We start from the raw sequence: 55,308 nt of genomic DNA, 5'->3' as shown, positions 1-55,308 counted from the left end.
CAGATGGTGATCTGGTTGCCCAGGCCCGCCAGCCGGCCGAGAGCCGCCACCGCAAGCACCAGCAGCGGGATTGCGACCGCGCTGACCACCATGGCGCGCGCATGCAGTTTCAGGAGTTCGCGGTCGAAGTCGAGGCTGCCGGCCTGTTGCGAAAGGCGATCGCGCGTCTTGCGCACCGCGCGCGCCACATCGCTGTTGCGGTGCGGTTTACGCCGGTCCACAATGAATTTATCCGCTGTGTTCGAGCGTAGCAAAGGCATACGGACTTCAATTTCTGCGCGCAGCGATTTTCAGTTCGTTAAGCTACGTTCGAATGATTAAGAGACTGTTTGCCATATGAGCCGCTTCGGGCCGCGAGGACCGCGCCGGCGCTATGCGGCAAGCCCGCCGCGCAGCCTCTGGCGCAAGCTGCTGGACTATGGGCTGGCCTTCTTGTTGCTCGGGTTGCTGATCCTGGTGGCGGCGCGGCTCGATCGTTTCGAGACCCGCAGGGAGCAAGGCACGGCGATCGTCAATGACGGCGATTCGATCACGCTCGGGACCGAGCGCATCCGCATGCGCGGCATCGACGCTCCGGAATACCAGCAGACCTGCCAGAAGCCCGGCGCCGACTATCCTTGCGGCAAGCTGGCGCGGCAGTCGCTGGTGCGCCTCATCGCTGGCAGGCCTGTTTCCTGCAGCGGCTGGCAGCGCGACCGCTACGGCCGGCTGCTCGGCGATTGCAAGGCAGGCGACACCGACCTGAATCGGGCCCAGGTGCAGGCCGGATGGGCTGTTGCTTTCGGCGGCTTCGAGACCGAGGAAGCGGTGGCGAGAGCGGCCAAAGTCGGCATCTGGGCAGGCACCTTCGAGGCGCCACAGGATTGGCGCGACAGCCATCACAATGCGCCGGTCGAGCGAAAGCACGGCAAGCTGGCCTCGTTCGGCGACGCGTTGCGCGAGTTCTTTCGCTTCTGGTGATGGGCGTATCCGGGCCCTATGATCCGGTGGAGAAGCTGGAGGATGGAATGAAGCTGTTCGATGGCGGCCGCGCGCCCAATCCCCGGCGTGTGCGTGTCTTCCTTGCCGAGAAGGGGCTGACGGTGCCGCTTGTGCCCGTCGACATGGGCGCGCTGGAGCATCGCGGCGAAGAGGTGGCGCAGCGCAATCCGCTGCGGCGCCTGCCGGTGCTCGAGCTCGACGACGGCACCATCATCACCGAATCGATCGCCATCTGCCGCTATTTCGAGGAGTTGCACCCCGAGCCGGCGCTGTTCGGCAAGGGCGCGCTCGGCAAGGCAAAAGTCGAGATGTGGCAAAGGCGCCTGGAACTGAATCTCATGGTCAGCGTCGCCGCCGCGTTCCGGCACATCCATCCGGCGATGAAGGAGTGGGAAGTGCCGCAGATCCCGGAATGGGGCGAGGCCAACAAGCCGAAGGCGATCGAGTTCCTGCGCCTCTTCGACAAGGAACTGGCGGAGCGCGAATTCGCCGCTGGCGATGCCTATTCGGTTGCCGACATCACCGGCATGATCGCCATCGATTTCATGAAACCAGCCCGCATCAAGGTACCAGAGGAATGCACGAATGTGCTGCGCTGGTACGGGGCGCTGACGAGCCGGCCGAGCGCGAAGGCTTGAGCGACGAAAATTGGATAGTCCGCCCGATATGAGCGAAGCATTGGAGCGCCTCACCGCCAGGGTACGGGCCTGCCGCATCTGCGTCGACCAGCCGCTTGGCCGGCCCTTGCCGCATGAGCCCCGCCCGGTATTGCGACCGTCCTCGAGCGCGCGCATCCTGCTCGCCAGCCAGGCGCCCGGCACCAAGGTTCACCTCTCGGGCATGCCCTTCACAGACGCTTCCGGAGATCGTCTCAGAAGCTGGCTCGGCGTCAGCAGCGAAGAGTTCTACAACACCGAAAAATTCGCCATCGTGCCGATGGGCTTCTGCTTTCCCGGCCAGGACGCCAAGGGCGGCGACCTGCCGCCGCGCCGCGAGTGCGCGCCGGCCTGGCGCGCTCAGCTGATGGCGCTGATGCCCCAGATCGACCTGGTGCTGACCATCGGCGGTTATGCACAGGCCTGGCATATGGGCACGACCCGCGCGGCGTCCTTGACGGATACGGTGAGGAATTGGCGCGCCGTCTGGGATGCGCCGGCCGGTCCAAAAGTGTTGCCTCTACCGCATCCGTCGTGGCGAAATATCGGCTGGCTGAAGAAGAATCCCTGGTTTGAAATGGATTTGCTGCCCTTCCTCAGGTCGGAAATCCGCTATCGCATCAATTAGCGATCTCGCAAGATATCACTCGCTTTTGCCGCCTTCGGCAGAATTTCTTTCTTGTGAAAGGCTCCGATAAAAGGGATTATAGCCAAACTATTCCCCTGGAGCTTCCCATGGATCGCCTTGATAGAAAAATTCTCCGCCTCCTGCAGGAGGACGCCACGCTGGCGGTCGCTGACGTCGCCAAGAAAGTCGGCCTGTCGACCACGCCGTGCTGGCGACGTATCCAGAAGCTCGAGGAAGAGGGCGTCATCAAGCGGCGCGTCGCCATCCTCGACCATGAGAAGGTGAATGTGCGCGTCACCGTCTTCGTGTCGATCCGCACCAATTCGCACAGCCATGAGTGGCTGCGGCGCTTCTCCGAGGTCATCCAGGAATTCCCGGAGGTGGTCGAGTTCTACCGCATGAGCGGCGACGTCGATTACCTGCTGCGCGTGGTGGTTCCGGACATTGCGGCTTACGATGCCTTCTACAAGCGGCTGATCGCCAAGATCGAGATCCGCGACGTGTCCTCGTCCTTCGCCATGGAGCAGATCAAATACACGACCGAAATCCCGCTGGATTACATGGTGCTGGACAAGGAATCGGGCGCGAACGCGGCGTGAGCTTCATGCCAGATCCCGGGCGTTAGTTCTTCTTCTTGTTGAGGAAACTCCACGGCGAGTTGACCGGCAGGGCAACCGTGTCCGGCACGCTGTCGACGCTCGCTACTTCCGCCTTGCGTACCGTATAGCCCGACTGGACGATCGATACGCCGTCGAGAATGAAGAGCTGGCTCTTCTCCATGCCGGGCTTCAGTACACCGGTGACGGCGACCGGCTCATAGGCCTCTTTCATCGTGTAGGGATGTGCCGGCGTCACCAGCACGATCTGGTTCGGCGGCGGCGTCGGCATGTGGCTGCAGGCGCCGGTCCACGGCACCAGCAGGAACTGGTAGACGAGGTCGCCGTCGCGATCGACTGGTAATGCATAGCCGGCTAATTGTATCGTCTTGTCCTGGAGATTGAGCGACAGAGTCTCGCCGTGGTCGGGCAGTTTTGCCGCGATCATCGGCAGGTTCGCGTCCTCGGCGACCGCCTGCGCGGCGGGCCGCAGATCCTTCCAGAGGATATGCGCGACATCGGCCGCGGCATCGGCTCCAGTGGCCGCGAACACGAGCGCCGCCGCCAGCGCCGCCCATGATTTGAAACGCATGCTCATCATCGCTCCATCCTCCGCCAGCCGATTCGCGGAATCGAGTAAAAGCGTCGTGACCAGCCCCGCTCAGCGGTCCAGCCGCATGATATGCCGGCGCGTGCCGGCGGTACCGATTTCATGGAAGCCCCGCGCGACGAACATGTCGCGAAAGCCCATGAAGCGATAGCTGGGCGCGGCCTCGTCGACGGGATAGGCCTCGATGACGCGCGCGCCTTTGCTGAAGGCATGATCGATCGCGGCGTCGAGCAGGGCGGAGGCCAGCCCGCGGCCGCGCAAGACCCTCGGCACATAGAAGCAGACGATCGACCATATGCCGGTCTCGCTATCGTCCTGCTGCTTTGACAGCTTCCGGTAGGTCTCGCGCGGCGCGACCGAGCACCAGCCGACCGGCTTGCCGTCCAACTCGGCGACGACGCCCACGGGAGTGCCGGCACCGATGCGCGCCATCATCATGCGCTTCTTCTCGTCGTTCCCAATGTGCTCGCGGCTGGAATGGCGCCAGGTCATGCACCAGCAATATTTCGGCGCGCCGGGCTGCTCGAACAGGTCTTCGAAACGGTCCCGCGTTTCTTGCGTCACCTCGACAAAGCGGATGCTGGTCAGGTCAGGCTTTTGCGGCTGCGAGCCTCGCGAGCTGTTTGGCATCCGTCAGTTCCTTCACTGCATCCCTGCCGATCCAGCGCGCCGTCCTGTCGGACGATGCCGCCAGTTTTTCCGCCAGCGCAAGGGCAGGGGCGTGCAGGCTCACCGAGCGCTTGCCGATCTGCCGCAGCGCCCAATTGACCGCCTTGCGGACGAAATTACGCGGATCGCGGGCATGTTTCTCGATCAGCGGCAGATAGGCAAGGAAGGTCGCGTCCGGCTCTTTCTTCAGATGCACCGCGCTCCAGGCCAGCATGGCAAAGGCGGTGCGGCGGACGAATTCGCGTTCGTCTTCAGCGAATTCGTCGATCAGATCGCGCCAGAATGGCGTTTCGGCAAACAGGTCGGCAACAGTGTCGACGATCTCCCAGCTGTCGAAATCCGCGGCCCAGCGCCGGCATTGATCGATATCGACCTTCCTCGGCTCGCCGGTGAAGGCCGCCACCAGCCGCGCCTCCCGAATGCCGCTGTCCCACAGCAGAAGCGATCGCTCGTGGTTCTTCTTGAGCTTGCGCGCCAGCGGTCGCAAATCGGAATTGCCGATGCCAAGCGCGGTCGCCGTGTTGATGCCGAAGCGCGCCATGCCTGCCAAGTTCGCCTCAGTGCCGATCGCACGCAGGTGCGCGACGATGTCGTCGGCGCTCCAGCTTGGATCGGGGAGGGGCATTGCGACGCCTAGCGCTCCAGGCGGGCGAGAAGCGAGGACGTGTCCCAGCGCTTGCCGCCCATGTCCTGCACATCCTTGTAGAATTGGTCGATAAGCGCCGTCACCGGCAGCTTGGCGCCGTTGCGGTTGGCCTCCGCCAGGCAGATGCCGAGATCCTTGCGCATCCAGTCGACGGCGAAGCCGAAATCATATTTGCCGGCATTCATCGTCTTGTGGCGGTTTTCCATCTGCCAGGAGCCGGCTGCTCCCTTGGATATCACCTCGACAACCTTCTCGATGTCGAGGCCGGCCTTCTTGCCGAAATGGATGCCTTCGGCCAGCCCTTGGACGAGGCCGGCAATGCAGATCTGGTTGATCATTTTCGTCAGCTGGCCGGCGCCAGCCGGGCCCATCAACCCGACCATGCGAGCGTAGGCGTCGATTACCGGCCTCGCCTTGTCGAACGCGGCCTCATCGCCACCAACCATGACGGTCAGCATGCCGTTCTCGGCGCCGGCCTGGCCGCCGGACACTGGCGCGTCGAGGAAGGAAAAGCCCGCTTTGCGCGCGGCTTCGTCCAGCTCGCGCGCGACTTCGGCCGAGGCGGTGGTGTTGTCGATGAAGACGGAACCCTTCTTCATCGCGGCGAAGGCGCCGTTCGCGCCGGTGGTGACCGAGCGCAGATCGTCATCATTGCCGACGCAGGAGAAGACGAAGTCCTTGCCTTCTGCTGCCTCGGCTGGCGTCAGTGCCAGTTTGCCGCCATGCTGGGCCACCCACTGCTCGGCCTTGGCCTTGGTGCGGTTGTAGACGGTGACGTCATGGCCGCCCTTGTTCCTGAGGTGCCCGGCCATCGGATAGCCCATGACGCCAAGACCGAGAAATGCAACCGATGCCATGGACCTGCCTTCCAACAAAACAGAGATTTCAGTGTCGGAACGTCTAGGCCATGCAGCGAATTCGTCAAGGCGCGGCAAGCGGCATCGACTGGCACAGACCCGGAGGGTTTCGATCTATCGATGCAGGTGGACGGTGATCCGGCGCTCGATCCATTCGATGCCGTGGCGCAGGATTTCGACCATCACCAGGTAGACGATCGCGACCCAGATATAGGCCTGGATGTCGAAGGATTTGGCGTAAGCGAGCTTGGCGTTGCCCATCAGGTCGTAGACGGTGATGATGGCGACGATTGCCGAGGCTTTGATCATCAGGATGAGCTCGTTGCCGTAGGGCCTGAGCGCGACGATGATTGCCTGCGGCAGGATCACTTTGCGCAGTGTCTGCAATTTGTGCAGGCCGAGCGAGGCCGCACCCTCCCATTGTCCGCGCGGCACGCTTTCGATGGCGCCGCGCAGGATTTCGGCCTGGTAGGCGGCGGTGTTGAGCGAGAAGGCAAAGACACCGCAATAGAAGGCCTCGCGGAAGAACCACCACAATCCTACCGTTTCCAGCTCCGGCCGGAAGGAACCGACGCCGTAATAGACGAGATAGGTCTGCACGAGCAGCGGCGTGCCGCGGAAGAAATAGACGTAGCAATAGGCAAGCCCCGAAAGGAGCCAGTTCTTCGACATGCGGCCGTAGGCGACAGGCAGCGAGAAGATCGCTCCCAGTACCATCGAGATGGACACCAGCGCCAGGGTCGTTCCCAGGCCCTGCAGATAGGCCGGGGCGTATCTGGCGAAGAACTCAGGATTCCAGGCGTAGACGAGGTAAGCGACAATGCCGAGACCGAAGAGGATCCATACACCGACCAGTGCGTAGCCGACGATGCGGGCGCGCGGCCAGCCGCGGGCCAGAGGGGGCGGCTTGTCGACGACGATGGCCTGGCTGACGCTCATCGCACCGCCCTCCGCCCGAGATGACGCAGAATCTGGCCGGTGGCGATCGACGACAGGATGGCCAGCGCCAGGAAGATCAGCGCCGCCACGCTGTAGAACAGGAAGGCATGCTTGGTGACGCGCGCCGCCACGCCGGATTGGCGCAAGGTCTCAGCGAGATTGACAACCGAGACCAGCGAGGTGTCCTTGAGCAGGCTCAGCCAGCAATTCTCGAGGCCGGGAAAGGCAATGCGTATCAGCTGCGGCAGGATGATCAGCCGCATCGTCTGCCATTTCCCCAGGCCGATGGCGTAGCCGCCCTCATACTGGCCTTTCGGAATGGCGCGAAACGCGGAGAGGAAGACCTCGCTGGCGTAGGAGGAGAAGATCAGCGACAGCACGATCATGCCGGCGATGAAGCTGTTGACGTCGATCGTGGCATTCGGATTGAACAGCCGCACGATGTATTGCAGCAGAAGCGGCATGCCGAAGAAGAACAGGAAGAGCGTGACCAGCTCCGGCAAGCCGCGGAAAACCGTGGTGTAGATGTTGGCGGCGAGCCGCAGCGAGGGCTCTTCATGCTGCTTGGCGAAGGCGACGAAGAAGCCGATCGTCAGGCCGATCGGCAATGTGGCGAGCGCCAGCACGATGGTGACCAGGACGCCAGACGCAATGTCGTCACTCCAGCCATCCGGTCCCCAGCTGAGAAGTGTCCAAATGCTTTGGGCCGGCATTGACGGGTCGTGTCTCCGTGGCGATCCCGGGAGAAGAGAGGGGCGGCGAGGAGTGCCTCACCGCCCTTGGCGTAACGATCAGGATTCGGCGCCGTAGACGTCGAACTTGAAGTACTTGTCGTTGATTTCCTTGTACTTTCCGTTCTTGCGGATGGCGTCAATGGCGGCGTTCAGCTTGTTGACCAGATCGGTCTCGCCCTTGCGCACGGCAATGCCGGCGCCCGGTCCGAAGATTTCGACCGGCTGCGGCGATGGCTGGCCGAGGATCTTGCAGCAGGCGCCGTCCGGCGTATCCAGCCATTGCTGCAACACCACGATGTCGTCCTCGATCGCGTCGAGACGGCCATTGGCGAGGTCGGCCTGCTCCTCGGGGCTGCTCGGATAGCCCTTGATGGTGCTGTCGGTGTAGGTCTTGGAAGCGTAGTTGTAATGCGTGGTCGTGGTGGCGACGCCGATGCTCTTGCCGGCGAGGTCTTCCTTGGTCACGCCCTTGAGCGGCGAGTCCTTCGGCACGGCGATGGCCGACGGGGTGTTGTAGTATTTGTGGGTGAAGTCGACCTTTTCCTGGCGCTCTGGCGTGATCGACATCGAGGCCACGATGGCGTCGAACTTGCCGGCCTGGAGCGCCGGGATGATGCCGTCCCAATCCTGCGCGACGAAGGTGCACTTCACCTTCATCTCGTCGCAAAGCGCCTTGGCGATATCAATGTCGAAGCCGACCAGCTGGCCGTCCGAAGTCAGGTTGTTGAAGGGCGGGTACGCGCCTTCGGTGCCGATCCTCAGGGTCTTTTCCTGAGCCTGGGCGACGCCAAGTGTCAGCAGCGCGGCCGAAGCGGCAAGCGCGATACGCAGTGCAATACGCATGATAATCCTCTCATATTGTCATGGCCGCTGTCCCGTGCGGCTCTTGTGGGCGGAGCTTCTTGACCGCCCGCTGGGACGGATACTCCCACTCTTTGCAAGAAAAAAGCAACTGCAAATCAACGGCAAACGACAATCGCGATCTGCCGCTGCGTTACTTGGTTTGAGCGGCAAGACCCGTAATCTGCTCGACAAAGTCGGCTATCGATTTGGTGTCGTCGAGGTCGAAAACGGGGAGTTTTTCACCTTCGACCGTGAAGTCTGCAGCGACCGCGACAATGTTGGGATCGTTGGCCGAAAGCGGCGTCCGGTCCTTGGCATCGAGCCGCCTTGCCTCGATCTTTTTGTGCGCTTCGCGCTTGTAGCCTTCGACCAGCACGATATCCGAGGGCGCCAGGCGCGCCAGGATATCGTCGAGCGTCGGCTCGTCCTCGCCCCGCAATTCGTGCATCAGCGCCCAGCGCCGGCCGGAAACGATCGCGACCTCGGTGGCGCCCGCCTGCCGATGGCGAAAGGAGTCGGCGCCAGGCTTGTCGATATCGAAGTCATGGTGGGCATGCTTCACCGTCGAAACCCTCCAGCCGCGCGCCACCAGCTCGGCGACCAGCTTTTCCGTCAGGGTCGTCTTGCCGGAATTCTTCCAGCCGGTGATGCCGAATACGGGTCTCATGACCCGAGGCTTTGCAACAGACGCTCCGCCGACGCAAGATCGTCCGGCGTATTGACGTTGAAGAACGGATCGATCTTCTGGTTGCCTGCCTCGATCATCGGGAATTCGATCTCGACATGGCCCTGGCGCTGCATGAAGGCCGAAACCCGTCGGTTGTCCTCGTCGACCAGGAAATGACGCAGGGCGTCGCGCAGGCCGAGCGGCCAGAGCGCGAAGGTCGGATGCCACCTGCCACCCGAACTGGCGACGGCAATCGCGTCTGGCCGCTCGCGGGTTGCGGCTGCGAGGCGCTCGACGAGATCGGTGGGGAAGAATGGAGTATCGCCGGCGGCGCTCATCAGCCACCGGCAGCTTGTTTGCCTGGCCGCCCACTCGAGACCGGCGAGGATGCCCGCCAGCGGTCCGGCATGGCCCGGCACCGTGTCTTCGATCACCGGCAGGCCCGTGCCAGCAAATCGCGCAGGATCGCCGTTCGCATTGAGCCCGAGGGTCGCGACCTGCGGCTTCAATCGCGCGGCGACATGATCGATCAGCCTGGCTTTGCCCAATGAAAGCAACGGCTTGTCGCCGCCACCCATTCGGCGCGACTGGCCTCCCGCCAGAATGATCCCCACGACATTTCGATCCATCGGCCTATATGCCGTCCGGCGCCATGTCGGGTCCAGCGCTTTCAGCGGCAGGCTGCTGCCTGCCGACGACGCGCTCGCGGTAGAGCGCATAGAGGCCGGAGCCGATGATGATGGCGGCGCCGACGATCATGGGCAGATCGGGAACATCGCCGAAAATGACGAGACCGAGCAGGATCGACCAGAGCAGGGCAGTGTAGCGGAACGGCGCGATGAAGGAGATGTCGCCCGAGCGCATCGCCGTGATGATGAACTGATAGCCGATCAGCACCAGCACCGCCGCGAGCGCCAGAAGCATGGTCGACCGAACGCTCATCGGCGTCCAGCCGCCCATCGGCGACAAAAGCAGCGCGCCCAGCACGGTCATGGCGAGCGCGGTCGCCGTCGACACCAGCATGGTCGGGATCGCTTGCGGGATGCGCTTGGTGGAAAGGTCGCGCACCGCGCAGCAGGCGACGCTGGCCAACGCCACCAGCGAATAGACGCTGAACCCTTCGAACCCCGGCCGCACGATGATCAGCACGCCGACGAAACCGGCGGCAATGGCGGTCCAGCGTCGCCAGCCGACGCTTTCGCCGAACACCAGGGCCGCGCCCATGGTGACCGCCAGAGGCAGCGCCTGCATGACGGCGGAAACATTGCCGATCGGCAGATGCGCAAGCGCGATCAGGAACGACACCGTGGCGCCGGCTTCGCCGGCCACGCGCATGGCCACCATCGGCTGCAGCATGGTGGCCGGGTTGACCAGCGCGCCGCGCCGCCAGGCAAGCAGGCCGACGAAGAAGGACGCGAAGGCGCCGCGCACCAGCATGACCTGCGCCATGTTCATCGATTCAGAAGAAAATTTGGTGATCGCATCGTTCAGGGTGAAGCCGACCATGGCCACGATCATGAACAGCGCGCCGCGCAGGTTTGGCGAGGGGGGCAAAGGCGTTTCCGGATTCTATTTTGGACCGAACCTGTAGCAGGTCACCGCAAACAGCAACGCCAAAAGAAATGGGCCACGAATTTCCGCGTGGCCCATGAGATCGATTTGAACGGGTTTCGACGACTTACTTCGGCGTCAGCACTTCGGTGCCGTTGCCGTTTTGGCCGGCGATGGTCCACAGCCCATGCAAGGAGCCGTCCTTCTCGATCTTGTAGACGACGAGACCGACTTCCTTGCCCATCGCATAGCCGGCGGAAAACGCATTGTCGTTACGCATGCAGATGCCGTCCGAGGTCGAGCCGCCGGTTTCCCAGTGGATCGTGCAGGTCGTGTCGCTGGTCAGCGTGATGGTTGCCTCGCCACCATATTTCGAACCATCGAAATTGGTGCCGGCGACGGTGTAGGTGCCGCCGATCGACTGAGCGGCGACCGGCATGGAAGCAATCCCAAGCATTGCAAGTGAAAGCATGAATGTGCGCATGGCACTCCCCCTGAGAGCGAAAATCGCGCCCGAAGGCTAGGCCGGAAAAGGCCGGCGGTAAATCGGGCCGAGGGTGGGTACAAGCGCTTTATTTTCAGGGGAGCGCGTCCGTCTCAAGGGCCGCTGAGGCTCTTGGCGATTGTGCCTGCCAGAGAGTCGTATTTCGCCTTGAGCGCGAGAGGGTATTCGATGAAGACGGTACGGATGACGTCGTCCTTCCCGAACAGGCGCCGCTCGTAGAAGACCTTGCCGTCCTTGGTTCCAGAGAGCACCGCCCAGTTCTTGCCGGTCTTGCTGTAGGTGACCGTATAGCCTGGTTCGGTGCTGGCTTTCTCCTGGGCGACGAAACCCTTCGGCGTGTCGTTATCGACATTGTTGATGCCGGAGCAGGTCAGGCTGGCGCCGTCGGCGCTAAGCCATTGCTGGCCATCGCCATTTTCCGGTTCCGGCATCGGGTTGTCGAAGATGTCGTCGGGAAATGTGCATGACTGGCCGAACCGCGCATTCACGTAGGTGAACGGCTTGGCGGTTGCCGTTGTCGCGATGATTGCCGATAGGAAAAGGATAGCCGCCGGTGACGGGCAGCCGATGCGCCGAAGATTCTGCATGTTCCGCCCTTTGGCCAACAACCAAAGGCGATCATGCATCAAGCCAGGAAAAAAATCAGCCGCCGGTGACGCTCATATGCCGCGAGACCGAAGGACGGCTGGTGCGGCGGTCGATGATGAAATCATGGCCCTTGGGTTTGCGGCCGATGGCCTCGTCGATCGCCGCGTCGAGCAGCTCGTTGCCCTCGGAGGCGCGCAACGGCGCCCTGAGGTCTGCGGCGTCCTCCTGGCCGAGGCACATGTAGAGCGTGCCGGTGCAGGTTAGTCGCACGCGGTTGCAGCTCTCGCAGAAATTGTGCGTCATCGGTGTGATGAAGCCGAGCCGGCCGCCGGTCTCCGTGACATGGACATAGCGGGCAGGGCCGCCGGTTTTGTAGGGGATGTCGGAGAGCGTGAACTGGCGCTCCAGTGCGGCGCGCAGCATCGACAGAGGCAGGTACTGGTCGGTGCGGTCGACCTCGATCTCGCCCATCGGCATGGTCTCGATGAGGGTGAGGTCCATGCCGCGGCCATGCGCCCAGCGCATCAGCTCGGGGATCTCCGTATCGTTGAAGTCGCGCAGCGCGACCGCGTTGAGCTTGATCTTCAAGCCGGCCTTCTGCGCGGCATCGATGCCTTCCATCACCTTGCCGAGATTGCCCCAGCGCGTGATCTGGTGGAATTTTTCGGCATCGAGCGTGTCGAGCGAGACGTTGATGCGCTTGACGCCGCAGTCGGCGAGCTCGGCCGCGAAGCGCGACAGCTGCGAGCCGTTGGTGGTCAGCGTCAGCTCTTCCAGGGCGCCGCTGTCCAGATGCCGCGACAGCTGGCGCACCAGATGCATGATGTTCTTGCGCACCAGCGGCTCGCCGCCGGTGAGCCTCAGCTTCTTCACGCCCTTCTCGATGAAGACGGTGCAGAGCCGGTCGAGCTCTTCGAGCGACAGCAGATCCTTCTTCGGCAGAAAGGTCATGTCCTCGGCCATGCAATAGGTGCAACGGAAATCGCAGCGGTCGGTGACCGACACGCGCAGGTAGCTGATCGTGCGACCGAAGGGGTCGATCATGTCCATCTCAAGCGTTTCCGTGGCCGTTGGCGGCGTCGTTGTATATGGCTATGTGATACGATCCGATGCCGCATTCAAGATAGAAGCTCTTGATCTTTGGTAACATTCCCCGACCGACATTGCGTGTCGGCTGGCTTCAAGTGGCTTTCCGCATCGCTCGAAGCGGCGTAGGGAAGGGCGCAACCAGAGCATGATGCCGAAAAGTGTGAAGCGGTTTTTCGGACGACATCATGCTCTATCTCTTTGACTTAGAGACGGATTCAGATTTCAGGTCGATTCGACCAGAAATCATCCGTCTCTAGACAGGACCAATCATGACCGCGCCAAAGGAACTCAGAGTCTCGAAAGACCGCAAGCTCTTGACCGTGACCTTTCCGGACCATCAGCCGTTCGAATTGCCGGCGGAGTTCCTGCGCGTGGCTTCGCCATCGGCGGAAGTGCAGGGCCATTCGCCGGAGCAGCGGGTGACGGTCCCCGGCAAGCGCAATGTCGCGATCCTCAAGATCGAGCCGGTCGGCAATTATGCGGTGCGCATCACCTTCGACGATTTCCACGACACCGGCATCTTCACCTGGAACTATCTGCATACGCTCGGCCACGAAAAGGAGCAGCGCTGGAACGCCTATCTTGCCGAACTGGCCGAGAAGGGGCTCAGCCGGGACCGCTAGCCTGGTTTGGCAATCCAGTTTCGGCGGCCGGCTGTCGTCAAGGCGTCATGGGCATGGAGTAGCGCCGGCAAAAGGTCCAGGAGGCTAAGAAGATGTCGCGCATCACATCCGTCGAACAGCTCGAGGCGCTTTACGGGCTGCCGGGCGAGGCTTCGGTCGTCAAGGAACTCGACCATGTGATTCCCGAATACGCCGCCTTCATCGAGGCCTCGCCCTTCGTGGCGCTGGCGACCGGCGGACCCGAGGGGCTCGACTGCTCACCGCGCGGCGATCTCGCCGGCTTCGTGCGTATCGTCGACGAGAAGACGCTGATGATGCCGGACAGGCGGGGCAACAACCGCGCCGATTCGCTGAAGAACATCATTCGCGACCCACGTGTCGGCCTGCTGTTTCTTGTGCCGGGCTCGGGTACGACACTGCGCATCAACGGCCGCGCGCATATCACGACCGACGCGGAGCTTTGCGCGTCCTTCATGGTCGACGGCAAGCCGGCCCGCTCGGTCACCGTCATCGATGTCGACGCCGTCTATTTCCAGTGCGCCCGCGCCATCGTGCGCTCGGATCTCTGGAACCCGGCCAGGCATGTCGACCCGAAGTCGCTGCCGACACCCGGTCAAATCCTCGAGATCACCAGCCGCAACAACATCGATGGCGAGACCTATGACAGGGAATGGCCGGAGAGAGCCAAGAAAACCATGTGGTGATCGGATCCCGCTCAGGCTTCCTTCAGCACGTCGGCGATCTTGCGCATCTGCTCGCCGATCATATCGCACTGTTCCGGGGTCGACTGGCTCATCGCCTTCTCGATCAGCGCCATGTGCACCTTCAGCGCCTTCATCAGCAGGGCTTCGCCGGCCTCGGTGAGGTTCAGCCGCAGCACGCGCTTGTCCTTCTCGTCGCTTTCGCGGCACAGCAGGCCGCGCCCCTCGAGCTGCGGCAAGAGCATGGTGATGTTGGAGCGGCCGACCAGGAGCTTGCGGGCAAGGTCGTGCTGCGACATGCCGGGGTGGCGGTAGAGGTTCATCAGCACATCGAGCTGTGCCGGCTTGAGGTCGAGCGGCGCCAGCTTTACCGCCAGCGTGCGCTCCAGCACATGGCAGGCGCGCGCCACCGCAACCCAGTTGCGGAAGCGCGGATTGTCCCAGGGCAGCTCTTGTTTAATGTTCATGTTTGAACTATTATGTTCATGCTTGAACGAATGGATGGATCGCCAATATGGCATCATTTGGATTGAAGGTCATCCGCGGCGTCTTTGGCGCGGTCGAGCATGTCATGCCGCGTCTCGGTGGCCGCGCCGCATTCGAATTGTTTTGCCGTACACCGAGCGTCAAGGCCTTGAGCGACGGCGAACGCCGGGCCGTCGAACGCGCTTCGGCCTTCATGACCGAGGCGCGCCATCACCGGCTGAAGACCAGGACGGATTGCGTTGCCGTGCATGAATTCCGGCCGGAGACGGGCAGGGAGTCGCGCGGCACAGTGCTGGTCATCCATGGCTGGCGCTCGCGCACCGAATACATGCGCGCCTTGATCGAGGGGTTCCGTGGCGCCGGCTACAAGGTCGTCTCCCTCGACCTGCCCGGGCATGGCCATTCGCTCGGCCGCCATCTCAACATGGTGAATGCGGTGGAAGCGGTTCGTGTCGCAGGCGAATGGTTCGGCCCCTTTGCCGCCGTCGTCGGCCATTCCTTCGGCGGCGCGGTTGCGGCCAATGCCGTCGCGGCATCGGTCAAGGACATGCCGCCGCTCAAGGCGCAGAAGCTGGTCCTGATTGCCGCGCCGAGTTCCTTGCCTGCGATCTTCGACGATTTCAGCGACATGATGAATGTCGGGCCGCGCTCTCGCGTCGCCATGGCGGACAGGGTGAAACACCTTTCGGGGCGGCCGCTCAGCGAATTCACCGGCGACCGCCAGCTTGCCGAGGCGTCGGTGCCGACGCTGATCATTCATGCGCCGGACGATCGCGAGGTCCACGCCGATCATGCCAGGCGTTATGCGGACGCCGGCGAGCATGTCCACCTGCACTGGGCCGACGGGCTTGGCCATCGGCGTATCCTCGCCGACAGGGATGTCGTCACGCGGGCGGTTGGCTTCGTGGCGGAGCAGCGGGAAAGCACCCTGCACTAGAGCAATTCCAGGAAAAGTGTGAGCGGTTCTCCGTCAGGAATTGCGTCAAAACAAGGAGATAGAGCGTTTCGCCGTTTCCGTGAAACGGTGAAACGCTCTAGGAGATTGGCGAGCCAGCGTTCTGCCCTGGGCTGCTATGGCCAAGGCGCGGCTCCGTCCCGGCCAGAAGCCGCTGGATGTTGGTGCGGTGGCGCAGGATCACATAGAGGCTGCCCGCGATAACCAGTATCCGATAAGGCGACGGTTGATCCAGTCCACAGACAAGCGCGACCGCACGTCAGTGCCGCCAGCATCGAGCTAAGGGAAACGATTCGGAAAAGAGCGAGCGACGCCGCAAATGCAGCCGCGGCTCCCAACCCTACGGGCCATGACATTGCCAGCAGCACGCCGAGCCCCGTCGCTGCGGATTTTCCGCCTGTGAAATTCAACCAGACCGACCGGCCGTGCCCGAGCAATACGGCAAGTCCGGCGAGGCATACGGCCCACGGCATCCAGATTTGGAGTTCAAGCGCGGTCGGCGGCGCAAAGGGCGATATCGTGTAGCACCAGCGATAAAACCAGCGGGCGAAAACGATAGCCGCCACGCCTTTCAGCACATCGACAAGCAGCACCGCCAGCGCGGGCCATTTGCCCAAGGTTCTGAGCACGTTGGTCGCGCCGGTGGATTTGGAGCCGTGCTCGCGTATGTCGATGCCCTTGAGCAGTCTGCCGGCCAGATAGCCGGTGGGCGTCGAACCGAGGAGGTAAGCGATCGCCAATCCAACCGCGCTCGCTATCCAGAAAACCATTGGCTCGATTCCAAGCGTTGCGGAGACTGTGATCAGTCCGCCTTCTTTTTCTGTCCCGGTTCGACCGGCAGCCCGGCCGCCTTCCAGGCGGTGTAGCCGCCGAGGATATGCTTGACCGGGGCCAGGCCCATGTCCTGCGCCGTCTTGGTTGCTAAAGCCGAGCGCCAGCCGCCGGCGCAGAAGAAGACGAAGGTCTTTCCCGAGGCGAAGAACGGCTTGTGGTAGGGGCTTTCGGGATCGATCCAGAATTCCAGCATGCCGCGCGTCACATGCTTGGCGCCGGGGATTTTGCCGTCGCGCTCGACCTCGCGGGGATCGCGCAGGTCGACGAAGATCGTCTCGTCATCCTCCAGCAGTCCCGCTGCCTCCTCCGGCGACACGACCTCGATCTCGGCATTCGCCTCGTCGAGAAGCTGGCGATACCCTTTCTTCACGGCAAATCCTCCCGGTCACGTTTGATGCGACCGCCGAAATTTCGATCACAAAGCCTTGCGTTTGTCACGGGGTGAGGTGAGCGCCGGCAATCGCCAACGCCTGATTGTTTTTCGGGACCTGAGCGAGTGTGTGAGGCGAGGACCCAGCGCTGCTCCGTGTCTCACGATGATGTGAAACTGTTCTGCAACACGCCTTCGAAAATTTATGGAAGCTTAACGAAATCGGTATGAATCGGTATAGTCACGTCATACATCCGCCATGCGGAGGGCGGGACCGTCCAGCGGCGCGGAACGGGAACCGGCCACAACCGGTGCGGGTGAAGCATGAAAATCCTCGGGAACAAAAAGGCCATCATGCCGATCGCGATCGCGGCGACGCTTGCCTTCGGGCAGCAGCCGGCGAGCGCGCAAGGGCTGTTCGACATGTTGTTCGGCGGCGGCATCCGGCACAATCCGCAAGGCGAATTTCCGCCGCCGCCAAAGCCACGCAAAATACGGCCAGGCGCGCTGGATGGCGAGGGTGGCGGCGGCGCCAGGATCAGCAGCCCGACATACAACACCTACAGGGCCGATAAGCTCGTTCGCGTCGACTTCAAGTCGCTGTTGCCTGCATCGCCGGCCGCGACGGCGCAAGATGCCGCCTTCGTGCCGTCCGTGACGAGCACCGCGTTTCGCGATGCCGTTGCCGGCCTGAGCGACTATGAGCTGTTCGCCGAGCCTGACATCGCCAAGGCGCTGATCGCCTACTACTCGACCAATCCTGATTTCATCTGGGTGAGCGACAACGCCCCCAACAGTAGGGCGCAGGATGCGGTGCGTGTGCTGGGCGAGGCGGCGAGCTACGGCCTGACGCCGGCCGACTATTCCGTCGACATTCCGGCGGCCGCGACTTCCGCCACGCCGGAAGAGCGGACCAGGGAACTGGTTCGCTTCGAGATGGCGCTATCGGCGCGCGTGCTGCGCTATGCCCATGATGCCCAGAGCGGCCGCGTCGATCCCAACCGGATGACCGGCTACTATGATTTTCCTGCCAAGCCGTTCGATCTGGAAGGCGCGCTGAAGACGCTGGCGCACACCCAGGAAGTCCGCACCTATCTCGAATCGCGGCATCCGCAGAACGCCGAGTACCAAGCGCTCCGCGTCGAACTGGAAGCGCTCGAGGCCAGCGAGGAAAACGAGATCGTCGTCGATCCCAAGCTGTTGCTCAAGCCGGGCGAGAGCAGCCCGGAACTGCCTAAATTGCTGACGCTGATTGCCCGCAATCTCGACGATGAGATGGGCGGCACCTATGGCGAAATGCTCGCCAGGCTGGGCAAGAGCGAGCTCTACGAGCCCGAGCTGGTGCCAGTGATCAAGGCGGTGCAACAGCGTGCCGGCATGAAGGGCGACGGCGTCATCGGCCCGCGCACGGTGGCATTGTTTGTCGGCGCGTCCAAGGCCGACAGGATCGGGAAGGTCAAGGTGGCGCTCGAGGAGCTGCGCTGGATGCCGTCGGATCTCGGCAGCCCGCGCGTCTTCATCAACCAGCCCGCCTTCACCGCCAGCTATATCGACAATGGCGAGGAGAAGCTGAAGACCCGCGTCGTCATCGGTCGGGTCACCAACCAGACCGCCTTCTTCTACGACCAGATCAAGCAGGTTGACTTCCATCCCTATTGGGGCGTGCCGCAGTCGATCATCGTCAACGAGATGCTGCCGAGACTGCGCAGCGATCCGGGCTATCTCGACCGGGCCGGCTATGAGGTGACGGATTCGCGCGGCAGGCAGATTCCGTCGTCGGAGGTGGACTGGGGCGCCTACGGCTCCAAGATCCCGTTCAGCGTGCGTCAGCAGCCAAGCGAGGCCAATGCGCTCGGCGAGTTGAAGATACTCTTCCCCAACAAGCACGCCATCTACATGCACGACACACCGCAGAAGTCGTTCTTCGCGCGCGACATGCGCGCGCTGAGCCATGGCTGCATCCGCCTGCAGGATCCGCGCGGCATGGCGGCGGCGGTGCTTGGCACCTCTGTCGACGATATCGCTGAGAAGTTGAAGCACGGGCATTCGACCGAGAATGTCACCCGCGTCATCCCGGTCTATGTCGCCTATTTCACCGCCTGGCCAGATATGTCGGGCAAGGTCCAGTATTTCGACGACGTCTATGATCGTGATTCCAAGCTGATGCAGGCGCTGGACGCGACCGAAGCGGTGCGTACGCCGTCAAGCTGAGCGCTGTTAGCTTCAAGCAATTGCGGTCGGAAGGCTACGGCGATGCCGCCGAGCCTGACGGCTTCACACTGTTCCCGGAATCGCTTTGATGAGCGGCCGGCGGAAGCCGGCGTCGCGCCCTGCGATCAGCCAGTAGATCAGGCCGGCTACGAGGCCGGCGCCCGCGATGATGCCCATGTCGGCCCAGCGTTCTGGATCATCGGCAGCGGCAGGCCATATCAACATGAAGCCGGACGCCGCGGCGGCGGCTCCGAACAGCATGTGCAGCCAGAAGCTGCGCAACGAAAAGAACTCGGCGATCAGGGCGAAGACCAATGTCTGCGCTCCCGTCAGGATGATCGTCAGGAAGTAGACGAACATGCCGAGCGGCGGCACGACCAGCACGGCGACGGGGGTGAATTCCATAAGTCCGAAGTAGCCCGGCGCGTTGGGGAGCGAGCTCAATATCGCGTAGATCATCACCACCGCGATCAAGCCGACCAGCACCGCGACCAGATAGCCGACGAGCACCATCAGGATGCGCTTCAGGACGTAGCCGATCATTGCCATGCACCCCCGTGCCCGCAATCAGGGCGGGCAGTCAGCCACCAAAGTTGTGACGATGCAAGGGCGGTCCGCCGGGCCGAACTCCAATGCGCGGTGCCGGGGTCCTCAGGCGCCACCGCACAGATGCTGGGAGTCGGGCAGCGCCCATGTGCCTTTGTTGGCGAGGTCGACGGCGTAGTAGACTTTGCCGCGCACATCGTCTTTCGGACAGTCGCGTGGGATCGCGATCAGGCACATGACGACCGGATCGCCGACCTTGGAGCTCGCCAGTCCCGGCTCGCGGTCATAGGAGACCGCCGTGCCGCCATTGGTGAACGTCGCTGCGCTGCCGGCATCCGGGCTGGCGGTTTCCAGGGGGTCGTCGCCCAGCCTTGTCGTCAGCGTCTTGATGTGGGTGAAGCCGCAATTTCCGATCGACGCTGGCAGGGGCAGGTCGGTCGGCTTCGGCGTCTTTGCCGCGAAGTCGAGCGCCTTCTTGCCGATCAGCGCAATGTTGTAGTCCTGTACCCACGACGGCGCGCTGCCATATGTCTGCAATGCGTTGTTCTGGGCGCTGACAATGCAGGCGGCATCGGTCTTGCAAGCATTTCGGTCGGCGACCAACTCCCTGGCTATCTTGCGCTTGTCGCCGGCGAAGGCAGGTTCAAAATCGCGATAGGCCTTGGTGGTCAAAGCGTCGATGGCTGACATTTGCGGGTCGGCGCAGATCGCCTTTTCGGTGGGCAACCGCGCCTTTCGGCAATCGAAGGACGGGCCGTCCGCCCGCGCCAGGCCGGACGCCGCCAATATCGACGCGGTCACAAGCAGGGCGCTCGCGCAGGTGGAAAGCCGCATGTTCTCCTCAGGCCGCTTGTTTCGACGATCGAGTCTATGCCGAATGCGGGCCCCGCGGCAGAGGGGCAAGCGATCGCGGTCTATTTGGGCTCGCCGGTCACCGGATCGTAGGTGATTTGGACCTTGGCCTTGTCAGTGGTGTAGTAGGTGATGGTGTAGCCGTCGCTATCCCAATCGACCTCCTTCACATAGCGGAAGTCGGTGCGGTGCTCGACCTTGGCGACGATTTCCGAGAGTTTCTTGGCATTTTGCGGGGGCAGTGGCTGGTCGTCCGCCGCAAGGGCCGATCCGCCGGCAAGGAAGGCCGCGATACCGGTTGCTAAAACAACAGTGCGCATGAGAGCCCTCAAGTCGCGTGTTTGGCCAGGTTCATATGGGCCTGGGTGTGGTCAGAAACCAGCACGCGGGCAGGTTGGTTCCGTAGCGCGAAAATAACGCATTGTGAAGCGTCTGGCTTGACGTGGCCGATCTTCGGCTAGCCACAGCCAAATTCGGCATTGTGTGACGAAAAAAGAACGCGTGATTTCAATGGGTAACGGCACGATGCGGATGTGCCTCCCGACATAACGAATGACTAACCATGCGCCGGACGGGGCGTTCGCCACATTAGCTGTTCATAGTAGAGCTTTCGGTAAGACCCTGATAGAATTCTGGTCATAACAGGGTGGCAACGGCGCGCCGGACCTGCCGGGGATATCCATCGGCAGACGGCGACGCGTTTCTTTTGAGCGCCGGTCGCCCGTTTTGACTGCAAGCGGGGACTGGGGGCTCGATCATGGCTGAACGGAATTATACCCGTCAGCTTGCGACAATCATTTCAATCGACGCCGTAGGGTTCTCGAGGCTGATGGGCATCGACGACGAACTCGCCGTTGCCGCGTTCGAGGAGAGGCGCGACATCATCGCCGGCAGCTGCGGCGCATTTGGCGGGCGCACATTCGGCGATGCCGGCGACAGCATCATGGCCGAATTCGGCAATCCGATCGAAGCCCTGCGGGCGGCCTTCGATTTCCAGGCGCGGATCGCGGCGCTGAACGCCGCAGTTGCCGAGAACATGCGCATGCCGTTTCGCGCCGGAATCAACACCGGCGATGTGATTGTCCGCGAAGGCCGTCTTTATGGCGACGACGTCAATATCGCCGCCCGACTTCAGGAATTCGCGCCCCACGACGGCGTCGCCATCTCGGCCACGACCTGGCACCATGTGAAGGACAAGACCGCGGCGGTCTTTACCGATCTCGGCGAGTTCAGCCTGAAGAACATCGCCCTGCCGGTGCGGGTCCTGATCGCCGGCCGCGGCGGCAACGGGCCCGCCACCCCGGCCTCCTTCGCTTCCATTCCCGCCGCGCCCGGCCATTACAGGCCGATCGCCAAAGGTCCCCCGGCAATCGCCGTGCTGCCGTTCCAGGGCAATGGAAGCGAACCCGATGTCGGTTATATGGCCGACGGTATCGCCGAGGACATCATATACGGCCTTTCCAACACGCGTTGGCTTTCGGTCATCGCCAAGGGGTCCAGCTTCCAGTTTCGTGACGACAGCCTGGGCACAAGGCTTATCGGCAACGCGCTTGGCGCCCGCTACATCGTCAGCGGCACGCTGGCGCGCCACGACAGGCACATCCGTCTCAACGCATCGCTCAGCGACACGTCGAACGGGCGCCTGGTCTGGTCACAACGCTTCGATCGCGATCTGGTGGACATCTTCAGCCTGCGCGATCAGATCGGCAGCGAGATCGTTTCCATCCTCGACAAGGAGGTCGATCGCGCCGAGCAGGCGCGTACGTTCCAGGTTCCTTGGGAAAGCCTCGAAACCTGGCAGCTGGTCAGGCGCGGCCGCTGGCACATGAACAGGCGTACGCGTCGTGATACCGACATCGCCCTCGACTTCTTCGACAGAGCCTACCGGGACGATCCGAACTCAAGCGCCGTGCTGAACGAGCTTGCATGGTGGTATTTCTGGCGGGCATGGCTGCGTTTCGGCGACAGCGACGATCTCGAGAAAGTCGAGACGCTTGCGCGCAAGGCGCTGCTGATGGACAGCCTCGATGCGCGTCCGCATGCCTATCTCGGCGCGGCCGATATCATGCGCGGCCTGCCGGCATTGGCTGCCGAGCACCTTGCCGAGGCGATCCACATCAATCCGAGCTTCGCCTTCGCCCGCTCGGCCATGGGCAGCGCGCACCTTTTGCTTGGCGACGCGACCGGCGCCATCCCGTTCTTCCTCGATACCGAGCGGTTGAGCCCGTTCGACCTTTATCGCTTCCACAATCTGGGCGAACTCGCCGCCGCTTATTGTTTCGTCGAGGACTGGCCGGCCGCGATCGCCACAGCCGAGCGTTCGCTCAACCTGTCGCCGAGTTACTTCTACGCCAGGTTCCTGAAGATAGGCGCCCTGATGAGAAGCGGCAGGCATGACGAGGCAGAGCGCGAGCTTGCGATTTTCATGACCCGGCATCCCGATTTTTCCGAGCAGAGGATACGCTGGATACCTTTCGTGGACCCGGCCAAGAACAATTTCCTGATCGCCAATTTCGATCGGGTCAAGTCAGCCGCATGATTGCCGGGCCGACAACAGATGACTGTGAACGAATTCACATACGCCGGACCTATGCAAACCTAGGCCAGACTGTGCCGGCATCGCATTGACGTGGACAGCCGGGGGGCTCGAACGCGCATGATCACACTGAAGTATTTCGCCGCTGTCCGGGCCGCCCAGAAGAGCCAGCGTCCCGTCGCCGAGATGCCGCCGTTCGACATCTATCGGCTGCGTTCCAAGAGCGGCATCGCCTCGCGCATCGCCGGTTTTCTGCTCGGCGATCCGCGCTGGCTGCTGGCGCTGCTGCGCCGCTTCAGGCCGAATCTCGGCTTTGGCAATTTCCTGCTCGTCACCAAGGGCGCGGATGTGCGCGACATATTGGAGCGCGGCGACGAGTTCGAGACGCCCTACGGGCCGGAAATGGCCGAGCTGGCCAGGGGCTCGAATTTCATTCTCGGCATGCAGGACGGCGCCGCATACCGGCAGATGAAATCGGCCGTGCTGAGCGCGTTCCCGCCGGCGGAGGTCGAAGCCACCGTCAGGCCGATCGCCGAGCGCCATTCGCGCGACATCATGACCGGCGCCAGCCCCGGTTTCGATGCCATTGCAGAGTTGATGAAGATCGTGCCGGTGCGCATCTGCCGAGACTATTTCGGCCTTCAGATCGACGATGAGATCGAATTCGCCGACTGGTCGATCGCGCTCAGCGCGCTGTTCTTTTCCGATCCGACGGCAAATCCCGCCACGCGCCAGCTTGCCGTGGTCGGCGGCGATCGCCTGATCAAGGTTATCGACCGCTCGATCGCCGCGGTCAGGGAAAGGACGGGCAAGGATGACAGGCCGCTGGCCCGCCTCGTCGCGCTGATGGACCAGGGGCGCCTGTCGCTGCCCGACATTCATTCCATCATGCTTGGCATGGTCGCCGGCTTCGTGCCGACCAATGTGCTCGCCGGCAGCAATTGCCTGGATGTGATCCTCTCGCGAACCGACGCGCGGCACGCCGTGGATGAGGCTCTCGGCGCCGGCGATACCGGCAAGCTCGACCGGGCGATCATGGAAGCCATGCGTTTCAAGCCGATCTGGATCGGACCCTGGCGCTACACCAGGCGTGACGCGGTCATCGGCAAGGGCACCCGCCGCGAGCGCGTGGTCAAAGCCGGAACGGTCGTCATGCCGGCGACGCTTTCGGCGATGTTCGATCCGGAGATCGTGCAGCGGCCGAACCAGTTCGATACCTCGCGCCCGCATCGCGACTACATGGTGTTCGGTTACGGCATCCATTTGTGCATCGGCGCCGAAATCGCCCGCATTCAGATCGGTGAATGCATCCGCGCGCTGTTCAGCAAGCCGAAGCTGACCCGCGCGCGGGGCAGGGCCGGCAAGATGGTCAATGTCGGCGCCTATCCGGCAAGCCTCAAGGTCGATTTCGAGCGCTCGCCGCTTTGCCGCACCGCCGAGCAGTCGATGGTGACCGTGGTGTGCCCGATCACGCCACCGATGCCGCTCGATGCGGTGCGCGACAAGGTTGCGGATCTCGGCAATCCGGCGATCGGCGAACTGAGCGCCGCGCTCGACAAGGTTGGCACTATCCATTTCACCAGCCTGGCGGTCGCTGCCACCGGCAAGGATGAAAAGTCGGGGGTCGAGACCGGCGCGCTGGTGTTGGAAATCTCTGGCGACGGCAGCACCGACGATGTCGTTGCCGCCATAGCGCACGCGATCGGTCACCGGCTGCGGCCGATCCTCAGGGACGTCTGCGGCCTCCCGGATGGCGGTTCGCTGGAAGACTTCCTGAAGAGGAGGCACATCGAGATATCGCCATCTTTCGGCAGCGCCGCCGGGCTGGTTTTCTCCGGCACGCCGGGGCATTCCGTGCGCCGTATCCTGGCCGAGGCACGGCTCGCCGACAGTGTGCGCGAGATTGTCGAAAAGCCGCGCGCGGGCACCGGCAATGCGATGGATGTGCTTGCCGAGGCCCGCCGCCATCTCCGGTGCCTCGGGCAATTCGGCTGGGCATTCGAGCCCGCCGAAAGCCTGCTGGAAAGACCGCCCGGCCATTGGTTGCAAGCGCTGACGACGACGCTGCTGACGCCGGCTATGTTCGCCACCGTCGCGATCGTCGTTCTGGCCTTCTGGCGCATGACTTATGTGCTCGTATTCGGAAACCCGCATGGGGTTACCTTCACCAACATCGCGATAGCGGGCACCTCGCTTCTGCTTTCGGTCCTCGGTCTGCTGGCCATTCTCGCCCTGTTCGTCGGGCTTTGCTTCCTGGCGTTGCGGCGGCTCGAGGACAAGGACCAGCCGGCGAGTACGCCTGTTGAGATCGGCGCGCTTGAAAAGATCCTCGCCCATGAGGACCACACCGCGCAGAACAATCTGACGGCGATCTCGACGATGAAGGCGGGAATCCTGCGGCGGCTGGCGCTGCGGCTCTCCTTCTATCTGATCTCGATATCGGCGCAGAAGGTGTTCCGGCCAGGCTTCCTCGCCACCATCAACACCATTCATTTCGCCCGCTGGGTGCTGTTGCCCGGCACCAACAGGCTGATGTTCTTCTCCAATTACGGAGGCAGTTGGGAAAGCTATCTCGAGGACTTCATCGCCAAGGCCTCGGCCGGCCTGACCGGTGTGTGGAGCAACACCGACGGCTATCCGCGCACGCGCTGGCTGTTCCTGGACGGCGCGCGCGACGGCGATCGCTTCAAGCGCTGGGCGCGGCGCCAGCAGGTGCCGACGCTGTTCTGGTACACCGCCTATCCGCACCTCAACACCACGCGTATCCGGATCAACTCCAGGATCAGGCGCGGCATCGCCTCGGCCACCGGCAACGAGGCGCGCGATTGGCTAAGCCTTTTCGGTTCCCTGCCGCGTCCGCAAGCGCAGCCGGCTGATGCGAGGAGCCTGCCAGAGCCTCCGTCCTCGCCCCTCGAAGAGCTGGAATCCGGGGAAATCCAGTCGATCTTCTTCGGGCCGTTCGGCGCGCTCGGCGACGCGCATATGCTTGCGATCCAGGTGCCGGACGGCCTGCCGGCGGCGAAGCGCAGGGCGTGGCTCGACTTCGTCATCGGCAAAACCAGCTTCGGCGACGGGGTGCCCGCGGGCCGCGCCATGACGGTGGCGTTCGGTCCCAACGGTCTGCGCCGACTGGGGCTCGAAGGCGGCGTCGACGACGAACCGTTGGACACGTTCCCGGTCGCCTTCCGGGAAGGCATGGGTACGCCCGAGCGCAGCCGCATCCTCAACGACACCGGCCCTGACGCGCCCGACAAATGGCAGTGGGGGTCGTCCGCCAAGCCCGTCGATGTCGTCATCGTCTGCTATGCCGAGACGCCGGCCTCGCTGAAGGCCGAGATCACGGCCATGAAGCGACAGACGGCAGGCGCCGGGATGTCGGTGACCGCCGAGCTGCCGCTGAAGGTGCGGCGCGAAGGCAAGCGGGCGGTCGAGCATTTCGGCTTCGTCGATGGCATCTCGCAACCGATCGTTCGGGGCACGGCGCGCGCCGCCAAGGGAGCTGCGCCCATGCATCTCGTCGCGCCGGGCGAGTTCCTGTTCGGTTACCGCGACGAGCATGGCTTCTACCCGTCTTCGCCCTCCGTCGAGGCAGCGCTGGACCGCACCGGCATCCTGTCGCAGGTGCGGCGCAACCGCCAGATGCCCGGGCAGCCGCCTCCGCCGCGTGACTTCGGCCGCAACGGCACGTTCCTCGTCATGCGCCAGTTCGAGCAGCACGTCGAATTGTTCGACGATTATTGCAGGGGGGCCGCCCTTCAGGCCGCCGGCGAGACGGGCGATGCGGCCATCACGCCGCGCTGGGTGGCGGCAAAGATGCTCGGCCGCTGGCAGGACGGCAGCTCGCTGGTGCGCAATCCGAACGGGCGGCCGGGCCGCGGCGCCGACAATGATTTCGCGCTCGGCGCCGAGGATCCGCAGGGGCACGCCTGTCCACTCGGCTCCCACATACGCCGTTCCAACCCGCGCGATTCGCTCGGCGAGGACCGCGAGACACAGATCAGGATCGGCAAGCGCCATCGCATCCTGCGCGTCGGCCGCACCTACGAGAAAAAGGACAAGGGCGGAAAGACCGAGAAGGGACTGCTCTTCATGTGTCTCAACGCCGATATCGAGCGCCAGTACGAGTTCATCCAGCAGACCTGGGTTTCGTCGAACTCGTTCCAGGGGCTTGTCGGGGAGACGGATCCGACGATCGGGGCAAGGGGCGGCGGCGGCCGGTTCTCGATCCCGTCCTGGGAAAAGGTCACGGTGCTCAAGGATGTGCCGCAGTTCGTCACCACGAAAGGCGGCGGCTATTTCTTCATGCCTAGCCGCTCGGCGCTGCGCTACCTGATCTCGCGGTTGTGATCGGGGCGCTTAGGCTGTTTGCTGCTGCGGCGAAGTCGCCGAGCCGCTCAGTCGTCGTCCTGCGATTCGGCGATCTGGTTCAGCGCGGCGGCGTTGGTGATGCGCAGCCCGCCGCGCCTGATGGCGATCATCTGCCGGTTGCGCCAGTCGTTGAGCGTCTTGTTGACGGATTCGCGCGTCGCGCCGAGGAATTCGCCGAGCTCGGATTGCGAAATCGGAATCCAACCCGCGGAGTCGGCCATCACGCCGCTCAGGAACACCAGCCGCTTCGCCAGCCGGGCCTCGATGCCGAAAAAGGCCTGGTCGCCCAACTCGCCGCTGACCCATCGCAGCCGCGTGCACAGCAATTCGATCATCGCTCGTGCGAGAGATGGGTTTTTCTCAATGCGATCAAAGAGTTGTGTCCGGCTCAGCGAAACCAGCTCGCATGCCGTGAGACAACTTGCAGTGGCCGTGCGCGGGCGTCCGTCCAGTGCCCCGATCTCGCCGACGAGGCTGCGCGACAGCTCGATATTGGCCACCAGCTTCTGCCCGCCCGGCGAATAGATCGAAATCTCGACCGTGCCGCTCATCACACCATAGATGCGGTCGGACGCATCCTCCTGGACGAACAAATGCTGGCCGGCAGCGTAGCGCTCCAGCTTACAGCCGGCGAACAACAGGTCGAACTGGCGCGGATCGATGCGCGCCAGGCGCGGCAGGTTGCTGTCGTCCGCGCCGTTTGTAGCCATGATACGATTCCGCCTCTCGTTAGACGGAAATTGTAGGACAAGTGCGTGCTCGATCAAAGCGTCGTCTCCTTCTACGGTGGCTCTCCGAACTCGGCGGGTGGCTGACAGACGTTCCAATGTCATGCCTAACGCGTCGAAACCGGATAGGCCGGCAAACTGCAAGGAGACCGGGCGCACTGGCGGTTACGGACCGATCCTTCGAGAACGCCGTCCGCGCGCTTGGGTGGGAGGTGCCCAGCGCGCAGACAGCAAATCTGAAAATGGCTAGGTGATCAAATTCCTTCCTGCGAAATTGCAACAATTCCGGAGGCGGTCTTCGGGATCTGCAAGTCAGCCAAGCCGTTGGCGCCCCCGTTACGATATCTGCGCGCAAACCCCGTCTGACGTATGTGAAGGTGGTCACAGATACGCCACCGCACCGATTGCGAAAAATCGAAAATCGATCTATGGAGCGAGCGGCTGAGTGAGGGCGGCCAGTCAACATATTGCACAAGGTCGCCCCATGCCCGATGCCTTCTCCCGCGTCATCGCCTTCCTTGCCGTGGTCATGGCCCTGCTGTTTGCCGGGCTGCACTTCCACCAGGGCCACGTCATCGCCACGCTCTATTTCATGACCGGCGCCGTTCTGGTGACCGCCGTGACGCGCATGAATGTAAGACGAGGGTTGATTTAGGCGTCCGCGACATTCGTGTTCGGCCGCAAGTTGGACGGTCAGCGCGCCATTAGGGCAGCAGTTCTCAAGGATTGCATGAAAGCTAAATCATCTAACCATTTCGGGAGGTCAGATGGTGGGCGATGCAGGGATTGAACCTGCGACCCCACCCGTGTGAAGGGTGTGCTCTCCCGCTGAGCTAATCGCCCGCCTTAGGCCCGAAGGCCGAAGCGAGCCGCGATATAAGGTAGGCGAGCGCTTGAAGTCAAGGCAATGTGCGGAGGTTATTCCGCGGTTTGATTTCCCTGATTTTCTGTCGGCGCGATTTGGCGCCGGCTCAGCGCGCCGCCGCGATCAGGCGCTCCGCCAGGTCCGGCGTCAGCGTGTCGAAATGCGAGATCACCAGGGTCGGCTCGAATTCGCGCACATGGCGGTCGGTGTAGCCGAAGTCGACCGCGACCACCGGAATGCCGGCTGCCTTGGCGGTGTCGATGTCGGTCTGCGAATCGCCCACCATCAAGGCGTTGTTCGGATCGCCGCCGGCTAGCCGGATCGTCTCGGTGAGATGACGCGGGTCGGGCTTGCGGAAGGCAAACGTGTCCTGGCCGCAGATCGCGCCAAAATAGTCCGACATGCCGAGCGCGCCGATCAGCGCCACGGAATTGGCCTCATATTTGTTGGTGCAGACCGCCATCAGGTAGCCGGCGGCCTGAAAATGGTCGAGCGCCGCGATCACGCCGGGGTAGGGGCGCGACTTGCCGGGAATGTTCAGCGTGTAATGGTCGAGGAAGAGCTTCAGCAGCCGATCGTGCTCTTCGGCCATCAGCGCCTTGTTCTGCGCGGCATGCGCGCGTTCGATCATGACGCGGCCGCCATGGCCGACGAAGCGCCTGAAGCCGGCTTCGTCGACAGCGGCCAGATCGTTGGCCGCCAGGCTGTGATTGAGGCTGTCGAGCAGGTCCGGCGCCGTGTCGACCAGCGTGCCGTCGAGGTCGAAGACAATGATCGGGCGGGTCATGGGCGGTCCTGCGAAATTCTCGTTGCCGCAGCCGATACAGGCTGGCCAGGGTTCAAGCAAGGAGCCTCGATCGGTCCACAGAGCCTTTGATGAGGAGCCTTTGACGGGACAGGCAAAAATGCTAGGAGGCGCGCGAAACCGGCAAAATCGGGGCTCCCCATGGATGCAAGGCAGTTGAAGGTCGAAGCCGCGCGGGCAGCGCTTGCCTATGTCGGCGACGGCATGCGGCTCGGTATCGGCACCGGCACCACGGCGGAAGAGTTCGTGCGGCTGCTGGCCGAGAAGGTTGCGACCGGCATCAAGGTCATCGGCGTGCCGACCTCGGAGCGCACCGCAGCACTTTGCCGCGAGCTTGGCGTACCGCTGTCGACGCTGGAAGACACGCCGGAGCTCGACCTCACCGTCGATGGCGCCGACGAAATCGATCCGGACCTGACCTTGATCAAGGGCGGCGGCGGCGCGCTGCTGCGCGAGAAGATCGTCGCGGCTGCATCCGGGCGCATGATCGTGATTGCCGACAAGTCCAAGCTGGTCGGTACCCTCGGCCGCTTCCCGCTGCCGATCGAGGTCAACCAATTCGGCCTGCGTGCCACCGAGATCGCGGTTGGCGCCGCGGCGGCAAAGCTCGGCCTTTCCGGCCCGGTTACATTGAGGATGACGGGAAGCCAGCCATTTGTTACAGACGGCGGCCACTTTATCCTCGATGCATCTTTTGGCCGCATTCCGGATACAAGAGCGCTTTCGAATGCTCTTTTCGCCATTCCAGGTGTTGTCGAGCACGGTCTATTCATCGGGCTGGCATCAACGGCCATCATCGCCGGCGGCGACGGTATCGAAACCGTCCATGTCGCCCGAAAACCAGGGAGTTCTATCGACCATGATGTTGCATAAACGGGTTCGCCGCCTTTCGATGTTTCTGGCGGCCTCGGCCGTCCTCGCGCTGTCCTCGCCGGTGTTCGCGCAGGATGTCAGCGAATCGCATCTGAAGGCCGCGCGCGCGGCCGTCGCCGCGATCCACGCCACGGACTCGTTCGACAACATCCTGCCGCAGGCCGCCGCCGCGCTGGAGTCGCAGCTCATCCAGAAGAACCCCGACATGCAGGAGCTGATCGGCAAGACCGTGACCGAGAAGGCGCTCGGCATGGCATCGCGGCGCGCCGACCTCGAAAAGGAAGCAGCGCTTGCCTATGCCAAGGTGTTTTCCGAGAAGGAGCTCAACGATATCGCCGCCTTCTACAACTCCGATTCCGGAAAGAAGCTGCTGGACAGCGGCCCCGCGGTGACGCGTGACCTCGTGAAGGCCGCCGACATCTGGCAGAACGGCGTCGCGCGCGATCTCGCGCAGCAGGTCGGCGAGACGCTTGCCGCCGCCGCCAAGGCTGCGGCGCCGGCAGCGCCTGCTCCGGACACCTCCGCACCCGCCGACAATTCCGCTCCGGCTGACAATTCCGCTCCTGCCGACAATTCGGCTCCGGCTGACGATTCGCAGAACTGATCCCGTTCAGCCGGCCGCCGGCCGCTGGACCACAAAGCCCGGCTTCGCCCGGGCTTTTCTTTTGCCGCTTTGCAGCCTACCTGTGACCCGTCGTTCTCACGCGCAGGAGCCCACCACGATGGCCGGTTATGACTATGATCTGTTCGTCATCGGCGGCGGCTCCGGTGGGGTCAGGGCGGCCCGGGTGGCGGCGGCTCTCGGCAAGCGCGTCGCCATCGCGGAGGAATACCGTTATGGCGGCACCTGCGTCATCCGCGGCTGCGTGCCGAAGAAGCTCTATGTCTATGCCTCGCAATTTCCCGAACATTTCGCCGACGCCGCCGGCTATGGCTGGACGGTGCCCGAGGCGAGCTTCGACTGGCAGACTCTGGTCGCCAACAAGGACAAGGAGATCGCGCGGCTCGAGGCGATCTACAAGCGGAACGTCGAAGGCGCTGGCGGCGAGACCTTTCACTCGCGGGCCGTGCTGGTCGACCCGCACAGCATCTATCTGCAAGCCGAGGACCGCACCGTCAGCGCCGACCAGATCCTGATCGCCACCGGCGGCAGGCCGGCGCCGCATCCGGCGCTTTCGGGCCACGAGTACTGCATCTTCTCCAACGAGGCCTTCGATCTCAAGGAACTGCCAAAGGCGATCATGATCGAGGGCGGCGGCTACATCGCCGTGGAGTTCGCCAACATCTTCCATGGCCTGGGCGTCGACACCACGCTTGTGTATCGCGGCCAGGAGATCCTCAGCCGCTTCGACATGGATCTGCGCCGCTCGCTGCATGAGACGATGGAGAAGAAGGGGATCAAAATCGTCTGTCCCGCGGTGTCGGAATGGGTGCGCAAGACGCCTGGGGGTAGGCTGGATGTGCTGCTGTCGGGCGGTCAGACGCTAACGGTCGACCAGGTGATGCTGGCGATCGGGCGTATTCCCAATACCGAGAATATGGGCCTGGAAGGTGTTGGCGTCGAACTCAGCAAGACGGGCGCGATCGTGGTCGACAAATATTCGCGCACCAACGTCGACAACATCTGGGCGATCGGCGACGTCACCCATCGCGTCCAACTGACGCCGGTCGCGATCCACGAGGCGATGTGCTTCATCGAGACCGCCTTCAAGGATAATCCGACTGCGCCGGACCACGATACCATTCCGACGGCGGTGTTCTCTCAGCCTGAGATCGGCACGGTCGGCCTGTCGGAGGACGACGCGGTCAAGCGCTTCTCTGACGTGGAGATCTATCGCGCGTCCTTCCGTCCGATGCGGCACACGCTGTCCGGCCGTGACGAGAAGATGCTTATGAAGCTGGTGGTTGACGGATCGACAAGGAAGGTGCTCGGCGCCCATATCCTCGGGCCGGATGCCGGCGAGATGGCGCAGCTTCTCGGCATCCCGCTGAAGGCGGGGCTGACCAAGGACGATTTCGACCGTACCATGGCCGTGCATCCGACCGCGGCCGAGGAGCTGGTCACCATGTACAAGCCGAGCTATCGCGTGAAGAACGGCGAACGGGTCTGATCGCCGCGTGGGCGACAGCCGCCGGCGATGCCAGCGGCTGCCAGCATGGTCTAAAGCAGCGTGCCGCGCAGGATCACTAGCGCCACCGAGAAGTAGATCACCAGCCCGGTGACATCGACCAGCGTGGCGACGAACGGCGCAGACGCGCTCGCCGGGTCGAAGCCGATCCGCTTCAGCGCGAAGGGCAGCATCGATCCCGACAGCGAGCCAAAGGTGACGATGCCGATCAGCGCCGCGCCAACCGTCGCCGCGATCTGCATCCAGTGCGGACCGTAGTCGTAGAAGCCGAAATACTGCCAGAGCGCGATGCGGCAGATGCCGACAACCCCAAGGATCGAACCGAGCACCACCCCGGTCGGCAGCTCGCGCAGCGCCACCCGCCACCAGTCGCGCAGGCCGATCTCGCGCAGCGCAAGCGCGCGGATGACCAGCGAGGTTGCCTGCGAGCCGGAATTGCCGCCGGAGCTCATGATCAGAGGGATGAACAGCGTCAGCACGATCGCCTTCTCCAACTCGCCCTCATAGCTCTGCATGGCGTTGGCCGTCAGCATCTCGCTGAGGAATAGCGCGCAGAGCCAGCCGGCGCGTTTCTGGATCATGGCGAGGAAGCCCATTTTCATATAGGGCTCGTCCAACGCCTCCATGCCGCCGAAACGATGCACGTCCTCGGTCGTTTCCTCGATCATCGTGTCGATGATGTCGTCGACGGTGACGATGCCGAGGATCCTGCCGTGGTCCACCACCGGCAACGCGAGCAGGTCGTATTTGGAGATGGTCTGCGCCAGGTTCTCGCGATCGGTGAGCGGTGTCACCGTCACCGGCATACGAGCAGGCGCCACCGACAGGATCGAATCCTCCGGGTTGCCCGTGATCAACCGGCGCAAGCCGGTCGAACGCAGCAGCAACTGCGTCTCCGGATCGACGATGTAGATGGCGTAGATGGTTTCGCGCGTGCGCTCGACCTTGCGGATATAGTCGAGCGTGCGGCCGACGGTCCAATCCGAAGGCACGCTGACGAATTCCGTCGTCATGATCGAGGCGGCGCTGCCTTCCGGATAACCGAGGATGGACAGCAGCGTCGCGCGCAACGGCGGCGCAAGCGCGCCGAGTAGCTCCGAGCGGGCCGGCTCGTCCAGCTCGCGCAGGATGTCGGCCGCGCGGTCGACCGACATGGCGGTCAAAAGCTTGCTCGCCTTGGCGCGTGGCAGGGCTTCCGCGAGTTCCGGAGCGCTTTCGAGTTCCGGCTGATCGAAAATCTCGACCAGCCGCTCGAACGGAACCGCGCAGAGCAGCTCGATGGCCGTCTCACGGGGTTCGCGATTGAGGGCTTCGACGACGTCGGCGACGTGATCGTTGGCAAGAACACGGGCGATGGCGACGGCTTCGTCGTCCAGTACGGGTGCGAATTCGTTCATGGGCTCACTCCTTGCCGTCCGGCAAGACGTGAGCCATCAGGTCACGTCAAGGCGGACGGCGGTTGCGTTCGACTGTGACTGTCGCCAGGCATGGCGGATTGACCTTTCTGCTCGCGGGGTAGCGCATGACCCCGAAAATCGACTTCGATTTTCGGAAAAGATCATGCGCAATTCTAAGTTTCTACAGCGTCCTTTACGCGTCCGAAGGACGCGTGGCGCTGTAGTTGGAAATCAGCGAGCGGGCGCAACATAGGTGTGGTTTTTGCCGAGTCAATCGCAAGGGGCGCCGAAAATGGAGGCGGGGACGCCGGATCGCGAGACTGTGATCGAAGGAGGCCCGAATCGGGCCACGGCCACCGGTCAAGGGCTTGGTATAACTGCTATTTCTGCTTCAGCCGGCGGAAGCGCAGCCACTTGTCCTCGGTCGGCCGCGGCGGCTGGGTGAGGATGGTGGTGAGCTCGCGCGGCAGGCTGGGAGCAAGCAGCTTCTTGGTGGCGACGCCATCGGCGATCGCGACCACGCTGTGGTAGAATTCCTCGCCGGCAAGCGAGCGCGGCGGCACTGCCTCGTGCATGACGCTGATGACAGTGACGTTCGGACAATTGTCCTTGATCGCCTGGTGGAAGGCTATCTTGCCTTCGGGGTCGAGCGCGCCGGTCGCCTCATCGAGGAAGAGAAGTCCGGGCTGCTGCAGGATGATGCGCGCGACCACGAGCTTCTGCTTCTGGCCACCCGAAAGCACCTGGTCCCAGATCTTGCCTTCGCGGCTCTCGTCGGCCAGGTGTTCGATGAAGTCGCCGAGACCGGCCTTGTGCAAAGCCGCCGCCACCTGCGTTTCGCTATGGTCGTTCTCTGAACCCGGCAGGCAGACGAGTTGCCTCAGCGACACCTGCTGCAGCTTGACCTCCTGGGCAGCGTAGAAATTCGTCACGCCTTCCGGGAAGACGATGGTGCCGCGGCCATAAGGCCACAGGCCATTGATCGCCTTGATGAGCGAAGTCTTGCCGCAGCCGGACTCGCCCTTGAGGAAGGTCCATTCGCCGCGGCGGAAACGGAGGTTCGCGGCGCTGAGGAAAGGTGTGGCGTCCTCGCCCTGATGGGCGAGTTCCAGCTTCTGGATGGTAAGACCGAACACCGGATTCTGGGTTGCGTAGCTGAAGTCGGAGCGGCCGGTCTGCTGGTAGAATTCCTGCGGCTGCTGCACGCTCTCGATGGCATTGGCCAGCTCGGTCACGCGCTGAGCGTTGGCCCGCAAGGTGGCGATGTCCGGCATCACACGAATGAGCCAGGAGCACTGGCCAATCAATTGATTGAGCATCTCGGCGCCCGTCACATAGCCCTTCAGGTCGAGCTTGTTGTGAATGAAGGAGACCAGACCCGGCGCATAGGCGATGATGCGAAAGCCCATGAAATTGTGGATCGCCTCGAAGGAAGCGTAACAGACGGTGACGATATTGAACCGCGCCCAGGTCCGATCGATGTCGCTGTAGAGCCGGTTGTGCATGGTCTTCTGCACATCTTCTCCGCGCGAAGCCGCGACATGGAAACTGCGGCGCAGAAAGGTGGTCAATTCACCGCGATAGCTGCCCTCGGCCTGTTGCAGCCGCACATTCAATCTCTCCAGCGCCTTTCCGAGCTTTACGGCAATCCAAGTGTTGATCGGCACGTAGGTGGCGATAGCCAAGAGCGAAAGAACGGCTGTGCCGTAGCCACCCAGGAACTCCAGTCCGGTGACCTCTACCGAACTTTGGATAAGATTCTCGCCGATAAAATAAAGCGACGTGGCGACACCGAGCACGCCCATTGCAAGGCCGATCGCGCCGCCGGTCATGGCCTTCATCGATTCCTGGATACGCTGGTCGATATTGTCCGGTGCTGCGGTACCGGTGCTCGGCGAGCCGTGCTGCGCGTGGAAGTGCGTGTGATTGCCATCGAGCAGCGCTTCGTTGAACTGGCTGTTCAACCAGCCGCGCCATTTGCGGTGCAAGGTCGCCGACACCAGACTTCTCGCCCCCGCGATGCCGGCATCCTTGAGTACGAAGAGCACTATGACCAGCCCCGCATTGGTCAGCAGCGTCCTGAGCGGCGCGGTGTTGGCGGCGTCATGGTAGAAATTGACCGAATTGGTCAACTCACCCAGCATCAGGGCCAGCCAAACGCCGGTCTTGCTGAGCAGTGTTGTGAGGGCCGCGATGACGAGGGTGAGTGTCCAGGCTTCCTTCCACCGGTCGGAGAACCAGTAGGCTCGCATCAGCCCCCAGAATGTACGCATCGACGATACCGGCGTCAGGGGCGAGGTCTTTGCCTCGCTGGATGTTTGCTCCGGTACTGTACGTTGCGGTCTACCGACCCCAGTCACGATCCCGCCCAAACCTTTCTTAGTTTTGTTACACAGGGTAACACCAATTGATCATTTTCCATTAATTTTCTGGCGGGGAATGTGAACAGGGTTACCCGCCGTGGCGCGAGGGCAACAGAAAGCCAATACCGGGAGATCATTCATCGCGGCGATTTCGGCTTTTATTCCAGTGCGTTAAGGGCAATTGAGCCAGCAGGCGGAAAGCTTCCCTTAGGGAAGCAAAAAACACGGGTTTGTGAACGAAAAAAGGGTGCCGATCAGCCGAAATGGCTACTGCGTGGTGACCGGAATGCCCGAAAATTTACCGTCGGTGAGCTCTTCGAGCTTGCCCGATTCGTCTTTTCCGGAGGCGCTGAAATGACCGGAAATGGTCTTGCTGGCGGCGTCGTACTTGTCGATCACAATCTCGCCCGTGGCAAAACGGACATGGCCGACCATGGCGCCGGAATCCAGGATATTGAAGTTGGCGCTGTTCGCGGCCGACCCGGTCTTGAGCTCGTAGCTGCCGGCAAGGTCGTTCGGATCCTTCAGCACCATCATCGAATTGAAGGTCATGGTAGGCGACCCCTGTTCTGTTCCCGACAAGTTCAGCATCGGCTTGCCGCCCATCTGCATCGTCTGGGCCAAGGTGAAGGACGCCGTCCAGGGCTTGCCTTCGAAAGTCGCCGACATGACGGCTTCCTCGGCGGACACGCGCTGCAATGTCAGCGGAAGCCCGAGGGCGAGAGGCATGCACAACAGCAACAATGCGCGACGCCCGACCGCCATGCAGTACCCCTCAAATCAGCTGAATCCTTGGCGATTCTAGCTCAGGGCGGCGTACAAGGCGATTCACCAGATCGTGTTCGGCGGCGGGACAGGATTTGACAACGGCGCCCTCCCGGGTCGAACCTGCCCGGCGATGGTTTATGTCGAAGGGGGGATGACATGACTGCACGGAGAGTTGCTGTCGCGCTGCTCAGCATTTTCACCTGTGTGTCGGCGGCGCACGCCGCCAGCCAGAGCATTCCGGCCAGCTCCGAGGGCCAGGTCGAGTTCAACACGCCATCCGGCAATATCGGCTGCATCTACACGCCGAAGGGCGGCACCAGCACTTATCAGCCGCAGGATGGCGGGCCGGAGCTTTCCTGCTCGCGCGTCGAGCCGAGCTACGTCACGGTGATTTTGGGACCGAAGGGGCCGGCGACGCTGATCAAGAATCCCGGCGAGCAGGGTTGTTGCAGCGACGTGACCAAGCTCGGCTACGGCAACAGCTGGAGCAAGGGGCCGTTTTCCTGCCAGTCGTCGACGAAGGGACTGAGCTGCACGGGCAGCAATGGCCACGGATTCTTCCTGAGCAAGGCCAAGGTGTCCGCGAAGTAGGGGCGTAGTTCCAAGCGGAACCGCGCACAAGGAACGCTCAGCCAGCGGCGGTTTCCAGCTCGCCGCGCGCCTTGGCCTGGGCGACCTGGCGGATGGCGTCGGCAAGCGTAGCGGCATCCTGCGCGCCCATCACCGCATATTTGCCTTCGAGCAGGAAGCAGGGCACGCCGGTGATGCCCATGCGCGAAGCGGTGGCGATCTCGTTGCGGACGGCCTCGACGTCGGCATCGGTCGGCAGCAGCGTCTCGACCACCGACGCATCCATGCCGGCCTCTCCGGCAGCCTTCACCAGCACGGCATGGTCGCCGATGTTGACGCCTTCCTCAAAATTCAGCTGGAAGAGGCGGCGCACCAGCCGGTTTTGCACATCTTCGCCCGCGGCGCCCGCCCAGCGGATGACGCGATGAGCGTCCAGCGTGTTGGCGGCGACCTTGATAGCGCCGAATGCGAAGTGGATTCCCTCCGCCTCGCCGAGCGGTTCGATGCGCGCGTGGATCTGTTGAATGCGTTCCTCGCTGCCGAACTTGCCGAGCATGTATTGGCGGCGATCCATGCCTCCAGGCGGGATTGTCGGATCGAGCTGGAACGGCCGCCAGCGGACATGCACGTCGACGTCAGCCGTGGCAATGGCCTTATCCAGGCGCTTCTGGCCGATGAAGCACCACGGGCAGACGACATCGGACACAACATCGACAGTGATGGAGTTCTCGGCGCTCATGCTCGTCTCCTGTTTGGTCTCGATTGGGGCTGGGCTTGCATCAGTTGGGCTTTCGCCACCAGGTCGGCAGCTGATAGCCGAATATGGGGGTCTTTTGCGGATGTTCCAGATAGCTCCAGTAAGCGAGCCATTGCTGCGTGTTGTATTGCATCGGCACGATGTAGTTGCCTGAGATCAGCAGCCGGTCGAGCACGCGCACCGCCGCGACATAGTCTTCCTTGGTACGAGCGTTCAGCATCGCGTCGATCGCGGCGTCGATCGCCGGATCGGCGACGCCGGCGAGGTTGAACGACCCTTCGGTCTTCGCGGCGACCGATCCCCAGCGGCCGAGCTGCTCGCTGCCGGGCGACAGGGAGTTGCTGAAACCGCTGGTGCCGATCAGCACCTCGAAGTCGTAACGCTGCTTGCGCGACTGGATCTGGTCGCCGTCGAGGGTGCGGATGCCGACGTTGATGCCGATCTTCTCCAGCGTGCGCTGGTAGATGGCTGCCAGCCGCTCTTCGTCCTGCGACGAGGTCAGGATCTCGAAGCCAAAAGGGTTTCCCTGTGGGTCGAGCATCCTGCCGTCCTGGACGCGGAAGCCGGCGCCTTTCAGCAATTCGAAGGCCGCCTTGAGCACCTTGCGATCCTGGCCCGAACCGTCCGTCACTGGCGGGCGCCAGGTGCCGTCCATCACATCCGGCGGCACGCGGCCGGGGTAGGGCGCAAGCAGCGCCTTTTCGCGATCGTCGGCCGGGTGACCGAGCGCGGACAGCTCGGAGTTCTGCCAATAGCTCATGGTGCGGTTGAACTTGCCGCCGAACAGGTTCTTGTTCGCCCATTCGAAGTCGTAGAGCATGCCGAGCGCGCGCCGCACGACCGGATTGGCGAATTTCGGCAGCCGGGTGTTGAACAGGAAGCCGGTCACCACCGGGGGAATGCCGGTGTTGAAATATTCCTCCTTCACATCGCCCCTTCGGAATGCCGGAAAGTCGATGTCGCGCTCGCGCTTGACCGGATCCGTCTCATCATCGAGGGCGCAGATGCCTTTCTTGAACGCCTCCGTCTTGGCATTGGCGTTGAGAAAATACTCGATGGTGACCTGGTCGAAATTGTCGAAGCCGCGCTTGGACGGGACGTCCTTGCCCCAATAATCCGGATTGCGCTTGAAGACGATGCGCTGCCCCGGCAGCACCTTGTCCACGGTATAGGGGCCGCTGCCGACCAGCGGCTTCAGCGTGGTCTTGTCGAACGTCTCCTTGTCGAAGGCGTGCTTGGGAACGATGGGCGTCAGCGCAACGATGAGGGGGAATTCGCGATTGGCCTTGTCGTTGAAGGTGAATTTCACGCTGTGCTCGCCGGTCTTCTCCAGCTTGGCGATCATGCTCATGCGATCGCTGTAGGGCGGGCGGCCCTTGTCCTTGAAAACGTCGTAGGTGAACAGCACGTCCTCCGGCGTCACCGGCTGGCCGTCCGACCATTTTGCATTGGGATTGAGATGGAACTCGATCGACTTGCGATCCGCATCCATGTCGGCGCTGTCGGCAAGCAGGCCGTAGAGGCTGAAAGGCTCGTCATAGTTGCGCTGCATCAGCGGCTCGAAGACGAGATTGCCGTAGACCGTATCGATCATACCGCGCGCGGTGGTGCGCAGGCTTTTCAGGATAAAGGGGTTGAGGTTGTCGAAGGAGCCGACGACGCAATAGGTGACGGTACCGCCTTTCGGCGCGTCCGGGTTGACGTAGTCGAAATGCTGGTAGCCGGGCGGCAGCGCCGGCTCGCCCTGCATGGCTATGCCGTGCTTCGGCTCCGACTGCGCCGGAAGGAGCGAAAGAGCCAGAAACGAGGTCGCGGCGATCAGTTGGACGAGAACGCGGTCCATGACCGTCTCCTTGCCGGGCAGCTTTGTGATTCGCCATGCACCCTAGTGCATTTCGCCACCTGATTGAATCGGCGCGCCAACGGGAATCGGGTTCTGCCGCCCCATCGCCGATCGATGCCCGCTCCTGGGGACACGAAACCACCAAGAAAACGCGGAAACCGGGCTGGATTCGACGTCGCTGGCAGTGTAACACGCGCTCCGAAGTCATCCTGTTGCCTCATTTGGGCAACAGGTAGCTGGACCACACGGCACGAAGAAGCCGGTCCCCGGGATCATTTGAGAGGAAAGTGCACCATATGACGATCAACGCGTACCGCCTTTCGGTGCTGGCCGCAGGCGTGGTCGGCGTTCTGGGCGCCGGGCTTTTCACCGCCTCGGCTCAGCAGCAGCCGCAGATCCCGCAGGGTTGGTTCAAGGCCTGCACCAAGCAGGAAGACGTCGACATCTGCAACGTGCAGAATATCGTCACCGCCGGCAACGGCCAACTCGTCACCGGCGTCAGCCTGATCGAGCTCAAGGGCAAGGTGAACCGCAAGGTCTTCCAGGTCACGGTTCCGACCGGCCGCCTCGTGCCTCCCGGCATCGCGCTCCAGATCGATGCCGGCAAGGCGCAGAAGCTCGACTATGTGATCTGCTTCCCGGATCGCTGCGTGGCGGAAGTGCCGCTGAGCGACCAGCTCGTCGCTTCCTTCAAGAAGGGGCAGGGGATCACGCTGACGTCGATCAACTTCCAGAACCAGCCGAACCCGATCAAGATCGCGCTCACCGGCTTCAGCGGCGCCTATGACGGCCCGCCGCTGCAGCAGTCGGACATCGAGGACCGGCAGAAGAAGCTGCAGGACTTCGTCGCCAAGAACAACCAGGACTTCGCCAAGAAGCTCAAGGACGAGCAGGACAAGGCCAAGACTGCGAACTGATCGCGGAAGCGCGTTTCTCGGACACAAAAAAGCGGGGCATTTGCCCCGCTTTTTTGTTACCTGCATTCAATGCTTCGAATGACGTTTCGGCTCGTAGCGGCCGTCCGGCAGCTTGTCGAACATCTCGCCGATCTGCGGATGCCGTACCGGCTCGCCCGACCGGTCCTCGAGCAGGTTCTGCTCGGAAACATAGGCGATGTATTCGGTCTCCGAATTTTCCGCCAGAAGATGGTAGAAAGGCTGGTCCTTGCGCGGCCGCACATCGGCGGGAATGGCTTCGTACCATTCCTCGGTGTTGGCGAATTCGGGGTCGACGTCGAAGATCACGCCGCGAAACGGAAACAGCCTGTGGCGAACCACTTGCCCGATCGAGAATTTGGCCGTTTTCATCGCATTCACCACTCAGGTTCCGAGGCGCCTTTCGTGGCCGCGCACAGGGCGCCTAAGACTTTGAATTTACACGTCACGCAGCCAAAAATCGACCCCGACTTTCGGCTTGGGCCTATTTGGCGCAGGCGCGGCCGCAATTCAATAGCCGTGGTCCGTGCTGCAAGCCACGGACGGGCTGCGCGTAAGGTTTCGCGGGCGGCGTCGAAAACGCGGCAAGCGGCTTCTAATGCCCGGCCGGTTTGCGCAGGCCGCCGGCAATAGCGCGAAAGCCGCTGCCCGGCCGCAATCCCTCGCGCATGAAGAAAGCCCGCAGCGGCGCGAAGCTGCCCAGCGCATTGAGGCCGGCGCTGCGCGCCAGCTGTGCGGGCAGCATGTCGGACAGCAGCGACATGTTGAGCAGATTCACCGCGCCGCTGCGCGCCCATATGTCGGGCCGGCGCCTGGTGTCATAGGCGGCAAGACTCCTGCTCGACCCCGGATCGTCGCGATTTTCGCTGGCGATTCCAATCAGATCGTCGATGTCCCTGATGCCGAGGTTGAGCCCTTGGGCGCCGATTGGCGGAAACACATGCGCCGCCTCGCCGACGAGCGCGACGCGATTTTGCGCGAACCGGGCGGGCGAAGCCGCCGACAAAGGATAGATCTGGCGACCCGGCTCGACCGAGATCCGGCCGAGCATCGATTGCATCTGCTGCTCGATACGCTCCGATAGGGTTGCATCATCGAGCGCGGCAAGCTCTTGCGCCGTCTCCGGCTTCACGACCCAGACAAGGCTCGAGCGCCTGCCGGGCAGTGGCACCTGGGTGAACGGCCCCGTTTCGGTATGGAACTCGGTCGAAACGAAGCCGTGGTCGCTGCGGTGGCCGAAATTGAGGACAAGCGCCGATTGCGGATAAGGCCGCGCGAAAGCGCGAATGCCGGCGGCTTCCCGCGCTGGAGACAAGCGCCCGTCGGCGGCGACCGCCAGGGATGCCGACACCCCGCTGCCGTCGGCCAGCGTTGCATGGGCATGGTCGGCGTCGAGGCTCCAGGATTCGACAGTGGATTTCAGCCAATGAATGCCGTCATGCGCTGAAGCCGCCTTGGCGAGGATCGGAATAAGGGCCTTGTTCGGCAGATTAAGGCCGAACTGTTCCTCGCCGATCTCGCTGGCGCGGAAGGTCACGGTCGGGCTGCGGATCAGCCGCCTTGTGGCATCGACGATGCGCATCACCTTGAGAGCCGCGGCCTGCGGCTTGAGTTCGGCCAGGACGCCCAGCCGTTCAAGAACCTTCAGGGCCGGGTTCATGAGGGCCGTGGTGCGGCCATCGGTGGTGTTGGCCCCGGGACCGACCAGCGTCACCTCGAAGCCAGCCTGGGCGAAGCCGAGCGCCGCAATCAGGCCGGCCGGACCGCTGCCGGCAATCAGGATGCGGGCTTTGTCGTTGTGATCCACGTCATGCTTCCACGTTGGAAGGCGCCCCGTCGGGCCTTTATCCAGGATATAGGTCAGATCAGCCGGCTTGATCAACGCGGCGATTCAGCCCATTCGGTTGCCATGAGCGGGGAGCGGCAGGATTTCAACCATCTCGACCGCGCGGGCCGCGCGACGGCCGGCGTGGCGCGCAGTCCGCGCTTTGCGGTCACGCTCGCGGTGGGCGTCGCCATCGCCCTTGCATGGTTGCTTCTTGGCGCAATGGCGATTCGCGGCGCCGAAAGCAGCCTTGGCGGCAGGCCCGGCGATATGCTGCTCAAAAATCTCCCGAGCCTGCCTTTGCCGGATGTTCTCGACCGGTTCTTCGCTCTCTGCCTTGCGCCCGTGCCGCTTGCCGGCCCTGCCGGCCTGCAGGCGCCGGCGCTTGTGCTGATGTGGTTCCTGATGGCGGTGGCCACGATGCTGCCTTCCGCCGCGCCGCTGATCCGCACCTATTGCGAAATCGCAGACACGGCGAGGATCAAGGGCGAGCCGGTTGTTCATCCGCTGGTGCTCGTCACCGGGTACCTCACCACATGGCTTGGCGCATCGGTGGCTTTCGCCGCGCTGACGCTCGCGGTCTACGCTTTTGCCGGTTCCGGCCGAATGCTCGACCCTGCCGTCGGTATTGCCGGCGCCGCCTCGCTGCTCATCGCCGGCCTCTATCAATTCAGCGGTCTCAAACAGGCGTGCCTTGAAAAATGCCGCAACCCCTTCTCGATCCTGTTCGCCAATTGGAGCGCGAAACCGGGCCGCATCTTCCACCTGGGATTGGAGCAGGGCGTCTGGTGCCTTGGCTGCTGCTGGGCGCTGATGCTGGTGATGTTCGCCGTCGGCGCGATGAACGTCTTCTGGATGGCGCTGATCGGCCTGTTCACCCTGATCGAAAAACAGACCGCCGGCAGGGTGGCCAGCCGGGTTGCCGGTACGATACTGCTTGTGTGGGCGGTAGCCCTGCTATTAGTTTCGGCGTAAGGGGAGAATTCGATGACCGACCAAAGCTGGGCGATGAAAGGGGAGCTGGTACTCTCCTGCAATTGCACGGTTTTCTGCCCCTGTGTGCTGTCGCTCGGCAGCCACCCGCCGACGGAAGGCTACTGCCAGACCTGGGCGGGTTTCCGCATCGATGCCGGCCATTTCGGCGAAGTCGACCTTTCGGGTCTCAACCTCGGCCTGATCATGGAAATTCCCGGCTATATGAGCCGCGGCAACTGGACCGCCGGCCTGTTCATCGACAAACGGGCGTCGGTGTATGCGGTCAAGGCGCTGACCAAGATCTTCACCGGCAAGGCCGGCGGCACCACGTCGCTGCTGTCGATCCTTGTCGGGAAATTCCTCGGCGTCGAGCAGGTGCCGATCACCTATGAGACGCGTGACCGGACGCGCGTGTTCCAGATACCGAAGATCATCGACGGTGCGGTGACGCCGATCCCGGGCAAGGACCGTGAAAAGGATACGGTGATCACCAATTCCGAATATTGGATCGCGCCGGAAATCATCGTGGCGAAGTCCGACAAGAGCAAGATGCGCGCCTTCGGCCGCAACTGGAATTTTGCCGGCCGCTCGGCCGAAATCTGCAAGCTGGACTGGCGGGGACCGTGAGCAAGAACACAACGGCCAGGAAAGCCGCGAAGAAGATCGCGCAGCGGATACCGTTGCCGAAGAAGAAGGTGACGTGGCCGCAGGCGCGCGCGTTCTCCGTTCATCTGCTGACCGCGTCGGGATCGTTCCTTGCCTTCCTGTCGTTGGTGGCTGCCAGCGAGCAACGCTGGACGGCAATGTTCTGGTGGCTGGGGCTGGCGCTGTTCGTCGACGGCATCGACGGGCCGATCGCCCGCAAGCTCGAGGTCAAGGAGATCCTGCCGACTTGGTCGGGAGAACTCCTCGACAACATCATCGACTACGTCACCTACGTGCTCATCCCGGCCTTTGCGCTCTATCAGCGCGGCTTCATGGGCGAGAATCTCTCTTTCCTGTCGGCGGCAATCATCGTCGTTTCCAGCGCGATCTACTACGCCGACACTGGCATGAAGACGAAGGAGAACTTCTTCAAAGGTTTCCCGGTCGTCTGGAACATGGTGGTGTTCACGCTGTTCGTCATCGAGCCAGGGCAATGGGTGTCGTTCGCCGTGGTGGTGGTTGCCGGCATTTTGACCTTCCTGCCGATCAATTTCATTCATCCGGTGCGCGTCGTGCGCCTGAGGCCGCTCAATCTCGGCATGACGCTTTTGTGGTGCGCCTTCGGCGCGCTGGCGCTGGCGCAGGCTGCGCTTGCCGCCTTCTATGACAAGATCGGCGTGCTTAGCGAGCAGGTCAGCGACTTCACCAAAATCGGCATCACGATCACCGGCCTCTATCTCGCCTGCATCGGGGGCATCATGCAGATGTTTCCCAATCTGGGCGGCAGAAAACCCTGATCCTGGATCAGGATATTTTTGGTCGAATGGTCATCCTGACCTAGCTATCTATCGGCGCATGATCTTTCGAACATCGGCTCTCCCTTTCGGGGTCATGCTCCAGTCTACGTATCCTTCAGAGAGTTGAGCGATGTCCAAGGCAATCCGCATCCACGCCCATGGCGGCCCCGAAGTCCTGGCTTATGAAGATGCCGAACCCGGCCAGCCGGGAGAAGGCCAGATCCTGATCCGGCACACGGCGATCGGCCTCAACTTCATCGACGTCTATCACCGCTCGGGGCTTTATCCGCCACCTGGCGGCTTCCCGCTGATCCCGGGCGGCGAGGCGGCGGGCGTCGTGCTGGCGCCCGGCGCCGGCGTCGACTGGCTGAAGCCCGGCGACCGTATCGCCTATGCGGTCAATGTCGGCGCTTATGCCGAGCAGCGGGTGATCGCTGCCGACCGCGTGGTCAAGGTGCCGGACGGCATCAGCGACGAGCAGGCGGCGGCGATGATGCTGAAGGGCATGACGGCGGAATATCTCTTGCGCCGTACCTTCCCGGTCAAGGCTGGCGACACGATCCTCTACCACGCGGCTGCGGGAGGCGTCGGCCTGATCCTCGGCCAATGGGCGAAGCATCTCGGCGCGACCGTGATCGGCACCGCGAGTTCCGCCGACAAGATCGAGCTCGCGCGGGCGCATGGCTTCGATCATGTCATCAACTACAAGGAGCAGGATTTCGTCGCCGGCGTCGCGGCGCTCACCGGCGGGAAGAAATGCGACGTCGTCTACGATTCCGTCGGCGCCGATACGTTTCCGGCATCGCTCGATTGCCTGCGTCCGCTCGGCATGTTCGTCAGCTTCGGCCAGTCATCCGGGCCGATCCCGCCTTTCTCGATGTCGCTGCTGGCGCAGAAGGGCTCGCTCTATGCCACCCGGCCGACGCTCTTCGTCTACAACGCCAGGCGCGAGGATCTGGTGAAGTCGGCCGAAGCGCTTTTCGATGTGGTCAAAAGCGGCGCCGTCGAGATCAAGATCAATCAGCGCTACGCGCTGAAGGACGCAGGAAAGGCGCAAGCTGATCTTGAAGCCCGCAAGACGACGGGAACGACCGTCCTCATTCCTTAAGCCAACTGCCTTGTTTTTCAGCGGCTTGCCATGTCCGGAGGCATGGCGAGGCTGGAAAGCGCTGCGGATTTGCCGTTGTTCTCAAGAGGTCTATCTTAGCCCTTGAGTTTCCGCTGAAATTCTTGAAGCTCTTTCAAGTTGGGTGCTGCTTTCCGATGGGAGCCGGCCGCGCATACCATGCTTTCGGGAACACAGAACATATCCGGGAAACTGGATGGGAGGCACTGTGAGTGCAAATCATGACAGGTCGAACCTGCTTGAGGTTCGTGGCCTTACCAAGATTTTTGGCACGCTGACGGCGTGCGATCACATCGATCTCAACATCGCAAAGGGCGAAATCCACGCGCTGCTCGGCGAGAACGGAGCCGGCAAGTCGACGCTGGTCAAGATGCTGTTCGGCTCGCTGGAGCCGAACTCGGGCGAGATCTTCTGGGACGGCAAGGCAGTCAGGATCACCAGCCCGGGCGTGGCGAAGAAGCTCGGCATCGGCATGGTGTTCCAGCATTTCTCGCTGTTCGAGGCGCTGACGGCGGCCGAGAACATCGCGCTTTCGCTCAATGACGGTTCGCCGATCAGCACCATCGCGGCGAAGGCGAGGGCGCTCTCCTTCAGCTATGGGCTGCCGCTCGATCCGGACTCCCTGGTCGGCGACCTCTCCGTCGGCGAGCGCCAGCGCATCGAGATCATCCGCTGCCTCTTGCAGACGCCGCAGCTCATCATCCTCGACGAGCCGACCTCGGTGCTGACGCCGCAGGAGGCCGACAAACTGTTCGAAACGCTGGAGCGGCTGCGCTCGGAAGGCAAATCGATCCTCTATATTTCGCACCGGCTGGAAGAGGTCAAACGCATCTGCGACAGCGCTACCGTGCTGCGTCACGGCAAGGTGGTCGGCCACTGCAACCCGCGGGAGGAGACCGCCGCATCGCTTGCCCGCATGATGGTCGGCAGCGAGGTGAAGGCCGTGGAGCGCGCGCCGGCCGAAGGCATCGAGACCGCGCCGGCGTTGCTGGAAATCCGGGGGCTGACGCGCAAGCCGGCGACGCCCTTCGCCATCCCGCTGAAGAACATCAATCTCACCGTGCGCGCCGGTGAAGTCATCGGCATCGCCGGCGTTGCCGGCAACGGCCAGGGCGAGTTCTTCGAATCCGTCTCCGGCGAAGTGCTGCAGCAGGACGCGGGTTCGGTGCGCATCCGCGGCAAGGATGCCGGCGCACTCTCCATCACCGGCCGGCGACTGATGGGCGCCGCCTTCGTGCCGGAAGAGCGCCTGGGACACGGCGCCGCCCCGCGCATGAAGCTTTCGGAGAACCTGCTGCTTTCGCGTCACGCCACCGACGGCAAGGCTTTCGTCGGCTCAGCCGGCATGGTCAAGAACAGCGCCGTCTATAGCGCCGCCCAGCGTATCATCACCGCCATGGACGTGCGCAAGAGCGCGCCCGATCCGGAGGCGGCCGCGCTCTCGGGCGGCAATCTGCAGAAATTCATCGTCGGTCGCGAACTCGACCGCAAGCCGAGCGTCATGATCGTCAACCAGCCGACCTGGGGCGTGGACGCAGGCGCGGCCGCTCGCATTCGCCAGGCCCTGATCGAGCTTGCCCGCAGCGGCTCCGCCGTCCTGGTCATCAGCCAGGACCTCGACGAATTGTTCGAGCTGTCGGATGCGATCGCGGTCATGCACAACGGGGAATTGTCGGCGCCGCTGCCGATCGCCGAGGCGACTTTCGAGAAGATCGGCCTCCTGATGGGTGGCGCCGAGCCCGGCCACGCCGAACACAGCCTGGAGATGGCATGATGCGCATCGAACTGGTCAAACGTCCGCAGCGCTCGGCGCTGTTTTCGGTGCTGTCGCCTTTCATTGCCTTCGCGCTGACGATGATCGCCGGCGGCATCATGTTCGCATTGCTCGGCGTCAATCCGCTGGATGCATTCAACATCTATTTCATCCAGCCGATCAGCGAAGTCTGGCAATTGCACGAGCTGGCCATCAAGGCGGCGCCCCTCATCCTGATCGCTGTCGGCCTGTCGGTCTGCTACAAGGCCAACATCTGGAACATCGGCGCCGAAGGCCAGTTCATCTTTGGCGCGATCTTCGGCTCGATCATCCCGGTGCTGTTCCCGCAATTCGAAGGCCCGTTGGTGATCCCCCTGATGCTCCTGCTGGGCATGGTCGGCGGCGCCTTTTACGCATCGATCCCGGCGTTTTTGAAGACGCGCTTCAGCACCAATGAGATCCTGACCAGCCTGATGCTGGTCTATGTCGCGCAGCTTTTCCTCGACTGGCTGGTGCGCGGCCCATGGCGCGATCCGCAAGGCCATGGCTTCCCGCAGACCATCCAGTTCGGCGATTCCGCCGTGCTGCCCGAACTGATGCCCGATGCCGGCCGCGCCAATTGGGGCATCCTCTTCGCGCTGGTCGCCGCGGTGGCGATCTGGCTGATGATGAGCCGCATGCTGAAAGGTTTCGAGGTGCGCGTGCTGGGCTCCAGCCCAAGGGCAGGGCGCTTTGCGGGCTTCGGCTTCAACCGGATGGTGTTCTTCACCTTCCTTCTGTCCGGGGCGCTGGCCGGCCTTGCCGGAATCTCGGAAGTCTCCGGCGCCATCGGACAATTGCAGCCGGTGATCTCGCCCGGCTACGGCTTCACCGCCATCATCGTCGCCTTCCTCGGCAGGCTCAATCCGCTCGGCATCGTGGCCGCGGGCCTGGTGCTGGCGCTGACCTATCTCGGCGGCGAGGCGGTGCAGAGCGCGCTCGGCATCTCCGACAAGGTGGCGCGGGTCTTCCAGGGCATGCTGCTGTTCTTCGTGCTCGGCTGCGACACGCTCATCCACTACCGCATCCGCCTGATCGGCATGGCGCTGACGAAGGCGAATGGCACGGCGCAACTCGAAGCGGCGCCCAAGCTCGAGGAGGCCCGCTGATGGACATCACCGTCAACATCCTTTTGACCATCGCGACCGCCGCGACGCCGCTGCTGATCGCGGCGATCGGCGAACTGGTGGTCGAGCGGTCGGGCGTGCTCAATCTCGGCGTCGAGGGCATGATGATCATGGGGGCCGTCGGCGGCTTCGGCGCCGGCTATCTCACGGGATCGCCTTGGATCGGACTGCTCGCCGCGATCATCGTCGGCGCGCTCTTCTCGCTGCTCTTCGCCGTGATGACCCTGTCGCTCGCGACCAACCAGGTGGCGACCGGCCTGTCGCTGACACTGCTCGGCCTCGGCCTCTCCGGCATGATCGGCACCAGCTTCGTCGGCCAGCCGGGCGTCAGGCTGCCCAACCTGGACATCCCTGGACTGAGCTCAATTCCGGTCGTCGGCAGGCTGATCTTCGGCCAGGATCCGGTCTTCTACATCTCCATCGCGCTGACCGCGGCGGTCATGTGGTTCCTGTTCAGGACGCGCACCGGTCTTACGCTTCGCTCGATCGGCGACAGCCATACGTCGGCGCATGCACTCGGCATCAAGGTCATCCGCTACCGTTATCTGGCCGTGATCTTCGGCGGCGCCTGCGCCGGCCTTGCCGGCGGGCACCTGTCGCTGGTCTATACCCCGCAATGGGTCGAGAACATGAGCGCGGGGCGCGGCTGGATCGCTCTGGCGCTGGTGGTGTTCGCTTCCTGGCGCCCGTGGCGGGTGCTGGCCGGCGCCTACATCTTCGGCGCGGTGTGGATCGGCCAGCTTCATGCACAGGCTTTTGGCATTCCGGTGCCGTCGCAGTTTCTTTCTTCGCTGCCCTATCTGGCAACCATCGTGGTTCTCGTTCTAATCTCGCGCAACAAGCGGCTGACGATGATGAACACGCCGGCTTCGTTGGGGCAGCCATTCGTTCCGGATCGTTGACGACAACAAAAAGACGGGAAGCTCCAAGGCTTAACTCAGAGAGGTAACACTATGAAAAAACTGCTTATTGCGTTGATGACAACTGCCGCGGCCCTGTCGGTCGCGGCAACCGCCGAGGCGGCCGACAAGCTGAAGGCCTGCTGGGTCTATACGGGCCCGATCGGCGATTTCGGCTATTCCTATCAGCACGACCAGGGCCGCCTGGAAGTGGAGAAGGCGCTCGGCGACAAGGTCGAAACCGCCTATCTCGAAAACGTCTCGGAAGGCCCCGACGCCGACCGCGCCTTCGAGCGCCTGGCGCGCGAGAAGTGCAAGATCATATTCGGCACATCGTTCGGCTTCATGGACGCCGAGGTGAAGGTCGCCAAGAAATTCCCGAAGGTGATGTTCGAGCATGCCACCGGCTACAAGACCGGCGCCAATCTCGGCATCTACAACGCGCGCTTCTATGAAGGCCGCTATGTGCTCGGCCAGATCGCGGCCAAGGAATCGAAGAAGGGGCTCGCCGGCTACATCGTCTCCTTCCCGATCCCCGAAGTGGTGATGGGCATCAACTCCTTCATGCTCGGCGCGCAGTCGGTCAATCCCGACTTCAAGATCAAGATCGTGTGGGTGAACTCCTGGTTCGATCCGGGCAAGGAAGCCGACGCGGCCAAGGCGCTGTTCGACCAGGGCGCCGACATAATCGTCCAGCATACCGATTCCACTGCGGCCCTGCAGGTCGCCGAGGAGCGCAAGCTGCACGGCTTCGGCCAGTCGTCCGACATGATCAAGTTCGCGCCGAACGCGCAGCTGACCGCGCTCACCGACGAGTGGGGTCCCTACTATATCAGCCGCGTCCAGGCCGCGCTCGACGGCACCTGGAAACCCGACAATGTGTGGCTCGGCATCAAGGACGGCGCCGTCAAGCTCGCGCCCTTCACCAACATGCCCGACGACGTCAAGGCGATGGCAGAGGCGACCACCAAGAAGATCGCCGGCGGCTGGAACCCCTTCACCGGACCGGTCTCCAAGCAGGACGGCTCGCCGTGGCTGAAAGACGGCGAGGTCGCCGACGACGGCACGCTGCTCGGCATGAATTTCTACGTTAAGGGCGTCGACGACAAGCTGCCGCAATAAGCGGCAAGCCGTAAAGCCAGAAACGGAAAAGGGCGCCGCGCGGCGCCCTTTCTCATTCGGTGTGCCTTCGCTGTCGAGGACGATCAGACGGCCGATCCATAAAGGTCGTAAGCGTCGGCGCGGTCGATCTTGACCGTGACGATGTCGCCGGCGCGCAGCGGGCGGCGGGACTGGATGTGCACGGAGCCGTCGATCTCCGGCGCGTCGTATTTGGTGCGGCCCTTGGCCGATGTGCCGTGCGCCTCGTCGATCAGCACCGGCAGGCGCTTTCCGACTTTTTTTGCCAACTGCGCGGCGGAAATCTTCTGCTGGCGCTGCATGAAACGGTGCCAGCGCGCTTCCTTGATCTCCTGCGGCACCTGCTCCAGGCCGAGATCATTGGAGCGCGCGCCCTTGACCGGCTCGTATTTGAAGCAGCCGGCGCGGTCAATCTTGGCTTCGTCCAGCCAGTCGAGCAGCATCTGGAAATCGTCTTCGGTCTCGCCGGGGAAGCCGACGATGAAGGTCGAGCGGATGGCGAGATCGGGGCAGACCTCTCGCCAGCCGCGGATGCGGTCCAGCGTTTTTTCGCCATGCGCGGGGCGCCGCATGTTCCTCAGCACCTGCGGCGAGGCGTGCTGGAAGGGGATATCGAGATAGGGGAGGATCTTCCCTTCCGCCATCAGCGGAATGACATCTGCGACATGCGGGTAGGGGTACACATAGTGCATGCGTATCCAGATGCCGAGCTTACCGAGCTCCTCGGCAAGGTCGAGGAATTTCGCCCGCACCTCGCGATCGCCGAACATCGACGTCTGGTATTTGATGTCGATGCCGTAGGCGCTGGTGTCCTGCGAGATGACGAGGATTTCCTTGACGCCGGCCTTGGCGAGTTTTTCCGCCTCGCGCAGCACGTCCGCCGCCGGTCGCGAGACGAGATCGCCACGCAGCGCCGGGATGATGCAGAAGGTGCAGCGGTTGTTGCAGCCCTCGGAGATCTTCAGATAGGCGTAGTGGCGCGGCGTGAGCTTCACGCCCTGCGGCGGCAAAAGGTCGACATAGGGATCGTGGCTGGGCGGAGCGGCCTCATGCACCGCGGCCATCACGCTCTCATAGGCCTGCGGGCCGGTGATCGCCAGCACATTGGGATGCTTCTCGCGGATGACCTCCGGCTCGGCGCCGAGGCAGCCGGTGACGATGACGCGGCCGTTTTCCGAAAGCGCGGAACCGATGGCGTTGAGCGACTCGTCGCGGGCGGAATCGAGGAAGCCGCAGGTGTTGACGACGACGAGGTCGGCGCCGTCGTGCTTGCGCGCGATCTCATAGCCTTCGGCGCGGAGCCGCGTAATGATGCGCTCGGAATCGACGAGCGCTTTCGGGCATCCAAGACTGACGAAACTGACGCGTGGGGCGGACATAAACCTGTTTTCCAAGAGGTGATGGCGAGATCGAGGATTGAGCCTGAGGCTCTGAAGGTCGATCTACGGCGCGGCTTTGAGCCATTTCGCGCGGCGCAATAGCACGCTTCGACGGAGAAGCAAACTGCCGTCGACCAGGACAAGAGGCGTGCGTCAGACACTCGCCATGAAGAGCGCTAGTGGCCGTCCGGCCCGAACCACGGCGCCAGGAAGGCAAAATGGTCGGGGAACTGCTGCACCGCACCTCCCAAAAGCATGTTCACCGCGACGTAGAGGATGATCAGCAGGCCGATATAGGCGATCCAGCGATATCTATGCAGCAGGCGCGCGACAAAGGATGCGGCAAAACCCATCAGCGCGATCGATAGGGCCAGCCCGATGATCAGCACAGTCGGATGCTTCATGGCGGCGCCCGCGACGGCGAGCACATTGTCGAGCGACATCGAGACATCGGCGATCACGATCTGCCAGGCGGCCTGCGAGAATGTCTTGCGTGCACCCTTGCCGGCGACGGATCCGTCTTTGTTGTAATCGCTGTTCGATAGCGCTTCGGTCGCGTCGCGCTCGTCGTCATGGCTGACGCGCAGTTCGCGCCACATCTTCCAGCACACCCACAAAAGCAGAAGCCCGCCCGCGATAAGCAGCATCGGGCCGATGCTCAGCAGCCATTGCGTGATGAGGGCGAAGATGATGCGCAGGACCGTGGCCGCGGCGATGCCGACAATGATGGCGCGCTTGCGCTGATCAGCCGGGAGGCCGGCGGCCGCGAGGCCAATCACAATTGCGTTGTCGCCGGCGAGCGCGAGATCGATTGCGACGACCTGGAGGAGAGCTGAAAGGCCTGCGGCAGTGAATATTTCCATAGACTAGAAATCCCTTGCCTGAAATGCGGGTCGCCCAATACCCAGACGGCCCTAAAGGCATGGTTCAACGGCGTCAAGACGCAGGTTCGGACATCGCCGGAAAACGGCGCCGCCAGCGCAAGTCCTCAACGATTTCGGGTGTTCGCTGGTCAGGCGGACGGGCGAAAACTAGAGCGTTTCACCGTTTCACGGAAACGGCGAGCCGCTCTATCCCTTTGTTTGGACGCAATTCCGGGCGGAACGCTACGGCGAAGACGCCGAGCCTAACCGCTCACACTTTTCCTGGAATTGCTCTAGTCGTAGAGATTGTATTTGGCCCAGTCGGCTTCCGGGATTTCATCGCCGATCTTGTAGCGGAACTGCAGCACCTGCATATGATCCGGCGCGGTCTGGCATTTGAACTTCAACCGGTACCATTGGCCTTTGCTGCGGAAGGCGGCGCCCGAGCTCTTGATGGCATCGGCGCTCATCTGCGGCGTGGCAAAGGCGTAGGCCACGACGCGGTCGGCCTTGTAGTTGTGGTCGTCGTGGCTGATCCGGTCGAGCACTTCTGCGTCACAGCGCTGCTCGAGACGAGTTTCGGGATCGAGTTTCATCAGGCCGGCGCGCAACGCATTGTCCATCGCCTTGGCCGGCAAGACCGGCGTCAGCGACGCCAGAACCATCAGGCTGAGCTTTTTCATGGGCGCGAGAAGCAGCATATTTTGTCCGAGAAATCAAATAACCGCTGCTTTACCGATCGTTGGCTGCAAGGGCTGCAGCGGCGCCTTCGAGCTGCGGCCGAATTCGCCGCCAGGCGACCGTTGGCGGCCGCAATTTACAGAATCGCCAATAAGCTTGGAATGTCCGTTCCCTCGTCAGGGTCGCCACGTCGTGCATTTCCTACGGCGGGCTGCGATACGCCCAGAAAAAGTCAGCCCTGCAAACCGGCTCGGAAGGTCCCGCCTGGAGCCCTATTCGCTTGCGCCGGGGCAGCACTAGCTCATCGTGGCGGGAGGCACCTGGCAGGAAAAATAAGCAAATCCAAATGGTTCAATACTTTCCGCGTCGGTCCGACGCGCGGCGGATTACTTGGCGCCGATAACAAATCCGTGAGCTCGAGAGCCGGCCGGCAGTTGGAGCGACGTTGACAAGGTGTTTCCCTTGGGTCAGGCCATAGCCAGACGGGGACGGGTCGCACAGCCCGGGGGGACTGCGGCAATGGCGAAGATCGAGACGGCCAAAGGGTCGAAGTTCGGCCTCGGGCGTGTTTTGCGCGGCCGTCATTCCGATCCTGCCGCTGGCGTCGACAGCCCGTGGGCCTCGACCGCGGCAACGTACATCATCGCTTGGCCCGCGCTCCGTCTGAAGGCTCTGCGACGATCTGCCCGATCGAGCGTGTTCGGAATGCTCACGGGCTCAATGCTGCTTGTGACCATGGTCAGCGCATTCGCCGTGGCGGTCGGCGATCCGGTGTATAACCCGGGCACCGGCAATTTCGAGACCGTGTTTCAAGTCCCGTCGCCCCCCAATGGTTGGGTGGTGACAAAGGTGACCTCCGGCAACACGATCACCTACAACGCCGTTATCGTCACGCCGCCAGCTATCGGTACCACCTATGTTTCCGGCGGAAAAACCTACAAGGTTCTTTCCTACACCACGACGACGGTGAACGGCACCACATACT

56 protein-coding genes, 1 tRNA gene and 1 pseudogene (2 of these 58 only partly in view) are annotated in these 55,308 nt (G+C 62.9%); 25 read left to right on the top strand and 33 right to left on the bottom strand.

Translation table 11 applies throughout. The annotated features are described in order from the left end of the window. On the bottom strand, positions 1-260 hold the start of the coding sequence (locus DPM35_RS21540) for a sensor histidine kinase (protein WP_112129263.1). Its footprint begins 1,264 nt before the window's first position; only the first 260 of its 1,524 coding nucleotides appear in the window; the start codon lies at positions 258-260; its stop codon lies off the left edge, out of view. A gap of 76 nt (positions 261-336) precedes the next feature. Between DPM35_RS21540 and DPM35_RS21535 the strand changes: the two genes are divergently transcribed. The 4 genes from DPM35_RS21535 (at position 337) to DPM35_RS21520 (ending at position 2,864) form a co-directional block, all read left to right on the top strand. After that, positions 337-960 carry a thermonuclease family protein gene (locus tag DPM35_RS21535; protein ID WP_112129262.1) on the top strand — a complete coding sequence of 208 codons (624 nt, stop codon included), beginning with the start codon at positions 337-339 and terminating at the stop codon, positions 958-960. Between the two features lie 47 nt (positions 961-1,007). Next, positions 1,008-1,619: a glutathione S-transferase gene (locus tag DPM35_RS21530; RefSeq protein WP_112129441.1), complete on the top strand. Its 612-nt coding sequence runs from the start codon at positions 1,008-1,010 to the stop codon at positions 1,617-1,619. A 28-nt stretch (positions 1,620-1,647) separates the two neighbouring features. After that, complete coding sequence (locus DPM35_RS21525; protein ID WP_112129261.1) at positions 1,648-2,265, top strand: uracil-DNA glycosylase family protein; 618 nt, start codon at positions 1,648-1,650, stop codon at positions 2,263-2,265. 107 nt (positions 2,266-2,372) lie between these two features. After that, on the top strand, positions 2,373-2,864 hold the full coding sequence (locus tag DPM35_RS21520; protein WP_006205209.1) for an Lrp/AsnC family transcriptional regulator: 492 nt from the start codon (positions 2,373-2,375) through the stop codon (positions 2,862-2,864). A gap of 22 nt (positions 2,865-2,886) precedes the next feature. Here the strand turns inward: DPM35_RS21520 and DPM35_RS21515 are convergent, their stop codons facing one another. From DPM35_RS21515 to moaA, 13 genes are all read right to left on the bottom strand, one after another. Next, entirely contained in the window at positions 2,887-3,459 is a 573-nt protein-coding gene (locus DPM35_RS21515) for a DUF3299 domain-containing protein (protein WP_112129440.1), read from the bottom strand. Positions 3,460-3,522: 63 nt separating this feature from the next. After that, entirely contained in the window at positions 3,523-4,101 is a 579-nt protein-coding gene (locus DPM35_RS21510) for a GNAT family N-acetyltransferase (protein WP_112129260.1), read from the bottom strand. Continuing rightward, on the bottom strand, positions 4,061-4,765 hold the full coding sequence (locus tag DPM35_RS21505) for a DNA alkylation repair protein (protein WP_112129259.1): 705 nt from the start codon (positions 4,763-4,765) through the stop codon (positions 4,061-4,063). The genes DPM35_RS21510 and DPM35_RS21505 overlap by 41 nt, the downstream gene beginning before the upstream one ends. Before the next feature lie 8 nt (positions 4,766-4,773). Beyond that, positions 4,774-5,643, bottom strand: a complete 870-nt coding sequence (locus tag DPM35_RS21500; protein ID WP_112129258.1) for an NAD(P)-dependent oxidoreductase — start codon at positions 5,641-5,643, stop codon at positions 4,774-4,776. A 114-nt stretch (positions 5,644-5,757) separates the two neighbouring features. After that, on the bottom strand, positions 5,758-6,582 hold the full coding sequence (locus DPM35_RS21495; protein WP_112129257.1) for an ABC transporter permease: 825 nt from the start codon (positions 6,580-6,582) through the stop codon (positions 5,758-5,760). Further along, positions 6,579-7,295 carry an ABC transporter permease gene (locus DPM35_RS21490; RefSeq protein WP_112129256.1) on the bottom strand — a complete coding sequence of 239 codons (717 nt, stop codon included), beginning with the start codon at positions 7,293-7,295 and terminating at the stop codon, positions 6,579-6,581. Before DPM35_RS21490 ends, DPM35_RS21495 begins: the two co-directional genes overlap by 4 nt. A 78-nt stretch (positions 7,296-7,373) precedes the next feature. Continuing rightward, the gene (locus DPM35_RS21485; RefSeq protein ID WP_112129255.1) at positions 7,374-8,159 is read right to left on the bottom strand and encodes an ABC transporter substrate-binding protein; all 786 of its coding nucleotides are present in this window, start codon (positions 8,157-8,159) and stop codon (positions 7,374-7,376) included. 151 nt (positions 8,160-8,310) lie between these two features. Continuing rightward, the gene (gene mobB, locus DPM35_RS21480) at positions 8,311-8,826 is read right to left on the bottom strand and encodes a molybdopterin-guanine dinucleotide biosynthesis protein B (RefSeq protein WP_112129254.1); all 516 of its coding nucleotides are present in this window, start codon (positions 8,824-8,826) and stop codon (positions 8,311-8,313) included. After that, a complete protein-coding gene (mobA, locus tag DPM35_RS21475) occupies positions 8,823-9,455 on the bottom strand; it encodes a molybdenum cofactor guanylyltransferase MobA (protein WP_112129253.1) in 633 nt (210 codons plus the stop codon). The genes mobB and mobA overlap by 4 nt, the downstream gene beginning before the upstream one ends. Before the next feature lie 4 nt (positions 9,456-9,459). Next, positions 9,460-10,380 carry a DMT family transporter gene (locus DPM35_RS21470; protein ID WP_112129252.1) on the bottom strand — a complete coding sequence of 307 codons (921 nt, stop codon included), beginning with the start codon at positions 10,378-10,380 and terminating at the stop codon, positions 9,460-9,462. Positions 10,381-10,504: 124 nt separating this feature from the next. Next, positions 10,505-10,861, bottom strand: a complete 357-nt coding sequence (locus DPM35_RS21465) for a hypothetical protein (RefSeq protein ID WP_112129251.1) — start codon at positions 10,859-10,861, stop codon at positions 10,505-10,507. A 113-nt stretch (positions 10,862-10,974) separates the two neighbouring features. After that, complete coding sequence (locus DPM35_RS21460) at positions 10,975-11,469, bottom strand: hypothetical protein (protein ID WP_112129439.1); 495 nt, start codon at positions 11,467-11,469, stop codon at positions 10,975-10,977. Between the two features lie 55 nt (positions 11,470-11,524). Next, complete coding sequence (gene moaA / locus DPM35_RS21455) at positions 11,525-12,520, bottom strand: GTP 3',8-cyclase MoaA (RefSeq protein WP_112129250.1); 996 nt, start codon at positions 12,518-12,520, stop codon at positions 11,525-11,527. 308 nt (positions 12,521-12,828) lie between these two features. Here moaA and DPM35_RS21450 point away from each other — a divergent pair, with 308 nt between their 5' ends. Beyond that, a complete protein-coding gene (locus DPM35_RS21450) occupies positions 12,829-13,182 on the top strand; it encodes a gamma-butyrobetaine hydroxylase family protein (protein WP_112129249.1) in 354 nt (117 codons plus the stop codon). 92 nt (positions 13,183-13,274) lie between these two features. Further along, positions 13,275-13,886: a pyridoxamine 5'-phosphate oxidase family protein gene (locus tag DPM35_RS21445; RefSeq protein WP_112129248.1), complete on the top strand. Its 612-nt coding sequence runs from the start codon at positions 13,275-13,277 to the stop codon at positions 13,884-13,886. Positions 13,887-13,897: 11 nt separating this feature from the next. Here DPM35_RS21445 and DPM35_RS21440 read toward each other — a convergent pair whose 3' ends face one another. Beyond that, a complete protein-coding gene (locus DPM35_RS21440; protein ID WP_112129247.1) occupies positions 13,898-14,350 on the bottom strand; it encodes a MarR family winged helix-turn-helix transcriptional regulator in 453 nt (150 codons plus the stop codon). Positions 14,351-14,397: 47 nt separating this feature from the next. Between DPM35_RS21440 and DPM35_RS21435 the strand changes: the two genes are divergently transcribed. Continuing rightward, positions 14,398-15,306, top strand: a complete 909-nt coding sequence (locus DPM35_RS21435) for an alpha/beta hydrolase (RefSeq protein ID WP_112129246.1) — start codon at positions 14,398-14,400, stop codon at positions 15,304-15,306. Positions 15,307-15,403: 97 nt separating this feature from the next. On the opposite strand, the pseudogene plsY reads toward DPM35_RS21435, so the two are convergent. Together plsY and DPM35_RS21425 are read right to left on the bottom strand one after the other, a co-directional pair. After that, a pseudogene (gene plsY, locus DPM35_RS21430) lies at positions 15,404-16,094 on the bottom strand (glycerol-3-phosphate 1-O-acyltransferase PlsY). A 32-nt stretch (positions 16,095-16,126) separates the two neighbouring features. Continuing rightward, on the bottom strand, positions 16,127-16,528 hold the full coding sequence (locus DPM35_RS21425; protein ID WP_112129245.1) for a rhodanese-like domain-containing protein: 402 nt from the start codon (positions 16,526-16,528) through the stop codon (positions 16,127-16,129). Positions 16,529-16,852: 324 nt separating this feature from the next. Here DPM35_RS21425 and DPM35_RS21420 point away from each other — a divergent pair, with 324 nt between their 5' ends. After that, complete coding sequence (locus tag DPM35_RS21420) at positions 16,853-18,739, top strand: L,D-transpeptidase family protein (RefSeq protein ID WP_112129244.1); 1,887 nt, start codon at positions 16,853-16,855, stop codon at positions 18,737-18,739. Between the two features lie 63 nt (positions 18,740-18,802). Here DPM35_RS21420 and DPM35_RS21415 read toward each other — a convergent pair whose 3' ends face one another. From DPM35_RS21415 to DPM35_RS21405, 3 genes are all read right to left on the bottom strand, one after another. Then, the gene (locus tag DPM35_RS21415) at positions 18,803-19,282 is read right to left on the bottom strand and encodes a hypothetical protein (RefSeq protein ID WP_425373394.1); all 480 of its coding nucleotides are present in this window, start codon (positions 19,280-19,282) and stop codon (positions 18,803-18,805) included. Between the two features lie 108 nt (positions 19,283-19,390). Next, positions 19,391-20,119 carry a lysozyme inhibitor LprI family protein gene (locus DPM35_RS21410; protein WP_245431599.1) on the bottom strand — a complete coding sequence of 243 codons (729 nt, stop codon included), beginning with the start codon at positions 20,117-20,119 and terminating at the stop codon, positions 19,391-19,393. Between the two features lie 80 nt (positions 20,120-20,199). Beyond that, positions 20,200-20,457 (bottom strand): PepSY domain-containing protein, encoded by a 258-nt coding sequence (locus DPM35_RS21405; protein WP_112129242.1) that lies wholly within the window; start codon positions 20,455-20,457, stop codon positions 20,200-20,202. A 437-nt stretch (positions 20,458-20,894) separates the two neighbouring features. Between DPM35_RS21405 and DPM35_RS21400 the strand changes: the two genes are divergently transcribed. After that, positions 20,895-22,676, top strand: a complete 1,782-nt coding sequence (locus tag DPM35_RS21400) for an adenylate/guanylate cyclase domain-containing protein (protein ID WP_112129241.1) — start codon at positions 20,895-20,897, stop codon at positions 22,674-22,676. 117 nt (positions 22,677-22,793) lie between these two features. After that, the gene (locus tag DPM35_RS21395) at positions 22,794-27,020 is read left to right on the top strand and encodes a cytochrome P450 (protein ID WP_112129240.1); all 4,227 of its coding nucleotides are present in this window, start codon (positions 22,794-22,796) and stop codon (positions 27,018-27,020) included. A 47-nt stretch (positions 27,021-27,067) separates the two neighbouring features. Here the strand turns inward: DPM35_RS21395 and DPM35_RS21390 are convergent, their stop codons facing one another. Further along, the gene (locus tag DPM35_RS21390) at positions 27,068-27,751 is read right to left on the bottom strand and encodes a Crp/Fnr family transcriptional regulator (protein ID WP_112129239.1); all 684 of its coding nucleotides are present in this window, start codon (positions 27,749-27,751) and stop codon (positions 27,068-27,070) included. A 502-nt stretch (positions 27,752-28,253) separates the two neighbouring features. Here DPM35_RS21390 and DPM35_RS32500 point away from each other — a divergent pair. Then, the gene (locus DPM35_RS32500) at positions 28,254-28,424 is read left to right on the top strand and encodes a hypothetical protein (protein WP_181592095.1); all 171 of its coding nucleotides are present in this window, start codon (positions 28,254-28,256) and stop codon (positions 28,422-28,424) included. A 113-nt stretch (positions 28,425-28,537) separates the two neighbouring features. On the opposite strand, the gene DPM35_RS21385 is transcribed toward DPM35_RS32500, so the two are convergent. Beyond that, a tRNA-Val gene (locus DPM35_RS21385) sits at positions 28,538-28,612 on the bottom strand. 128 nt (positions 28,613-28,740) lie between these two features. Beyond that, positions 28,741-29,421 (bottom strand): phosphoglycolate phosphatase, encoded by a 681-nt coding sequence (locus tag DPM35_RS21380; RefSeq protein ID WP_112129238.1) that lies wholly within the window; start codon positions 29,419-29,421, stop codon positions 28,741-28,743. Between the two features lie 159 nt (positions 29,422-29,580). Here DPM35_RS21380 and rpiA point away from each other — a divergent pair, with 159 nt between their 5' ends. The 3 genes from rpiA to gor all read left to right on the top strand — a co-directional run bounded on the left by rpiA (position 29,581) and on the right by gor (position 32,423). After that, on the top strand, positions 29,581-30,312 hold the full coding sequence (rpiA, locus tag DPM35_RS21375; RefSeq protein ID WP_112129237.1) for a ribose-5-phosphate isomerase RpiA: 732 nt from the start codon (positions 29,581-29,583) through the stop codon (positions 30,310-30,312). Then, the gene (locus DPM35_RS21370) at positions 30,299-30,916 is read left to right on the top strand and encodes a DUF2059 domain-containing protein (protein ID WP_112129236.1); all 618 of its coding nucleotides are present in this window, start codon (positions 30,299-30,301) and stop codon (positions 30,914-30,916) included. Before rpiA ends, DPM35_RS21370 begins: the two co-directional genes overlap by 14 nt. Before the next feature lie 118 nt (positions 30,917-31,034). Further along, positions 31,035-32,423 (top strand): glutathione-disulfide reductase, encoded by a 1,389-nt coding sequence (gene gor, locus DPM35_RS21365; protein ID WP_112129235.1) that lies wholly within the window; start codon positions 31,035-31,037, stop codon positions 32,421-32,423. Between the two features lie 50 nt (positions 32,424-32,473). Here the strand turns inward: gor and mgtE are convergent, their stop codons facing one another. From mgtE to DPM35_RS21350, 3 genes are all read right to left on the bottom strand, one after another. Next, complete coding sequence (gene mgtE / locus DPM35_RS21360; RefSeq protein WP_112129234.1) at positions 32,474-33,838, bottom strand: magnesium transporter; 1,365 nt, start codon at positions 33,836-33,838, stop codon at positions 32,474-32,476. A gap of 380 nt (positions 33,839-34,218) precedes the next feature. Beyond that, positions 34,219-36,111, bottom strand: coding sequence for an ABC transporter ATP-binding protein/permease (locus tag DPM35_RS21355; protein WP_181592094.1), 1,893 nt, complete (start codon positions 36,109-36,111; stop codon positions 34,219-34,221). Positions 36,112-36,468: 357 nt separating this feature from the next. After that, entirely contained in the window at positions 36,469-36,870 is a 402-nt protein-coding gene (locus DPM35_RS21350; protein ID WP_146767976.1) for a DUF6252 domain-containing protein, read from the bottom strand. A gap of 255 nt (positions 36,871-37,125) precedes the next feature. Here DPM35_RS21350 and DPM35_RS21345 point away from each other — a divergent pair, with 255 nt between their 5' ends. Continuing rightward, the gene (locus DPM35_RS21345; RefSeq protein ID WP_112129232.1) at positions 37,126-37,560 is read left to right on the top strand and encodes a hypothetical protein; all 435 of its coding nucleotides are present in this window, start codon (positions 37,126-37,128) and stop codon (positions 37,558-37,560) included. 37 nt (positions 37,561-37,597) lie between these two features. On the opposite strand, the gene DPM35_RS21340 is transcribed toward DPM35_RS21345, so the two are convergent. Then, positions 37,598-38,278: a DsbA family oxidoreductase gene (locus DPM35_RS21340; RefSeq protein ID WP_112129231.1), complete on the bottom strand. Its 681-nt coding sequence runs from the start codon at positions 38,276-38,278 to the stop codon at positions 37,598-37,600. A 40-nt stretch (positions 38,279-38,318) separates the two neighbouring features. Continuing rightward, a complete protein-coding gene (locus tag DPM35_RS21335; RefSeq protein ID WP_112129230.1) occupies positions 38,319-40,139 on the bottom strand; it encodes an extracellular solute-binding protein in 1,821 nt (606 codons plus the stop codon). A 296-nt stretch (positions 40,140-40,435) separates the two neighbouring features. Between DPM35_RS21335 and DPM35_RS21330 the strand changes: the two genes are divergently transcribed. Continuing rightward, positions 40,436-41,056: an invasion associated locus B family protein gene (locus tag DPM35_RS21330; RefSeq protein ID WP_095765425.1), complete on the top strand. Its 621-nt coding sequence runs from the start codon at positions 40,436-40,438 to the stop codon at positions 41,054-41,056. 66 nt (positions 41,057-41,122) lie between these two features. Here the strand turns inward: DPM35_RS21330 and hspQ are convergent, their stop codons facing one another. Continuing rightward, a complete protein-coding gene (gene hspQ / locus DPM35_RS21325; protein WP_181592093.1) occupies positions 41,123-41,446 on the bottom strand; it encodes a heat shock protein HspQ in 324 nt (107 codons plus the stop codon). Between the two features lie 223 nt (positions 41,447-41,669). Next, positions 41,670-42,881, bottom strand: coding sequence for a UbiH/UbiF family hydroxylase (locus DPM35_RS21320; protein ID WP_112129436.1), 1,212 nt, complete (start codon positions 42,879-42,881; stop codon positions 41,670-41,672). Between the two features lie 102 nt (positions 42,882-42,983). Here DPM35_RS21320 and DPM35_RS21315 point away from each other — a divergent pair, with 102 nt between their 5' ends. The 8 genes from DPM35_RS21315 to DPM35_RS21280 all read left to right on the top strand — a co-directional run bounded on the left by DPM35_RS21315 (position 42,984) and on the right by DPM35_RS21280 (position 51,382). Beyond that, positions 42,984-43,874 carry a DUF2182 domain-containing protein gene (locus DPM35_RS21315; protein ID WP_112129228.1) on the top strand — a complete coding sequence of 297 codons (891 nt, stop codon included), beginning with the start codon at positions 42,984-42,986 and terminating at the stop codon, positions 43,872-43,874. Positions 43,875-43,886: 12 nt separating this feature from the next. Further along, positions 43,887-44,501: a DUF1326 domain-containing protein gene (locus DPM35_RS21310; protein ID WP_040982853.1), complete on the top strand. Its 615-nt coding sequence runs from the start codon at positions 43,887-43,889 to the stop codon at positions 44,499-44,501. 47 nt (positions 44,502-44,548) lie between these two features. Beyond that, on the top strand, positions 44,549-45,316 hold the full coding sequence (gene pcsA, locus DPM35_RS21305) for a phosphatidylcholine synthase (protein ID WP_245431610.1): 768 nt from the start codon (positions 44,549-44,551) through the stop codon (positions 45,314-45,316). A 130-nt stretch (positions 45,317-45,446) separates the two neighbouring features. After that, positions 45,447-46,424, top strand: coding sequence for a quinone oxidoreductase family protein (locus tag DPM35_RS21300; RefSeq protein ID WP_112129226.1), 978 nt, complete (start codon positions 45,447-45,449; stop codon positions 46,422-46,424). Positions 46,425-46,638: 214 nt separating this feature from the next. Further along, the gene (locus DPM35_RS21295) at positions 46,639-48,216 is read left to right on the top strand and encodes an ABC transporter ATP-binding protein (RefSeq protein WP_181592092.1); all 1,578 of its coding nucleotides are present in this window, start codon (positions 46,639-46,641) and stop codon (positions 48,214-48,216) included. After that, positions 48,213-49,343 carry an ABC transporter permease gene (locus DPM35_RS21290; RefSeq protein ID WP_112129225.1) on the top strand — a complete coding sequence of 377 codons (1,131 nt, stop codon included), beginning with the start codon at positions 48,213-48,215 and terminating at the stop codon, positions 49,341-49,343. The genes DPM35_RS21295 and DPM35_RS21290 overlap by 4 nt, the downstream gene beginning before the upstream one ends. After that, the gene (locus DPM35_RS21285; protein WP_112129224.1) at positions 49,343-50,263 is read left to right on the top strand and encodes an ABC transporter permease; all 921 of its coding nucleotides are present in this window, start codon (positions 49,343-49,345) and stop codon (positions 50,261-50,263) included. Before DPM35_RS21290 ends, DPM35_RS21285 begins: the two co-directional genes overlap by 1 nt. Positions 50,264-50,314: 51 nt before the next feature. Further along, on the top strand, positions 50,315-51,382 hold the full coding sequence (locus tag DPM35_RS21280) for a BMP family ABC transporter substrate-binding protein (protein ID WP_112129223.1): 1,068 nt from the start codon (positions 50,315-50,317) through the stop codon (positions 51,380-51,382). An 83-nt stretch (positions 51,383-51,465) separates the two neighbouring features. On the opposite strand, the gene rimO is transcribed toward DPM35_RS21280, so the two are convergent. From rimO to DPM35_RS21265, 3 genes are all read right to left on the bottom strand, one after another. Further along, a complete protein-coding gene (rimO, locus tag DPM35_RS21275) occupies positions 51,466-52,779 on the bottom strand; it encodes a 30S ribosomal protein S12 methylthiotransferase RimO (RefSeq protein WP_112129222.1) in 1,314 nt (437 codons plus the stop codon). A gap of 176 nt (positions 52,780-52,955) precedes the next feature. Beyond that, a complete protein-coding gene (locus DPM35_RS21270) occupies positions 52,956-53,642 on the bottom strand; it encodes a TerC family protein (protein ID WP_112129221.1) in 687 nt (228 codons plus the stop codon). A gap of 293 nt (positions 53,643-53,935) precedes the next feature. Continuing rightward, positions 53,936-54,343 (bottom strand): DUF930 domain-containing protein, encoded by a 408-nt coding sequence (locus tag DPM35_RS21265; RefSeq protein ID WP_181592091.1) that lies wholly within the window; start codon positions 54,341-54,343, stop codon positions 53,936-53,938. A gap of 700 nt (positions 54,344-55,043) precedes the next feature. Between DPM35_RS21265 and DPM35_RS33135 the strand changes: the two genes are divergently transcribed. Further along, positions 55,044-55,308 carry the 5' portion of a beta strand repeat-containing protein gene (locus DPM35_RS33135; protein WP_181592090.1) on the top strand. Its footprint extends 6,089 nt past the window's final position, so only the first 265 of its 6,354 coding nucleotides appear in the window; it begins with the start codon at positions 55,044-55,046; the stop codon falls past the right edge of the window.

The organism is Mesorhizobium atlanticum, from assembly GCF_003289965.1.
GTDB classification, from domain to species: domain Bacteria; phylum Pseudomonadota; class Alphaproteobacteria; order Rhizobiales; family Rhizobiaceae; genus Mesorhizobium; species Mesorhizobium atlanticum.
Note: the sequence above shows the minus strand (reverse complement) of the source record. Positions and strands in the feature narration are given on the sequence as shown.

Bases quoted from the DNA above. Each gene is read 5' to 3' on its own strand.
- DPM35_RS21535 (WP_112129262.1), top strand. From the start codon at position 337: ATGAGCCGCTTCGGGCCGCGAGGACCGCGCCGGCGCTATGCGGCAAGC.
- DPM35_RS21530 (WP_112129441.1), top strand. From the start codon at position 1,008: ATGAAGCTGTTCGATGGCGGCCGCGCGCCCAATCCCCGGCGTGTGCGT.
- DPM35_RS21525 (WP_112129261.1), top strand. From the start codon at position 1,648: ATGAGCGAAGCATTGGAGCGCCTCACCGCCAGGGTACGGGCCTGCCGC.
- DPM35_RS21520 (WP_006205209.1), top strand. From the start codon at position 2,373: ATGGATCGCCTTGATAGAAAAATTCTCCGCCTCCTGCAGGAGGACGCC.
- DPM35_RS21515 (WP_112129440.1), bottom strand. From the start codon at position 3,459: ATGAGCATGCGTTTCAAATCATGGGCGGCGCTGGCGGCGGCGCTCGTG.
- DPM35_RS21510 (WP_112129260.1), bottom strand. From the start codon at position 4,101: ATGCCAAACAGCTCGCGAGGCTCGCAGCCGCAAAAGCCTGACCTGACC.
- DPM35_RS21505 (WP_112129259.1), bottom strand. From the start codon at position 4,765: ATGCCCCTCCCCGATCCAAGCTGGAGCGCCGACGACATCGTCGCGCAC.
- DPM35_RS21500 (WP_112129258.1), bottom strand. From the start codon at position 5,643: ATGGCATCGGTTGCATTTCTCGGTCTTGGCGTCATGGGCTATCCGATG.
- DPM35_RS21495 (WP_112129257.1), bottom strand. From the start codon at position 6,582: ATGAGCGTCAGCCAGGCCATCGTCGTCGACAAGCCGCCCCCTCTGGCC.
- DPM35_RS21490 (WP_112129256.1), bottom strand. From the start codon at position 7,295: ATGCCGGCCCAAAGCATTTGGACACTTCTCAGCTGGGGACCGGATGGC.
- DPM35_RS21485 (WP_112129255.1), bottom strand. From the start codon at position 8,159: ATGCGTATTGCACTGCGTATCGCGCTTGCCGCTTCGGCCGCGCTGCTG.
- mobB (WP_112129254.1), bottom strand. From the start codon at position 8,826: ATGAGACCCGTATTCGGCATCACCGGCTGGAAGAATTCCGGCAAGACG.
- mobA (WP_112129253.1), bottom strand. From the start codon at position 9,455: ATGGATCGAAATGTCGTGGGGATCATTCTGGCGGGAGGCCAGTCGCGC.
- DPM35_RS21465 (WP_112129251.1), bottom strand. From the start codon at position 10,861: ATGCGCACATTCATGCTTTCACTTGCAATGCTTGGGATTGCTTCCATG.
- DPM35_RS21460 (WP_112129439.1), bottom strand. From the start codon at position 11,469: ATGCAGAATCTTCGGCGCATCGGCTGCCCGTCACCGGCGGCTATCCTT.
- moaA (WP_112129250.1), bottom strand. From the start codon at position 12,520: ATGGACATGATCGACCCCTTCGGTCGCACGATCAGCTACCTGCGCGTG.
- DPM35_RS21450 (WP_112129249.1), top strand. From the start codon at position 12,829: ATGACCGCGCCAAAGGAACTCAGAGTCTCGAAAGACCGCAAGCTCTTG.
- DPM35_RS21445 (WP_112129248.1), top strand. From the start codon at position 13,275: ATGTCGCGCATCACATCCGTCGAACAGCTCGAGGCGCTTTACGGGCTG.
- DPM35_RS21440 (WP_112129247.1), bottom strand. From the start codon at position 14,350: ATGAACATTAAACAAGAGCTGCCCTGGGACAATCCGCGCTTCCGCAAC.
- DPM35_RS21435 (WP_112129246.1), top strand. From the start codon at position 14,398: ATGGCATCATTTGGATTGAAGGTCATCCGCGGCGTCTTTGGCGCGGTC.
- DPM35_RS21420 (WP_112129244.1), top strand. From the start codon at position 16,853: ATGAAAATCCTCGGGAACAAAAAGGCCATCATGCCGATCGCGATCGCG.
- DPM35_RS21415 (WP_425373394.1), bottom strand. From the start codon at position 19,282: ATGATCGGCTACGTCCTGAAGCGCATCCTGATGGTGCTCGTCGGCTAT.
- DPM35_RS21410 (WP_245431599.1), bottom strand. From the start codon at position 20,119: ATGCGGCTTTCCACCTGCGCGAGCGCCCTGCTTGTGACCGCGTCGATA.
- DPM35_RS21405 (WP_112129242.1), bottom strand. From the start codon at position 20,457: ATGCGCACTGTTGTTTTAGCAACCGGTATCGCGGCCTTCCTTGCCGGC.
- DPM35_RS21400 (WP_112129241.1), top strand. From the start codon at position 20,895: ATGGCTGAACGGAATTATACCCGTCAGCTTGCGACAATCATTTCAATC.
- DPM35_RS21395 (WP_112129240.1), top strand. From the start codon at position 22,794: ATGATCACACTGAAGTATTTCGCCGCTGTCCGGGCCGCCCAGAAGAGC.
- DPM35_RS21390 (WP_112129239.1), bottom strand. From the start codon at position 27,751: ATGGCTACAAACGGCGCGGACGACAGCAACCTGCCGCGCCTGGCGCGC.
- DPM35_RS32500 (WP_181592095.1), top strand. From the start codon at position 28,254: ATGCCCGATGCCTTCTCCCGCGTCATCGCCTTCCTTGCCGTGGTCATG.
- DPM35_RS21380 (WP_112129238.1), bottom strand. From the start codon at position 29,421: ATGACCCGCCCGATCATTGTCTTCGACCTCGACGGCACGCTGGTCGAC.
- rpiA (WP_112129237.1), top strand. From the start codon at position 29,581: ATGGATGCAAGGCAGTTGAAGGTCGAAGCCGCGCGGGCAGCGCTTGCC.
- DPM35_RS21370 (WP_112129236.1), top strand. From the start codon at position 30,299: ATGATGTTGCATAAACGGGTTCGCCGCCTTTCGATGTTTCTGGCGGCC.
- gor (WP_112129235.1), top strand. From the start codon at position 31,035: ATGGCCGGTTATGACTATGATCTGTTCGTCATCGGCGGCGGCTCCGGT.
- mgtE (WP_112129234.1), bottom strand. From the start codon at position 33,838: ATGAACGAATTCGCACCCGTACTGGACGACGAAGCCGTCGCCATCGCC.
- DPM35_RS21355 (WP_181592094.1), bottom strand. From the start codon at position 36,111: ATGCGTACATTCTGGGGGCTGATGCGAGCCTACTGGTTCTCCGACCGG.
- DPM35_RS21350 (WP_146767976.1), bottom strand. From the start codon at position 36,870: ATGTCGGCGACTTTCGAAGGCAAGCCCTGGACGGCGTCCTTCACCTTG.
- DPM35_RS21345 (WP_112129232.1), top strand. From the start codon at position 37,126: ATGACTGCACGGAGAGTTGCTGTCGCGCTGCTCAGCATTTTCACCTGT.
- DPM35_RS21340 (WP_112129231.1), bottom strand. From the start codon at position 38,278: ATGAGCGCCGAGAACTCCATCACTGTCGATGTTGTGTCCGATGTCGTC.
- DPM35_RS21335 (WP_112129230.1), bottom strand. From the start codon at position 40,139: ATGGACCGCGTTCTCGTCCAACTGATCGCCGCGACCTCGTTTCTGGCT.
- DPM35_RS21330 (WP_095765425.1), top strand. From the start codon at position 40,436: ATGACGATCAACGCGTACCGCCTTTCGGTGCTGGCCGCAGGCGTGGTC.
- hspQ (WP_181592093.1), bottom strand. From the start codon at position 41,446: ATGAAAACGGCCAAATTCTCGATCGGGCAAGTGGTTCGCCACAGGCTG.
- DPM35_RS21315 (WP_112129228.1), top strand. From the start codon at position 42,984: ATGAGCGGGGAGCGGCAGGATTTCAACCATCTCGACCGCGCGGGCCGC.
- DPM35_RS21310 (WP_040982853.1), top strand. From the start codon at position 43,887: ATGACCGACCAAAGCTGGGCGATGAAAGGGGAGCTGGTACTCTCCTGC.
- DPM35_RS21300 (WP_112129226.1), top strand. From the start codon at position 45,447: ATGTCCAAGGCAATCCGCATCCACGCCCATGGCGGCCCCGAAGTCCTG.
- DPM35_RS21295 (WP_181592092.1), top strand. From the start codon at position 46,639: ATGGGAGGCACTGTGAGTGCAAATCATGACAGGTCGAACCTGCTTGAG.
- DPM35_RS21290 (WP_112129225.1), top strand. From the start codon at position 48,213: ATGATGCGCATCGAACTGGTCAAACGTCCGCAGCGCTCGGCGCTGTTT.
- DPM35_RS21285 (WP_112129224.1), top strand. From the start codon at position 49,343: ATGGACATCACCGTCAACATCCTTTTGACCATCGCGACCGCCGCGACG.
- DPM35_RS21280 (WP_112129223.1), top strand. From the start codon at position 50,315: ATGAAAAAACTGCTTATTGCGTTGATGACAACTGCCGCGGCCCTGTCG.
- rimO (WP_112129222.1), bottom strand. From the start codon at position 52,779: ATGTCCGCCCCACGCGTCAGTTTCGTCAGTCTTGGATGCCCGAAAGCG.
- DPM35_RS21270 (WP_112129221.1), bottom strand. From the start codon at position 53,642: ATGGAAATATTCACTGCCGCAGGCCTTTCAGCTCTCCTCCAGGTCGTC.
- DPM35_RS21265 (WP_181592091.1), bottom strand. From the start codon at position 54,343: ATGCTGCTTCTCGCGCCCATGAAAAAGCTCAGCCTGATGGTTCTGGCG.